At 34.2% G+C, this 56226-nt stretch carries 51 protein-coding genes, 1 pseudogene and 1 other annotated feature; of the genes and pseudogenes, 42 read left to right on the forward strand and 10 right to left on the reverse strand.

Translation table 11 applies throughout. From position 1 onward, the window contains the following. Nucleotides 1-630: 630 nt before the first annotated feature. Nucleotides 631-2004, reverse strand: coding sequence for a MocR-like pyridoxine biosynthesis transcription factor PdxR (pdxR, locus tag ACF91D_RS24975; RefSeq protein WP_039068612.1), 1374 nt, complete (start codon nt 2002-2004; stop codon nt 631-633). 97 nt (nt 2005-2101) lie between these two features. On the opposite strand from pdxR, the gene pdxS reads away from it, so the two are divergent. Together pdxS and pdxT are read left to right on the forward strand one after the other, a co-directional pair. After that, a complete protein-coding gene (pdxS, locus tag ACF91D_RS24980) occupies nt 2102-2989 on the forward strand; it encodes a pyridoxal 5'-phosphate synthase lyase subunit PdxS (RefSeq protein ID WP_029377948.1) in 888 nt (295 codons plus the stop codon). A 1-nt stretch (nt 2990) separates the two neighbouring features. Beyond that, entirely contained in the window at nt 2991-3569 is a 579-nt protein-coding gene (gene pdxT / locus ACF91D_RS24985) for a pyridoxal 5'-phosphate synthase glutaminase subunit PdxT (protein ID WP_039068611.1), read from the forward strand. Nucleotides 3570-3977: 408 nt separating this feature from the next. Here pdxT and ACF91D_RS24990 read toward each other — a convergent pair whose 3' ends face one another. Beyond that, entirely contained in the window at nt 3978-5192 is a 1215-nt protein-coding gene (locus ACF91D_RS24990) for a NupC/NupG family nucleoside CNT transporter (RefSeq protein WP_039068609.1), read from the reverse strand. 156 nt (nt 5193-5348) lie between these two features. Here ACF91D_RS24990 and ACF91D_RS24995 point away from each other — a divergent pair, with 156 nt between their 5' ends. The 28 genes from ACF91D_RS24995 (at nt 5349) to tuf (ending at nt 36963) form a co-directional block, all read left to right on the forward strand. Then, nucleotides 5349-5810, forward strand: coding sequence for a CtsR family transcriptional regulator (locus ACF91D_RS24995; protein WP_017723054.1), 462 nt, complete (start codon nt 5349-5351; stop codon nt 5808-5810). Nucleotides 5811-5826: 16 nt separating this feature from the next. Further along, nucleotides 5827-6378 (forward strand): UvrB/UvrC motif-containing protein, encoded by a 552-nt coding sequence (locus ACF91D_RS25000; RefSeq protein WP_042363311.1) that lies wholly within the window; start codon nt 5827-5829, stop codon nt 6376-6378. Further along, the gene (locus ACF91D_RS25005; protein ID WP_180948481.1) at nt 6371-7381 is read left to right on the forward strand and encodes a protein arginine kinase; all 1011 of its coding nucleotides are present in this window, start codon (nt 6371-6373) and stop codon (nt 7379-7381) included. The genes ACF91D_RS25000 and ACF91D_RS25005 overlap by 8 nt, the downstream gene beginning before the upstream one ends. A gap of 13 nt (nt 7382-7394) precedes the next feature. Further along, nucleotides 7395-9857 carry an ATP-dependent Clp protease ATP-binding subunit gene (locus tag ACF91D_RS25010; protein WP_039068604.1) on the forward strand — a complete coding sequence of 821 codons (2463 nt, stop codon included), beginning with the start codon at nt 7395-7397 and terminating at the stop codon, nt 9855-9857. A 343-nt stretch (nt 9858-10200) separates the two neighbouring features. Next, a complete protein-coding gene (gene radA, locus ACF91D_RS25015) occupies nt 10201-11571 on the forward strand; it encodes a DNA repair protein RadA (RefSeq protein ID WP_069792830.1) in 1371 nt (456 codons plus the stop codon). Between the two features lie 80 nt (nt 11572-11651). Then, nucleotides 11652-12710 (forward strand): PIN/TRAM domain-containing protein, encoded by a 1059-nt coding sequence (locus tag ACF91D_RS25020; protein ID WP_039068601.1) that lies wholly within the window; start codon nt 11652-11654, stop codon nt 12708-12710. Nucleotides 12711-13143: 433 nt separating this feature from the next. Then, the gene (gene gltX / locus ACF91D_RS25025) at nt 13144-14598 is read left to right on the forward strand and encodes a glutamate--tRNA ligase (RefSeq protein ID WP_039068600.1); all 1455 of its coding nucleotides are present in this window, start codon (nt 13144-13146) and stop codon (nt 14596-14598) included. A gap of 352 nt (nt 14599-14950) precedes the next feature. Continuing rightward, a complete protein-coding gene (cysE, locus tag ACF91D_RS25030; RefSeq protein WP_039068620.1) occupies nt 14951-15592 on the forward strand; it encodes a serine O-acetyltransferase in 642 nt (213 codons plus the stop codon). Continuing rightward, on the forward strand, nt 15576-16976 hold the full coding sequence (gene cysS, locus ACF91D_RS25035) for a cysteine--tRNA ligase (protein WP_327621086.1): 1401 nt from the start codon (nt 15576-15578) through the stop codon (nt 16974-16976). The genes cysE and cysS overlap by 17 nt, the downstream gene beginning before the upstream one ends. Before the next feature lie 40 nt (nt 16977-17016). Next, entirely contained in the window at nt 17017-17364 is a 348-nt protein-coding gene (locus ACF91D_RS25040; RefSeq protein ID WP_318760620.1) for a Mini-ribonuclease 3, read from the forward strand. 7 nt (nt 17365-17371) lie between these two features. Then, a complete protein-coding gene (rlmB, locus tag ACF91D_RS25045) occupies nt 17372-18121 on the forward strand; it encodes a 23S rRNA (guanosine(2251)-2'-O)-methyltransferase RlmB (RefSeq protein WP_069792828.1) in 750 nt (249 codons plus the stop codon). Beyond that, nucleotides 18118-18642, forward strand: a complete 525-nt coding sequence (locus ACF91D_RS25050) for an NYN domain-containing protein (RefSeq protein ID WP_039068594.1) — start codon at nt 18118-18120, stop codon at nt 18640-18642. The genes rlmB and ACF91D_RS25050 overlap by 4 nt, the downstream gene beginning before the upstream one ends. Nucleotides 18643-18714: 72 nt before the next feature. Then, nucleotides 18715-19287, forward strand: a complete 573-nt coding sequence (locus ACF91D_RS25055; protein WP_039068593.1) for a sigma-70 family RNA polymerase sigma factor — start codon at nt 18715-18717, stop codon at nt 19285-19287. Between the two features lie 138 nt (nt 19288-19425). Then, on the forward strand, nt 19426-19569 hold the full coding sequence (rpmG, locus tag ACF91D_RS25060; RefSeq protein WP_080750302.1) for a 50S ribosomal protein L33: 144 nt from the start codon (nt 19426-19428) through the stop codon (nt 19567-19569). Between the two features lie 131 nt (nt 19570-19700). Beyond that, a complete protein-coding gene (gene secE / locus ACF91D_RS25065) occupies nt 19701-19880 on the forward strand; it encodes a preprotein translocase subunit SecE (RefSeq protein WP_002484168.1) in 180 nt (59 codons plus the stop codon). Between the two features lie 14 nt (nt 19881-19894). Further along, entirely contained in the window at nt 19895-20443 is a 549-nt protein-coding gene (nusG, locus tag ACF91D_RS25070) for a transcription termination/antitermination protein NusG (RefSeq protein WP_029377932.1), read from the forward strand. 399 nt (nt 20444-20842) lie between these two features. After that, entirely contained in the window at nt 20843-21265 is a 423-nt protein-coding gene (gene rplK / locus ACF91D_RS25075) for a 50S ribosomal protein L11 (protein WP_017723040.1), read from the forward strand. 228 nt (nt 21266-21493) lie between these two features. Continuing rightward, nucleotides 21494-22189 (forward strand): 50S ribosomal protein L1, encoded by a 696-nt coding sequence (gene rplA / locus ACF91D_RS25080; protein ID WP_017723039.1) that lies wholly within the window; start codon nt 21494-21496, stop codon nt 22187-22189. Between the two features lie 88 nt (nt 22190-22277). Continuing rightward, nucleotides 22278-22425: a sequence feature (ribosomal protein L10 leader region), on the forward strand. Nucleotides 22426-22501: 76 nt separating this feature from the next. Then, a complete protein-coding gene (rplJ, locus tag ACF91D_RS25085; RefSeq protein WP_017723038.1) occupies nt 22502-23011 on the forward strand; it encodes a 50S ribosomal protein L10 in 510 nt (169 codons plus the stop codon). A 41-nt stretch (nt 23012-23052) separates the two neighbouring features. After that, entirely contained in the window at nt 23053-23421 is a 369-nt protein-coding gene (rplL, locus tag ACF91D_RS25090; RefSeq protein WP_017723037.1) for a 50S ribosomal protein L7/L12, read from the forward strand. Nucleotides 23422-23688: 267 nt separating this feature from the next. Next, complete coding sequence (locus ACF91D_RS25095; protein WP_039068592.1) at nt 23689-24297, forward strand: class I SAM-dependent methyltransferase; 609 nt, start codon at nt 23689-23691, stop codon at nt 24295-24297. A gap of 198 nt (nt 24298-24495) precedes the next feature. Beyond that, the gene (gene rpoB / locus ACF91D_RS25100) at nt 24496-28047 is read left to right on the forward strand and encodes a DNA-directed RNA polymerase subunit beta (protein WP_039068591.1); all 3552 of its coding nucleotides are present in this window, start codon (nt 24496-24498) and stop codon (nt 28045-28047) included. 168 nt (nt 28048-28215) lie between these two features. Further along, nucleotides 28216-31812: a DNA-directed RNA polymerase subunit beta' gene (gene rpoC, locus ACF91D_RS25105; RefSeq protein ID WP_172643889.1), complete on the forward strand. Its 3597-nt coding sequence runs from the start codon at nt 28216-28218 to the stop codon at nt 31810-31812. A gap of 233 nt (nt 31813-32045) precedes the next feature. After that, complete coding sequence (locus ACF91D_RS25110; protein WP_039068589.1) at nt 32046-32300, forward strand: ribosomal L7Ae/L30e/S12e/Gadd45 family protein; 255 nt, start codon at nt 32046-32048, stop codon at nt 32298-32300. Nucleotides 32301-32394: 94 nt separating this feature from the next. Next, nucleotides 32395-32808, forward strand: coding sequence for a 30S ribosomal protein S12 (rpsL, locus tag ACF91D_RS25115; protein ID WP_002484156.1), 414 nt, complete (start codon nt 32395-32397; stop codon nt 32806-32808). 70 nt (nt 32809-32878) lie between these two features. After that, on the forward strand, nt 32879-33349 hold the full coding sequence (rpsG, locus tag ACF91D_RS25120; protein WP_002484155.1) for a 30S ribosomal protein S7: 471 nt from the start codon (nt 32879-32881) through the stop codon (nt 33347-33349). A 119-nt stretch (nt 33350-33468) separates the two neighbouring features. Further along, on the forward strand, nt 33469-35559 hold the full coding sequence (gene fusA, locus ACF91D_RS25125; protein ID WP_039068588.1) for an elongation factor G: 2091 nt from the start codon (nt 33469-33471) through the stop codon (nt 35557-35559). Between the two features lie 216 nt (nt 35560-35775). Further along, nucleotides 35776-36963, forward strand: a complete 1188-nt coding sequence (gene tuf, locus ACF91D_RS25130) for an elongation factor Tu (RefSeq protein ID WP_327621085.1) — start codon at nt 35776-35778, stop codon at nt 36961-36963. A gap of 440 nt (nt 36964-37403) precedes the next feature. On the opposite strand, the gene ACF91D_RS25135 is transcribed toward tuf, so the two are convergent. After that, entirely contained in the window at nt 37404-38582 is a 1179-nt protein-coding gene (locus ACF91D_RS25135; protein ID WP_101050509.1) for a M20 family metallopeptidase, read from the reverse strand. A 191-nt stretch (nt 38583-38773) separates the two neighbouring features. Between ACF91D_RS25135 and ACF91D_RS25140 the strand changes: the two genes are divergently transcribed. Further along, complete coding sequence (locus ACF91D_RS25140) at nt 38774-39964, forward strand: glycine C-acetyltransferase (protein ID WP_327621084.1); 1191 nt, start codon at nt 38774-38776, stop codon at nt 39962-39964. A 161-nt stretch (nt 39965-40125) separates the two neighbouring features. Beyond that, the gene (locus ACF91D_RS25145) at nt 40126-40617 is read left to right on the forward strand and encodes a kinase (protein WP_069792824.1); all 492 of its coding nucleotides are present in this window, start codon (nt 40126-40128) and stop codon (nt 40615-40617) included. Nucleotides 40618-40909: 292 nt separating this feature from the next. On the opposite strand, the gene ACF91D_RS25150 is transcribed toward ACF91D_RS25145, so the two are convergent. Continuing rightward, entirely contained in the window at nt 40910-41362 is a 453-nt protein-coding gene (locus ACF91D_RS25150; protein ID WP_039068579.1) for a hypothetical protein, read from the reverse strand. A 265-nt stretch (nt 41363-41627) separates the two neighbouring features. Here ACF91D_RS25150 and ACF91D_RS25155 point away from each other — a divergent pair, with 265 nt between their 5' ends. From ACF91D_RS25155 to ACF91D_RS25200, 10 genes are all read left to right on the forward strand, one after another. Then, nucleotides 41628-42200 (forward strand): GNAT family N-acetyltransferase, encoded by a 573-nt coding sequence (locus tag ACF91D_RS25155; RefSeq protein WP_039068578.1) that lies wholly within the window; start codon nt 41628-41630, stop codon nt 42198-42200. Between the two features lie 24 nt (nt 42201-42224). Next, complete coding sequence (locus ACF91D_RS25160; RefSeq protein WP_039068576.1) at nt 42225-42728, forward strand: GNAT family N-acetyltransferase; 504 nt, start codon at nt 42225-42227, stop codon at nt 42726-42728. A gap of 399 nt (nt 42729-43127) precedes the next feature. Continuing rightward, entirely contained in the window at nt 43128-45473 is a 2346-nt protein-coding gene (locus tag ACF91D_RS25165; protein ID WP_327621083.1) for a CDP-glycerol glycerophosphotransferase family protein, read from the forward strand. A gap of 1 nt (nt 45474) precedes the next feature. Then, complete coding sequence (locus ACF91D_RS25170; protein ID WP_327621082.1) at nt 45475-46428, forward strand: accessory Sec system protein Asp2; 954 nt, start codon at nt 45475-45477, stop codon at nt 46426-46428. Between the two features lie 175 nt (nt 46429-46603). Beyond that, nucleotides 46604-47308: a CoA transferase subunit A gene (locus ACF91D_RS25175; protein ID WP_101093900.1), complete on the forward strand. Its 705-nt coding sequence runs from the start codon at nt 46604-46606 to the stop codon at nt 47306-47308. Next, the gene (locus ACF91D_RS25180; protein WP_039068571.1) at nt 47301-47948 is read left to right on the forward strand and encodes a 3-oxoacid CoA-transferase subunit B; all 648 of its coding nucleotides are present in this window, start codon (nt 47301-47303) and stop codon (nt 47946-47948) included. Before ACF91D_RS25175 ends, ACF91D_RS25180 begins: the two co-directional genes overlap by 8 nt. 11 nt (nt 47949-47959) lie before the next feature. Beyond that, nucleotides 47960-48736, forward strand: a complete 777-nt coding sequence (locus ACF91D_RS25185) for a 3-hydroxybutyrate dehydrogenase (protein ID WP_101093901.1) — start codon at nt 47960-47962, stop codon at nt 48734-48736. A gap of 102 nt (nt 48737-48838) precedes the next feature. Continuing rightward, nucleotides 48839-49261, forward strand: a complete 423-nt coding sequence (locus tag ACF91D_RS25190; RefSeq protein WP_039068569.1) for a hypothetical protein — start codon at nt 48839-48841, stop codon at nt 49259-49261. Nucleotides 49262-49270: 9 nt separating this feature from the next. Beyond that, entirely contained in the window at nt 49271-50224 is a 954-nt protein-coding gene (locus ACF91D_RS25195; protein WP_069792818.1) for an ornithine cyclodeaminase family protein, read from the forward strand. A gap of 284 nt (nt 50225-50508) precedes the next feature. Then, the gene (locus tag ACF91D_RS25200; protein WP_052253443.1) at nt 50509-51777 is read left to right on the forward strand and encodes a DUF1958 domain-containing protein; all 1269 of its coding nucleotides are present in this window, start codon (nt 50509-50511) and stop codon (nt 51775-51777) included. A gap of 77 nt (nt 51778-51854) precedes the next feature. Here the strand turns inward: ACF91D_RS25200 and ACF91D_RS25205 are convergent. The 6 genes and pseudogenes from ACF91D_RS25205 to ACF91D_RS25230 form a co-directional block, all read right to left on the reverse strand. Beyond that, nucleotides 51855-52232: pseudogene (locus ACF91D_RS25205) on the reverse strand (NAD-dependent epimerase/dehydratase family protein); the annotation flags it as partial. A 304-nt stretch (nt 52233-52536) separates the two neighbouring features. After that, on the reverse strand, nt 52537-53466 hold the full coding sequence (locus tag ACF91D_RS25210; protein WP_069792815.1) for a DMT family transporter: 930 nt from the start codon (nt 53464-53466) through the stop codon (nt 52537-52539). Nucleotides 53467-53588: 122 nt separating this feature from the next. After that, nucleotides 53589-54374 carry a hypothetical protein gene (locus ACF91D_RS25215; protein WP_327621081.1) on the reverse strand — a complete coding sequence of 262 codons (786 nt, stop codon included), beginning with the start codon at nt 54372-54374 and terminating at the stop codon, nt 53589-53591. Between the two features lie 23 nt (nt 54375-54397). Beyond that, complete coding sequence (locus ACF91D_RS25220) at nt 54398-55222, reverse strand: thioesterase family protein (protein WP_052253442.1); 825 nt, start codon at nt 55220-55222, stop codon at nt 54398-54400. 168 nt (nt 55223-55390) lie between these two features. Further along, nucleotides 55391-55918, reverse strand: coding sequence for a TetR/AcrR family transcriptional regulator (locus tag ACF91D_RS25225; protein WP_052253441.1), 528 nt, complete (start codon nt 55916-55918; stop codon nt 55391-55393). Nucleotides 55919-55990: 72 nt separating this feature from the next. Beyond that, a partial coding sequence (locus ACF91D_RS25230; protein WP_327621080.1) for a His/Gly/Thr/Pro-type tRNA ligase C-terminal domain-containing protein occupies nt 55991-56226 on the reverse strand: 236 nt, incomplete at its 5' end.

Below are 56226 nucleotides of genomic sequence, written 5' to 3' on the forward strand. Positions count from 1 at the left end.
CAAAGACCCAATAGGGTCTTTTTTTTATGCACGAAGAGCTTAACTGCAACGTAAAACAATTGTCAGTCGCAACGGAATACATGAGCAGAAGCTCATGCATAAGTCCCACTAATACAATGAAATATAATCTGATAAGAGAGCAACAAGTTTTATCTAAATAAATTAGAAGTTAGAATGTAAAAGTGGGACTTTAGAAGCTGACGAACTAAACGAATGACGAAACGAGCTTACGAGTGGTAAGTGAGTGAGGAAAGCGTGCAAGTGAGAAAAGATGCGAGCGCTTGTCTCACGACAAGAAAGGTCTTTAGCGCCGAAGGTAGCAGACTTACGTTCCGCAAGAGTAGGACGTTGCCAGCCAATTATGATGTGCACCCCAAAAGTTGGACTAAAAATTTAACTTATGGGGTGCATTTTTAAGGGTAAGCATTATAAATATGAATTTAAAATAAGCGAATCATTTATTAAAATGACGTTTTAATACGGATCGCCCTTATCAAAAAGTAGTTACTAATATTAATGGATCAAAATTATATTTATCTGCATTTATGGATTTATAAGGAATACATGAGCAAAAGCTCATGCATAAATCCCATAACTCAATTTATTGAGTTATGGGTCATTAGCGGTGCTTTAAACGCATAAACTATCAATTAATGCATTTGTATGTGCTTCAAGTTCTGAAAAGGGGATGCCACCAAATCCTAATATAAATTTTACAGATTGTTGTGTAGCATCGTATTGATTAAATGGTGTTATTTTTAATTTATTCATTTCTGCATTTTTTAGACATTCTTTTATAGAAAGACCATTTTTCACTGTTAAATTAAAATGCATACCAGCTAAGGCACCTTCAATTTCTAATTGATCTTCATAAGGCTTGAGTGCTTCAATAATAAATTTTAATTTGCGTCTATATAATTTTCTCATTTTGTTTAAGTGTCTTTCAAAGCTCCCTGATTCCATGAAACTTGCCACAATTTTTTGTAAGTGTGCTGGTACTGTATTACCTTCTTTATGTGCCAAATTATTATACTGACTAAGTAACTTTTTGGGCAAAACAAGATAGGCAATTCTGCAACTAGGAAATAGTGATTTAGAGAATGTACTAATATAAATTACTTTATCCTTAGTATCTAAACTTTGTAACGCAGGGATCGGTTTGCCAAAATAGCGAAACTCAGAATCATAATCATCTTCAATAATATATCTATTATCACATTCGTGTGCCCATGTAATAAGCTGGGTACGCTTTTTTAAATTCATTACATAACCAGTAGGAAATTGATGTGAGGGTGTTACATACGCAATATTGTGATTTGCGGTCTTTAAATAATTAAGCTCAAGACCAGTTTGATTTACTGGGACTTGCATATAAGGTATTTGTCTTTTTTCTAATACTTGCTTAATTGGAGGATAACTTGGATTTTCAATAAAGAATTGTGCTTTATTTAAAATGTCTGTTAGCAGGTTAATTAATTGTTCAGTTGATGATCCTATAATAATTTGTTCAGGGTGACATGATACACCACGGCTGTTGAATAAATAGTGAGCAATTTCTTGTCTTAATGACCACTCACCTTTGGGATTTGCATGTTGTAGTAACTGCAATTGATTTATTTCAAAAGCATCTCGGGCATATTTTCTAAACTGTTGAATTGGAAAGTAATCAGTATCAATTTCTGATAAATTGAATGCATATTTGTAATAAGCATCATGATTATTATTTTGGGATGATAAATATTCATCTGTATTGAATTGTGTTTTTCTATTGATTATAGGTAATGTTTCAATATCTGAAACGAAATAACCTGAACGTGGTTTAGAGTATATATAACCTTCATCGAGTAGAAATTGATAGGCATGTTCAATTGTTGTATTACTAACTGAAAGGTGTTGCCCTAATGCGCGTTTAGAAGGAAATTTATCTCCTGATTTATATTGACCTTCAATGATTTGAGTTTTTAAATTTTTATATAAATCGATATAAAGATGTGATTTTGACATAAAACTGACCCCCAAAATTAAATTGAAATTGAACCTTTTTAAATACCAGTTTATCTCTTAAAATGAATTTAATCAACTAAGTAAAGGGGAAAAACAAATGTCTAAAGTAACTGGATCAGAGAGAGTTAAAAGAGGAATGGCAGAAATGCAAAAAGGCGGCGTAATTATGGACGTTGTCAATGCTGAACAAGCTAAAATAGCAGAGGAAGCAGGAGCAGTTGCAGTAATGGCATTAGAACGTGTACCTTCTGATATTAGGGCTGCTGGTGGTGTTGCACGTATGGCTAATCCTAAAATTGTAGAAGAAGTTATGAACGCTGTTTCAATTCCTGTAATGGCAAAAGGACGTATTGGCCATATTACTGAAGCTCGTGTACTTGAATCAATGGGTGTAGACTACATTGATGAATCAGAAGTATTAACGCCTGCAGATGAAGAGTATCATCTATTAAAAGACACGTTTACAGTGCCATTTGTATGTGGATGCCGTAACTTAGGTGAAGCTGCAAGACGTATTGGTGAAGGCGCGGCGATGTTACGTACAAAAGGTGAGCCGGGTACAGGAAACATTGTAGAAGCTGTTAGACACATGCGTCAAGTTAATGCAGAAGTAAAAAGATTAACAGTGATGAATGATGATGAAATCATGACTGAAGCTAAAAATATTGGAGCACCATTTGAAGTACTAAAAAATATTAAAGAAAATGGTAAATTACCTGTTGTTAACTTTGCTGCTGGCGGTGTGGCTACGCCTCAAGACGCAGCACTAATGATGGAATTAGGTGCAGATGGTGTATTCGTTGGTTCTGGTATATTTAAATCAGAAGATCCAGAAAAATTCGCTAAAGCTATTGTGCAAGCTACAACTCACTACCAAGATTATGAATTAATCGGACGTTTAGCTAAAGACTTAGGTACAGCTATGAAAGGTTTAGACATCAATGAATTAACTTTAGAAGAACGTATGCAAGAGCGTGGATGGTAGTATGAAAATTGGTGTACTAGCACTTCAAGGTGCAGTAAGGGAACATATACGTCATATTGAACTTAGCGGTCATGAAGGTATTGCAATTAAGCGTACAGAACAATTAGATGACATTGATGGTCTTATTTTACCTGGTGGTGAATCTACTACATTACGTCGATTAATGAATTTATATGGCTTTAAAGAAGCACTACAACAATCTACATTACCTATGTTTGGAACGTGTGCTGGATTAATAGTTATGGCTAAGCATATTGTTGGTGAAGAAGGCTATTTAGATAAATTAGACATCACTGTTCAAAGAAATTCATTTGGTAGACAAGTGGATAGTTTTGAAAGTGAATTAAATGTACAAGGTATCGCAGAAGATATTGAAGGTGTTTTTATTAGAGCGCCACATATTGAAGCGACACATGGTGAGGTGTCAGTATTAAGTACAGTGGGTGAAAAAATTGTAGCGGTTCAAGAAGGTCAGTATTTAGGAGTATCCTTCCATCCAGAATTAACCGATGACTATAGAGTGACACAGTATTTTATAGAAGAAATCGTAAAACCTACTTTGATGACAGAAAATGTATAATAGATAAAACTTCACTAAAATATATATTATCGTATAAGAATTTAATTAATAAGACACTTCGTTATAAAATGATGAGCAATTATTTTATAAGATGAAGTGTCTCATTTTAGTTTAAATAAATTTTGCCTTAGTGATTAGGTATTAAAATTTTAATGATTTGTATAGAGAAGAGTTTAAATTATTGATTTATGTTGTTTGAATAGTAATTATGGACAGATTAAGAGATGATTTACTAAGTATCTAAAAAGCACACTTCCATTTGAAAAGAAGTGTGCTTTTTATAGTTTGTTTGCGTTATGTAGCAAGATTTTATTTTTGTAACAAAAGTAGTTGAGTTTATTTAAATAATTCTTAAACCAAACGAACAAGCAATTTAATATTTATCAATAACTATGTCTAAGTTACATTTTAAATAAAGAATCCGGCAATAGCTGCTGAAATGAATGAAACAAGTGTGGCACCGAATAATAATTTTAGTCCAAAACGTGCTACGATATCACCTTTTTCATTATTAAGTGATTTAATTGCCCCAGAAATAATTCCGATAGAGCTAAAGTTTGCAAATGATACTACAAATACTGAAATAACGCCTTTAGCATGCGCGCTCATATTTTTAATTTCGCTTAAACTTTGCATTGCAACAAATTCATTTGATAGTAATTTAGTAGCCATAATGGATCCAGCTTGTACTGCATCGTCCCAAGGTACACCAATTAAGAATGCAAACGGTGCAAAGATAAAGCCAATTAGTGTTTGGAAGTCCCAAGTGATACTGCCACCAGATAAACCAGTAAAGATTGCACTAACAACACCATTAAGTAAGGCGATGATGGCAATATAACCAATTAACATTGCTCCTACGATGACTGCGACTTTAAAACCATCTAGGATATATTCACCTAACATTTCGAAAAATGATTGTTTTCCTGATTCACTCTCTTCAACGATAAGTTTATCTTCTTTAGCATCAACTTTATAAGGATTGATGATAGAAGCAATAATGAAACCGCCAAAAAGATTTAGTACAACGGCTGTAACTACAAAACGTGGTTCAATTAATGTAAAATAAGCCCCGATAATTGAAGCTGATACAGTAGACATTGCAGAAGCTGTTAAAGTATATAGACGTTGTTTAGGAATATGTGCTAATTCCTTTTTCAATGAAATAAATACTTCAGATTGTCCTAAAATTGCTGCTGCAACAGCGTTATATGATTCTAAACGGCCCATACCATTAATTTTCGAAATGGCTAAACCTAAAACATTAATAATCCAAGGTAGGATTCTTGTATATTGTAAAATACCAATCAAAGCTGAAATGAACACGATTGGTAATAATACATTAAAGAAGAAAGGCGGGTTATCTGGATCTACAAATTCAAATCCACCAAACACAAAGTTCACACCTTCTGCTGCTTTTGCTAATAAATAATTAAATCCGTCTGATATGCCACCAATAACTGTAATCCCAAATTTTGTTTTGAGTAAAATAAATGCGAATACTAATTGTATTACAAGTAATAAACCGACATATTGCCAACGAATATTTTTTCTATCTGAGCTAAATAGAAACGCCAATGCAAGAAACACTGCTATCCCAATTAAACCAATAATAATATGCATAAGTCATTCATCCCTTTTAATTTTTCTTAACTTCTATAATACAATAAATTAGATAGCACTTACATCTTTAATTAAAAATTTTTAAAACATATTGGTTGAAAAAGGTCAAAGTTGGTCATATAATATAGTCAAAGAAGGTCAAAAGAGGTGATAATCATGCACAACATGTCTGACATCATAGAACAATACATTAAAAAGTTATTTGAAGACACCAATGAAGACGTTGTAGAAATTCAACGTGCCAATATTGCACAGCGCTTTGACTGTGTGCCTTCCCAGCTTAATTATGTAATCAAAACACGCTTTACAAATGAGCACGGCTATGAGATTGAGAGTAAAAGAGGTGGTGGCGGATATATTCGAATCACCAAAATTGAAAACAGAGATGAGACAGGTTACATTAATCATTTACTTCAATTAGTTGGTCCATCTATTTCACAACAGCAAGCATATTACATTGTAGATGGCTTATTGGATAAAAATTACATTAATGAACGTGAAGCAAAAATGATACATGCCGTTATAGACAGAGAGACATTAAAAATGGATGTATTATCCAGAGATATCATTCGAGCAAATATTATAAAACGGTTATTGCATGTTATAAATTATTATTAAAGTGAGGTGTTTCGTCGTGCTATGCGAGAATTGTCATTTGAATGAAGCAGAAGTGAAATTGGCAGTGAAAGGTCAAGATGGTATAAATGAAAAATGGGTTTGTTCTACATGTGCACAAGGTGGCAATCCGTGGACTCAAAATCAACAAATACAATCCCAAGATGATATTGAAGGCGCATTTGTAGTAAAGCAAATCTTACAGCACTTAGCTGCTAAGCACGGTATCGATTTTGACGAAATTGCTTTTAAAGAAGAAAAACGATGTCCTACTTGTCATATGACATTAAAAGATATCGCACATGTTGGTAAATTTGGTTGTTCAGATTGCTATGCGACATTCAAAGACGACATCGTTGATATTGTACGACGCGTACAAGGTGGTCAAATTGAACATGTAGGAAAAACACCACATTCTTCACATAGAAAGTTAGCATTAAAAAAACAAATAGAAGAAAAAAGTTCCTATTTAAAACAATTGATAGAAGAACAGAACTTTGAAGAAGCCGCCGTTGTTCGTGATGAAATTAAAGCATTGAAAGAAGATGGCGAGGTGAAGCATGATGAGTAAAAATGATATTAGTGCATACATGAGTGAATGGATGCGTGATAGAGAAGAAAGCCCAATCGTCATGTCTTCGCGAATACGATTGGCAAGAAATTTAGAAAATCATGTGCACCCATTAATGTTTTTATCTGAACAAGATGGTTTTCGAATAATTAATGATGTACAAGATGCGCTTCCTGACTTGTCTGTACAGCGCTTAGATTCAATGGATCAACAAAGTAAATACAAGCTTGTCGCGAAACATCTTATAAGTCCAGAATTAATAAGACAACCTGCTTCTGCCGTATTACTCAATGAAGATGAATCTTTAAGCATTATGATTAATGAAGAAGATCATATTCGTATTCAAGCCATGGGTAACGATTTATCACTATCATCTTTATATGAAAAAGCTTCTAAAATTGATGATCAACTTGATAGTGAATTAGATGTAAGTTTTGATGAAACTTTAGGTTATTTAACAACATGCCCTACTAATATTGGAACAGGCATGCGTGCTAGTGTGATGTTGCATTTGCCTGGTTTGACAATAATGAAACGTATGAATCGTATTGCTCAAACAATTAATCGTTTCGGTTTTACAATTAGAGGTATTTATGGAGAAGGATCCCAAGTTTATGGTCATATATACCAAATTTCAAATCAACTTACTTTAGGTAAAACAGAAGAAGAAATCATTGAAAGTTTATCAGAGGTAGTGCAACAAATTATTAATGAAGAAATGCAAATTCGCGAACGATTAAACCGACATAATCATATTGAAACATTAGACAGAGTATATCGTTCGTTAGGAATATTAAAATATAGTAGACTAATATCTATGGAGGAAGCTTCGCTAAGATTAAGTGAAGTGAAACTTGGTTTAGATTTAGGCTATATTGAATTAGAAGACTTCAAGTTTAACGAGTTAATGGTTGCAATACAATCGCCATTCTTATTAGACGAAGAAGATGATAGAGCAGTTAATGAAAAAAGAGCAGATATATTAAGAGAACATATAAATTAGGAGGTCATACTATATGCTATTTGGTAGACTAACAGAACGTGCTCAACGCGTACTGGCACATGCTCAAGAAGAAGCAATACGCTTAAATCATTCAAATATTGGAACTGAACATTTACTTTTAGGTTTAATGAAAGAGCCGGAAGGTATTGCTGCTAAAGTTTTAGAAACATTTGATATTACTGAAGAAAAAGTAGTTGAAGAAGTAGAAAAATTAATCGGCCATGGTCAAGAACAAATGGGCGCATTACACTATACACCTCGTGCGAAAAAAGTAATTGAATTATCAATGGATGAAGCTAGAAAATTACACCATAATTTCGTAGGAACAGAGCATATCTTACTTGGATTAATCAGAGAAAATGAAGGAGTGGCAGCTCGTGTGTTTGCAAACTTAGATTTAAATATCACGAAAGCGCGCGCACAAGTTGTTAAAGCTTTAGGCAGTCCAGAAACAAGTAATAAAAATGCTCAAGCTAATAAATCTAATAATACACCAACACTAGACAGTCTTGCTCGTGACTTAACAGTTATCGCAAAAGATGGCACTTTAGACCCTGTCATTGGTAGAGAAAAAGAAATTACAAGAGTCATTGAAGTTTTAAGTCGTCGTACTAAGAACAACCCTGTATTAATTGGTGAACCGGGTGTTGGTAAAACTGCGATTGCTGAAGGCTTAGCTCAAGCCATTGTTAATAACGAAGTACCTGAAACGCTTAAAGGTAAGCGCGTAATGTCACTAGATATGGGGACAGTTGTTGCTGGAACAAAATATCGTGGCGAGTTTGAAGAACGTTTGAAAAAAGTAATGGAAGAAATCCATCAAGCAGGTAATGTAGTATTATTCATTGATGAATTACACACATTAGTAGGTGCAGGTGGTGCAGAAGGTGCTATAGATGCATCTAATATTCTGAAACCAGCATTAGCTCGTGGCGAATTACAATGTATCGGTGCAACTACTTTAGATGAATACCGTAAAAACATTGAAAAAGATGCAGCGCTTGAACGTCGTTTCCAACCTGTTCAAGTTGGTGAACCAACTGTCGAAGATACAATTGAAATTTTAAAAGGATTACGTGACCGTTATGAAGCGCATCATCGTATTAACATTTCAGATCAAGCTTTAGAATCAGCTGCTAAATTAAGTCACCGTTATATTTCAGATCGTTTCTTACCAGACAAAGCGATAGATTTAATTGATGAAGCAAGTTCTAAAGTAAGACTTAAGAGTCATACAACACCACCAAACTTAAAAGAAATTGAACAACAAATAGAACAAGTTAAGAATGAAAAAGATGCAGCTGTTCATGCTCAAGAGTTTGAAAATGCAGCAAACTTGCGCGATAAACAAACAAAATTAGAAAAACAATATGAAGAAGCAAATAACAACTGGAAAAATTCTCAAAATGGTGATAACACATCTCTATCAGAAGAAGATATTGGTGAAGTCATCGCTGGTTGGACAGGAATCCCATTAACAAAAATTAATGAAACAGAATCAGACCGTCTGCTTAACTTAGAAGACACACTTCACAATAGAGTGATTGGTCAAAAAGATGCCGTTACATCTATTAGTAAAGCAGTTAGACGTGCTAGAGCTGGATTGAAAGATCCTAAACGTCCTATCGGTAGCTTTATCTTCTTAGGACCAACAGGTGTAGGTAAAACTGAATTAGCACGTGCATTAGCTGAGTCTATGTTCGGTGAAGATGATGCAATGATCCGAGTTGATATGAGTGAGTTTATGGAAAAACATGCTGTCAGTCGTTTAGTTGGTGCCCCTCCAGGTTATGTAGGTCATGACGATGGTGGCCAATTGACTGAAAAAGTAAGACGTAAACCTTACTCAGTAATCTTATTTGATGAAATTGAAAAAGCACACCCTGATGTGTTCAATATTCTGTTACAAGTATTAGATGATGGTCACTTAACAGATACAAAAGGTCGCCGCGTAGATTTCCGTAATACAGTTATTATTATGACATCTAACGTAGGCGCGCAAGAATTACAAGACCAACGTTTTGCTGGTTTTGGAGGCGCGTCTGAAGGCCAAGATTACGAAACAATCCGTAAGACAATGATGAAAGAATTGAAGAACGCATTCCGTCCAGAATTCTTAAACCGTGTTGATGATATTATCGTATTCCACAAACTTTCTAAAGAAGAATTGAAAGAAATTGTAACTATGATGGTGGATAAACTTACAGAACGCCTTTCTGAACAAGATATTAATATTAAGGTTACAGAAGCGGCAAAAGAAAAAATTGCTGAAGAAGGTTATGACCCTGAATATGGTGCTAGACCATTAATCCGTGCAATTCAAAAAACAGTTGAAGATAACTTAAGTGAATTAATTTTAGAAGGTAATCAAGTTGAAGGTAAAGAAGTTATAATTAATCATGACGGTAAAGAATTTAAGTATGATATTCATGATAGAAAAGATACAACTAAAGATAAAGAAACAACTGAATCTTAAAAGTTAAGTATGAATTAAAGCAGTACTTCTCAAATATGTAAGTGCATATTTGGGGAGTGCTGCTTTGTTTTTTAGGGTTGTATAAACAATAAAGTAGTATTTATATTTATAAACGAGTAATATTTAAAAAGTCAAAATATAATATCAGTGTTACTATAAACACAAGCGTGGTATTTTATAAAAATAGCTTTTAGCTAAATATTAGAATCTTTAAATTATTAAGATTTTTAAATAACTATATACGAATATTATTCGATTGAATTGTTTGATTATGAATAAAATTTGTTTTTAAACAGACAGAGGTTTAAAATAGATTTGTTCAATGAAAGATGGAGGTGCTGTTTTGGCTAAAAAGAAAGTAATTTTTGAATGTATGGCCTGTGGTTACCAGTCTCCAAAGTGGATGGGGAAATGCCCGAATTGTGGTGGTTGGAACCAAATGGAAGAAATAGTCGAACAAAAGGCCGCGAGTCCAAAACATGGCGTACGCAGTCGAGACAATATTTCTAAAGTACAAAAATTAAATAATATTAAACATGAAACAACGCCACGAGTAAAAACAAATTCTGAAGAATTTAATAGAGTTCTTGGTGGCGGTATAGTAAATGGCTCACTTGTATTGATAGGTGGCGATCCGGGTATCGGTAAGTCTACATTACTTTTACAAATTTGTGCAGCATTATCACAATCTAAAAATGTACTGTATATTACTGGTGAAGAATCATTAAATCAAACGAAATTAAGAGCGGAAAGATTAGACGAAGATTCAAGCGAATTAAATGTGTTTGCTGAAACAGATTTAGAAGTAATACATGAAACAGTTAAACAACTTAAACCAGATTTACTTGTAGTAGACTCAATTCAAACTATTTTTCATCCAGAAATTAGTTCTGCGCCAGGTTCTGTGTCCCAAGTTAGAGAAAGTACGCAAAGTTTGATGAATATAGCGAAACAATTAAATATAGCTACATTTATTGTGGGACATGTTACGAAAGAAGGCCAAATAGCTGGCCCGCGTTTACTGGAACATATGGTAGATACAGTCCTATACTTTGAAGGTGATGAGCATCACGCGTATCGTATTTTAAGAGCAGTTAAAAACCGTTTTGGTTCTACAAACGAGATGGGCATCTTCGAAATGAAACAAACTGGGCTAAAAGGCGTGAAAAACCCCTCAGAAATGTTCCTTGAAGAACGATCAACCAATGTGCCTGGTTCGACCATTGTTTCTACGATGGAAGGTACAAGACCACTACTTATAGAAGTACAAGCATTAGTGACACCTACTACATTTAATAATCCAAGACGTATGGCGACGGGCATCGATCATAATAGATTGAGCTTACTGATGGCAGTATTGGAAAAGAAAGAGAATTATTTACTACAACAACAAGATGCTTATATTAAAGTGGCAGGAGGCGTACGTTTAACAGAACCAGCTGTAGATTTAGGTATTGTTGTTGCGACAGCTTCAAGTTTCAAAGATTTAACAGTCGACGGTTTAGACTGTTTTATTGGAGAAGTAGGGCTTACAGGAGAAGTTAGACGTGTTTCACGTATAGAACAACGTGTACAAGAAGCAGAAAAATTAGGGTTTAAGCGTGTGATTATTCCGGAATCAAATATAGGTGGATGGCAATTTCCAAATGACATCAAGGTCATAGGAGTTAAAAATGTCCATGAAGCATTAAAATATGCACTAACCAAACATTAATTTAAAAACACAAAGCTATTTAGGCTAAGTATAAAATATATTTGGCCTAAATTACTTTCTTAAGGAAGGTGAGTTAACCTGTGAACATGATAAGACTCATTGTTATCTTGTGCTATATTATCTTGGGTGCAAGTATAGGTGTGTATCTGTTACCAGAGGTAGTCAATGACGCTGGTCTAAATCATTTACCCCTATTAACAAATACTTATTTCAATGGGCTACTAGGGATTATTATATTCTTTTTAATCTTTGGTTGGTTTATTAAAAAAGCAACATATGCTTTAAAAGAATTAGAACAAACAATTATGCGTCAAAGTGCAGTAGAAATATTATTTGCTACAATTGGACTAATGATCGGTTTATTAATTTCTGTTATGATATCTTTTATTTTTCAAATTATCGGCAATAATATCATTAATCATTTTGTGCCAATTATAGTTACAATCATTTTAGGTTATTTCGGCTTTCAATTTGGTTTGCGAAAACGTGATGAAATGTTACTATTTTTACCAGAAAATATGGCGCGTTCAATGTCAATTAATGCCCGTAACGCGGTGCCTAAAATTATTGATACAAGTGCTATTATCGACGGCCGTATATTAGATATTATCGAGTGTGGCTTTATTGATGGAGAAATATTAATTCCTCAAGGTGTTATTAATGAGCTTCAAGTCGTTGCAGATGCGAATGACAGTGTGAAGCGGGAAAAAGGCCAAAGAGGTTTAGATATACTAAATGAATTATATGATACAAATCATCCAACAAGAATCATTCATCCAACTAAGTCTCATAGTGATATAGACGCGATGTTAATTAAATTAGCACAACATTATAGAGCACATATTATAACGACGGATTTTAATCTTAATAAAGTGTGCCATGTTCAAGGTATTCAAGCGTTAAATGTTAATGACCTATCTGAAGCAATTAAACCTTCAGTACATCAAGGTGATCGTTTTAAGCTACTGCTTACGAAAATGGGTAAAGAGTCTGGTCAAGCAGTAGGTTATTTAGACGATGGTACGATGGTTGTTGTAGATAATGCTAAAAAACATATTGGTGAACATATCGATTTAGAAGTAATAAGTTTGTTACAAACTTCTTCGGGTCGAATTATTTTTGCTAAAAAAATAAATTAATTCATAAGTAAAGGTTTCGTATATAATTGTAGCGCTTACAGTTACAATTTCATATGAAACCTTTATTTTTTGTAAATAAACGTCTTGAAAAAATAAGTAGAACTATAGGATAATTTAAGCACAGAGATATCATATTACTAGTTAAAGTGCTACAATAGATAGCGAAATTGTATTTCTATAAAGGTGAATTGTTTATTCTTTTGTATAAAATTATGCAAAGTACTTTTCATATAGGATACTTTAAAAAATTATAAGCTATGGTATGATTAATAAGCGATAAATCATAAACTTATTAATAGTTGAGCGTTATTTTCTTGGTGAACTACGCATAGACGAGTTAACACACGTTCGGCCTATTTACTGTGTGAATTTGTGTAATCTGAATATTAACTTAACCAATAAAAAATAAACATTTAAAACGGGAGTGAACATAATGAGTGATCGTGTAAGAGTGAGATATGCGCCAAGTCCAACAGGTTATTTGCATATCGGTAATGCAAGAACTGCATTATTTAACTATTTATTTGCTAAACATTATGACGGAGATTTTGTAATTCGTATTGAAGATACGGATAGTAAACGTAACTTAGTGGATGGAGAATCATCACAATTTGATAACTTAAAATGGTTAGGCATAGAATGGGATGAGTCTGTAGATAAAGATAAGGGTTATGGTCCTTATCGTCAGTCAGAACGGGCAGAAATTTATAACCCGTTAATTCAGCAATTATTAGATGAAGATAAAGCCTATAAATGTTATATGACAGAAGATGAATTAGAAGAAGAACGTGAACAACAAATCGCACGTGGTGAAATGCCACGTTATGGTGGTAAACACGCGCACTTGACAGAAGAAGAACGTCAACAGTTCGAAGCTGAAGGTCGTCAACCATCTATACGTTTCCGTGTACCAAAAGATACAACCTTCTCATTTGATGACATGGTAAAAGGCGAAATTTCATTTGATTCAAATAATATGGGTGATTGGGTTATCGTTAAGAAAGATGGCGTTCCTACGTATAATTTTGCTGTAGCAATAGATGATCATTATATGGAAATTTCTGATGTTATTCGTGGAGATGACCATATCTCTAACACACCAAAACAGTTGATGATTTTCGAAACATTTGGGTGGGAAGCGCCTAGGTTTGCTCATATGTCACTTATCGTTAATGAAGAACGTAAAAAATTAAGTAAACGTGATGGACAAATTTTACAATTTATCGAACAATATCGTGATTTAGGTTATCTACCAGAAGCATTATTTAACTTTATTACATTGTTAGGCTGGTCACCAGAAGGTGAAGATGAAATCTATTCTCCAGAAGAATTTATTAAGATTTTTGATGAAAAACGTTTATCTAAGTCGCCAGCATTTTTCGATAAACAGAAACTAGCTTGGGTTAATAACCAATATATGAAGCAAAAAGACAGTGAAACGGTATTTGAATTAGCGTTACCACACCTTATTAAAGCAGAGTTAATTCCTGAAAACCCAACAGAAGAAGATTTAGACTGGGGACGTAAACTTGTAGCTCTTTATCAAAAAGAAATGAGTTATGCTGGAGAAATTGTACCTTTATCAGAACTATTCTTCCGCGACGAACAAATTTTAGGTGACGACGAGCAAGAAGTGATTAATGGTGAACAAGTACCTGAACTTATGAACCATTTATACGGTAAATTAGAAGCACTTGAGCCATTTGAAGCGGCTGAAATTAAAAAAACAATCAAAGAAGTTCAAAAAGAGACAGGTATTAAAGGTAAACAATTATTTATGCCTATCCGTGTAGCTGTGACTGGCCAAATGCATGGCCCTGAACTTCCGAATACAATTGAAGTTTTAGGTAGAGAAAAAGTATTGTCTCGCTTGAAAAAATACGTTTAAAGTAAAGTTGTGACATGTAAAGATTGTGTTAAATAGATAACACTTGAAAAATTACATCAAACAACCTATGATTAACATTGAAAATGGCAAAGGATTAGTACGTGATGGAAGTGTATAGAGAGTGTGCGGTAGCTGCAAGCACATCACTGAAATTGTGGAATGCACCTTTGTACAAATAAACTAAATAAACTATAAAGATTAAACAAAAGTCGTTTAACTTTGGGTAATTGCGAATGCATTTAAACAAGTGACTGTGTTTAAAATAAGAGTGGAACCGTGCTAAAGCAAAAGCGCCTCTAACAATTTTAGTTAGAGGCGCTTTTTTAATAAGGAGGTAGCAACCTTGTTTAAAATTTTGAAAAGAATTAAAGATGATGTGAATATGGTGTTTGAACAAGACCCAGCTGCGCGTACTACGTTAGAAGTCGTTACATCTTATGCAGGTGTACATGCAGTTTGGAGCCATTTGATTGCACATGAGCTGTACAAAAAGAAAAAGTACGTATTGGCAAGACTCATTTCTCAAGTCACACGTTTTTTTACAGGCATTGAGATACATCCAGGTGCCCAAATTGGTAGACGTTTGTTTATCGATCATGGCATGGGCGTAGTCATTGGAGAAACATGTCGTATTGGTGATAACGTAACGATTTATCAAGGCGTAACGTTAGGCGGCACGGGTAAAGAAAAAGGAAAACGCCACCCAGATATTGGTGATAACGTATTAATTGCTGCGGGAGCAAAAGTGCTTGGTAATATAACAATTAATGCTAACGTGAATATTGGAGCTAATTCAGTAGTGTTAAATTCAGTGCCAAGTTATTCAACAGTAGTAGGAATACCAGGACATATCGTGAAACAAGATGGTAGACGTATCGGGAAAACGTTTGATCATCGTAATTTACCTGACCCAATTTACGAGCAATTAAAAGAATTAGAAAAACAACTTGAGAAAACAAGAAATGGAGAGATTCAAGATGATTACATTATATAATACATTAACACGTCAAAAAGAGACGTTCGAACCTATTGAACCAGGTAAAGTGAGAATGTATGTTTGTGGACCAACTGTATATAATTACATTCATATTGGTAATGCAAGACCAGCAATAAACTATGACGTAGTTAGAAGATATTTTGAGTATCAAGGTTATGAAGTGATTTATGTATCTAACTTCACTGATGTTGATGATAAATTAATTAAACGTTCTAAAGAATTGGATGAATCAGTTGAAACAATTGCGGATCGTTACATCGAAGCGTTTTATGAAGACGTAGGTGCTTTAAATGTAAAAAAAGCAACATCTAATCCACGTGTGATGAATCACATGGGTGATATAATCAAGTTTATAAAAGAGCTTGTGGACGAAGGCTATGCATATGAAAGTGGTGGCGATGTTTATTTTAGAACACGTGAATTTGAGGATTATGGCAAATTAAGTCATCAATCACTTAATGACCTTAAAGTAGGCGCACGTATTGAACAGGGTGAACAAAAAGAAGACGCATTAGATTTCACATTATGGAAAAAAGCGAAACCGGGCGAGATAAGCTGGGAGAGTCCATTTGGAGAAGGTAGACCAGGTTGGCATATTGAATGTTCAGTTATGGCATACCATGAACTTGGTGCGACAATTGATATTCACGCAGGTGGTACAGATTTACAATTCCCACACCATGAAAATGAAATTGCGCAGTCAGAAGCACATAACCATGCTCCTTTTGCTAATTATTGGATGCATAACGGATTTATAAACATAGATAATGAAAAAATGAGTAAGTCATTAGGTAACTTTGTATTAGTACATGACATTATTAAACAAATTGACCCAGATGTTCTACGCTTTTTCATGATTAGCGTACACTATAGAAGCCCAATCAACTATAATATGGAACTTGTTGAAGCGGCGAAAAGTGGTTTAGAACGTGTGCGTAATAGTTATCAAGCTATTGAAGAACGCGAAGCAATTGCGACAGATGTAGAGGATCAATCTGCATATATTACTGAAATCGATAATATTTTAAGACAATTTGAAACTGTAATGAACGACGATTTTAATACTGCTAATGCAATTACAGCTTGGTATGATTTAGCGAAATTGGCTAATAAATATGTGTTAGAAAATACTACTTCTGTAAAAGTTTTAGCGCGCTTTAAAGAAGTGTACAAAATATTCAGCGATGTCCTTGGTGTTCCGTTAAAAGATAAGGCAAATGACGAATTATTAGATGAGCAAGTTGAAGCTTTAATAGAAGAAAGAAACAATGCCCGTAAAGAAAAAGACTTTGCACGCGCTGATGAAATTCGCGACCAATTAAAAGCGCAAAACATTATACTTGAAGACACGGCTCAGGGTGTGAGATTTAAACGTGGCTAATATTGATAATAAATTATTAAATCCGCTAACACTTGCCTATATGGGCGATGCAGTTTTAGATCAACACGTAAGGGAATATATTGTACTAAAATTAAAAGCGAAACCTAATAGGTTACATCAAGAAGCCAAACGTTATGTCTCTGCTAAAAGTCAGGCACAGACGCTTGAATTTTTAATGGGAAATGATTGGTTCACTGAAGATGAATTAGATATTGTTCGTCGAGGTAGAAATGCTAAAAGTTATACTAAAGCTAAAAATACAGATATACAAACATATAGAAAAAGTTCAGGCTTAGAAGCAGTCATTGGCTATTTATATTTAGAAAAAGAACAAGAACGTTTGACAGCTTTATTGGAAAGCATCGTACAAAATGTAAACGAAAGGTAGTGATAATATGGAAGAGATCGTAATCGTTGGGCGACATGCTGTGAAAGAAGCAATCGTTTCAGGGCATACAATTAATAAAATTTTAATTCAAGATACTATCAAAAAAGGCCAAATTAATGAAATTTTAAAAAAGGCAAATAATAGAAAAATTATAGTTCAATCAGTGCCAAAATCAAAAATTGATGGATTATCTGACTCTCCTCATCAAGGGATAGCAGCTTATATTGCGCCATACGAATATGCAGATTTTGATGCGTTTTTAGAAAAGCAAAAAGCACAAGATAAACTATCTACGGTATTAATATTAGATGGTTTGGAGGATCCGCATAATTTAGGTTCTATCTTGAGAACTGCAGATGCTTCAGGTGTTGATGGCGTCATCATACCTAAGAGACGGTCAGTAGCGTTAACACAAACTGTAGCTAAAGCATCTACTGGTGCGATTCAACATATACCAGTTATGAGAGTGACCAATTTAGCCAATACAATTGAAACATTAAAAGACAATGGCTATTGGGTTGTGGGTACAGAAGCGGATAACTCTACGGACTATAGAGAAATGGATGTAGCGATGCCGTTAGCAATCGTTATTGGTAGCGAAGGCCAAGGTATGAGTCGTTTAGTAAAAGAAAAATGTGACTTTTATATCAATATCCCGATGGTTGGACATGTAAATAGCTTGAACGCCTCTGTAGCAGCGAGTTTAATGATGTACGAGGTATTTCGTAAACGTAACAACACTGGAGATAAGACATGAAGGATAGGTACTTAATCATTGATGGATATAATATGATTGGTCATTCGCAGGAATTGAGCCGTATTGCGCAAGATAATCTTGAAGAAGCACGTGAACAATTGCTTATAGCGATAGCAAACTACAATGCAGTAATTGCTGATGAAGTGGTCTGTGTTTTTGATGCTTATGAGCAATCAGGTGCCCATTCTGAATATATGTATCATGGCGTTAAAACGATATTCACCAAAGAAAAAGAAACAGCAGACAGCTATATTGAACGCTATGTGTATGACTTATATGATAAGCATACTAGACACATTACAGTTGTCACGAGCGATATGAGTGAACAACATGCAATATTTGGCGCTGGAGCATATCGTGTATCTTCACGAGAAATGTGGAGAGACTTAAGAGAAAATGAAATGTCTGTGTCTAAAAAACTAGATGGCTTTAATGAACAAAAGCCGCGAACAAGGATAGAACTTTCAAATGAAATTTTAGAAGAATTTGAAAAACTTAGACGCGGAGACAATCATCAATAAAATTATTGTCTACTTGATTTTTTTGCCATAGCCGCTGTATCCTATCTTTACTTTTTAAGAAAGGAAGCTGCTATGTTAGAACAAAACAACAATGACTTTACATCCTTGAAAAATTCAGCACAAATCACTTTTGAAAAACAAGAATTACCAAAAATATTTACGACGCTCATGCCTTTAATTCGTAAAAGGTTAAAACACTTCTCTATTCATCCGAATGATCAAGAGGATTTATGCCAAGAGGTGCTTATTAAACTTTATCAAGCTTTTAAACATTTCGACTTTAAGGATACTACACCTATTGAACATTATGTGAATCGTGTTATTAAAAATGTTAAAAATGACTATATTCGCAAGAAGTTTTATGGTTATGAAATACAAACTTTATTGATTAATGAGTTTATAGTATCTTACAATAATAACAAGATGGAACACCCTATAGACAAACACATCCTAGCTATAGAAGTAGGCGAACATATACAACAATGTATGTTGAAGTTAACTAAGTTAGAACGAATGGTTATCATTTATTTGTTAAAAGATTATAAGCCGAAAGAAATTGCTCAATTATTAAAGTTAGAGAAGAAAGTAGTTTACAACGCGATACATCGTTGTAAAATAAAACTAAGACATCATATAGATGAATGATGATTAGCACAATTCAAAGATTTATGATTGTTAGTGAAAAGAGTTGTATTGCGTGTGTAGGTCCACGTTTGACGATTGACAATTGACTCAGATGTTATGTATAGTAGATTGGTATTATAATGAGTAAGGGGAAGTCTAATGAAAAAAGTACCATTAAATTGTGATGTATGTGGTAGTAGAAATTATAACGTTCCCAAACAAAGTAATCTAACATCTAGATTAGCATTAAAAAAGTTTTGTTCGAGATGTAATGCACATACGTTGCACAAGGAATCAAAATAATATAACGACATATGAAAGTTCACGATTGAGTAAACATGCCCTTCCAAATTAAGATGAGAGTATTGTATTTGCTTGATTTGTTGTATGGAATAAGCAAATAAGGAATAACGAAATATACGGAGGTCTTATAAATGGCTAAAAAAGAAAATTTCTTCCAAGGCGTAAAGTCAGAAATGGAAAAGACAAGTTGGCCAACGAAAGAAGAATTATTTAAATACACAGTCATTGTTGTAGCTACAGTAGTATTTTTCTTAGTGTTCTTCTATGCCTTAGACTTAGGAATTGGTAGAATTATAGAATTAATTAAATAGATAGGAGTGACGACATGTCTGAAGAAGTCGGCGCAAAGCGTTGGTATGCTGTGCATACTTATTCTGGTTATGAGAATAAAGTTAAAAAGAATTTAGAAAAACGTGTTGAATCTATGAATATGACCGAAAAAATATTCAGAGTTGTTATACCAGAAGAAGAAGAGACACAAGTTAAAGATGGCAAAGCCAAAACATTAAGTAAAAAAACTTTCCCTGGTTATGTGTTAGTTGAATTGGTTATGACTGATGAATCATGGTATATAGTAAGAAACACACCTGGTGTAACAGGATTTGTTGGTTCGGCTGGTGCTGGATCAAAACCTAATCCATTACTTCCTGAAGAAGCACGCTTCATTCTTAAACAAATGGGCATGAAAGAGAAAACGATTGATGTCCAAGTTGAATTAGGTGAACAAGTGAGAATTAAATCAGGACCATTTGCTAACCAAGTTGGAGAAATTCAAGAAATTGAAACTGATAAATTCAAACTTACTGTTCTTGTAGACATGTTTGGTAGAGAAACACCGGTAGAAGTGGAGTTTGACCAAGTAGAAAAATTATAAGGGAATATAAGTGCAATAGCACTTATATTAAGAAGTGCTAAACTTGCTAAAGCAAGAAATATTACTTTACATGACATGCATTAAGAACCCTAATCATTACAATGATAAAGATAGAGGAACACATGAGCCAGGGCTCATGCATTAAGAACCCCTAATCATTAAAATGATGAAAATAGAGGAACACATGAGCGAGGCTCATGCGTTAAGAACCCCTAATCATTAAAATGATAAGGGGTTCTATAAAAAAAACTTACATTTTACCATTGCTTTACGTAATGAATTAATGTTATAATACTGTGGTCGCGCTCATAGAGCGTTCATTTCGTCACGAAATGTAGAAGAGTGGGAGGACAAAACTCAGTCCTGTGACCACATCACGATATCAAGGAGGTGCACATCGTGGCTAAAAAAGTAGAAAAAGTAGTTAAATTACAAATTCCTGCAGGGAAAGCAAATCCAGCACCACCAGTTGGTCCAGCATTAGGTCAAGCGGGTGTGAACATTATGGGATTCTGTAAGGAATTCAACGCACGTACACAAGAAGACGCAGGTTTAATCATTCCGGTAGAAATCAGTGTTTATGAAGACCGTTCATTTACATTTATTACAAAAACACCACCGGCTCCAGTATTACTTAAAAAAGCAGCAGGCGTTGAAAAAGGTTCAGGCGAACCTAATAAAAACAAAGTTGCTACAGTAACTAAAGATCAAGTACGTGAAATTGCGAACCAAAAAATGCAAGATTTAAACGCTTCAGACGAAGAAGCGGCAGTTCGTATCATTGAAGGTACTGCTCGTAGTATGGGAATCACAGTTCAATAATAAAAACATTAATGAATATATAGATTGACGATAGAAGCAGATGACAGAAATGACAAACATGATGACAGCGTTCAATATTGTCGTAATATGAGGAAAAATGTCATTTATTAAGGAATTTAATTCTAAGATAAAACATAATTTATACCTCTCTGTTATCTGCTCTTAACTTGTGAAAGCAAGTAAATGTGGGAGGAAATTCCGCTAAAACCACTAAAGGAGGAACATGAAATGGCTAAAAAAAGCAAAAGATATCAAGAAGCAGCTAGCAAAATCGATCGCTTAAAACATTACGATGTACAAGAAGCTGTTGAACTAGCTAAAGAAACAAACATTGCTAACTTTGACGCATCAGTTGAAGTAGCATTCCGTTTAGGTATTGATACACGTAAAAATGACCAACAAATCCGTGGAGCAGTAGTGCTACCAAACGGTACTGGTAAATCACAACGTGTATTAGTGTTCGCTAAAGGAGAAAAAGCAGCTGAAGCAGAAGCAGCAGGTGCAGATTTCGTTGGCGAAGGCGAATACGTAGAAAAAATCCAACAAGGTTGGTTTGATTTTGACGTAGTAGTAGCTACACCAGACATGATGGGTGAAGTTGGTAAACTTGGTCGTGTATTAGGACCTAAAGGTTTAATGCCAAACCCTAAAACTGGAACAGTAACTATGGACGTTAAAAAAGCAGTTGAAGAAATCAAAGCTGGTAAAGTAGAATACCGTGCTGAGAAATCAGGTATTGTTCACGCATCAATTGGTAAAACATCATTTGATACAGACAAACTTGTTGAAAACTTCAGAGCTTTACAAGACGTATTAACTAAAGCAAAACCTGCTTCAGCTAAAGGTACGTACTTCAAATCTATTGCTGTAACTACAACAATGGGTCCTGGAGTTAAAGTTGATACTTCAAGCATCAAACTTTAATCTATTAAAATAAAAGTTATTTAGGCTGAAAGTTTATGCTTTCAGCCTTTAAAAAAATATTGACATAGTACATTAATTTAGTTATATTGGTTAATGTATTATTTTACCTAAGACAGTAGGAGTTAGTAATAACTTAAAATTAAATCCTACCGAGGCTAAAATTGACTTGAACGTGAAGAATTTAGATCTTTCAAGCACTTTTTGCCACGGGTAGAAAGTGCTTTTTTTATTGAGTAATACCAAGCGAATACGATTCGTTAATGATTACTTCAAAATTAAAAGCACCAAACTAAAATCTATGGAGGTGTCTAAATGTCTGCTATCATCGATGCAAAAAAACAAGAAGTTGATATTATTGCTGAACAACTTAAAAACTCAGTATCTACAGTTATCGTTGACTATCGTGGTCTAAGCGTTGCTGAAGTAACTGAATTACGTTCACAATTACGTGAAGCTGGTGTTGAGTACAAAGTTTACAAAAACACTATGGTTCGCCGTGCAGCAGAAAAAGCTGGTATCGACGGTTTAGATGAATTCTTAGTAGGTCCTACTGCAGTTGCTACTTCAACAGAAGATGTTGTTGCTCCAGCAAAAGTTATCGCAGGATTTGCAAAAGAACATCAAGCATTAGAAATTAAAACAGGTGTTATGGAAGGCAACGTTATTTCTGCAGAAGAAGTTAACACTGTTGGTACATTACCATCACACGACGGTCTTGTTTCTATGCTATTATCAGTATTACAAGCTCCAGTACGCAACTTCGCTTATGCGGTTAAAGCTGTTGGAGAAGAGAAAGAATCTAAAGAAGAAAGCGCTGAGTAATTGCGCATAAACTAATTAAAATTAATGGAGGAATATTAAAAATGGCTAATCAAGAACAAATCATTGAAGCGATTAAAGAAATGTCAGTTTTAGAATTAAACGACTTAGTAAAAGCAATTGAAGAAGAATTTGGTGTAACTGCAGCAGCTCCAGTAGCAGCAGCAGGCGCAGCTGGTGGCGGAGACGCTGAAGCTGAAAAAACTGATTTCGATGTTGAATTAACTTCAGCTGGATCATCAAAAATCAAAGTCGTTAAAGCTGTTAAAGAAGCAACTGGCTTAGGATTAAAAGATGCTAAAGAATTAGTTGACGGAGCTCCTAAAGTAGTTAAAGAAGCTTTACCTAAAGAAGAAGCTGAACAACTTAAAGAAACATTAGAAGAAGCTGGCGCAACAGTAGAATTAAAATAATTTCTGCTGGTTAACAGTTGATAATTATATATGGAAGATGGTTCGTGTAGCTTAATGCATTAACTGCTTCGGTACGTTGATATTAAGCGTATCATGGACTATCTGAAGTCTTTGAGAAATGAAAACCCCGTTATTACTATAACGGGGTTTTATCTTATTTTATCTATTACCTATTTTTAATATTTAAATGAAGGCTTTGAAGTCGAAATTTAAAATATTTGGGTATAGTATTAATCTAAGACGAATTAGATTAAAAGAGGTGTAGTCATGAGTCATTATTATGATGAAAATCCTGAAGTAGAAAGTGAAGAATCGCTTTTTACGTACTCCTACGATAACCATGATTTAGAACTTGTAACAGATGCTGGTGTATTTTCAAAAGGGAAAATAGATTTTGGATCTGATTTACTAGTGAAAACTTTTTTGAAAACATATCCCCCTGGTCCTACAAAGAATATCATAGATGTTGGTTGTGGCTATGGCCCTATCGGTTTAATGATTGCGAAAGTTTCCCCACACCACGAAGTGACAATGGTTGATGTGAATCAACGCGCGCTAAATTTATCAAGAAAAAATAAAAAAAGAAACCGTATAGACAATGTTGAAGTTAAAGAAAGTGATGGTTTATCACAAGTAGAAGACAACACGTATGACTTTGTCCTTACTAATCCGCCGATTAGAGCAGGAAAAGAAGTTGTACATCGCATTTTGGAAGACGCTTATGTTAAATTAAAACTTGATGGCGAACTTTTTGTAGTAATTCAAAAAAAGCAAGGTATGCCATCTGCAAAGAAAAAAATGCAAGAAACATTCGACAATGTTGAAGTATTAGAAAAAAGCAAAGGCTATTACATTTTAAGAAGTGTAAAAGGTTGATTAAGTAGCTGTATTCTGATATAGTAATAGAATGTAAAAAATTATGTTCAATAAGTGTGTACTTTTACGTATAAATTAACAATGTATATAAGGTGAAATAGAAAATGGTGTCATAAGTATGCTACCGTTTTCTTTTTGTCTAATTATATTTGGTGATTTACTAAAAGTAAACACGCAATTTTTGAGGGGTGAATCTGTTTGGCAGGTCAATTTGTCCAATATGGAAGACATCGTAAACGTAGAAACTATGCGAGAATTTCAGAGGTATTAGAATTACCGAATTTAATTGAGATTCAAACTAAGTCTTACGATTGGTTCTTAGAAGAAGGTTTATTAGAAATGTTTAGAGACATTTCACCGATTGAAGATTTCACAGGCAATCTATCTTTAGAGTTTGTAGATTATAGACTCGGAGAACCGAAATATGATTTAGAAGAATCAAAAAACCGTGATACAACGTATTCTGCACCTCTACGTGTTAAAGTGCGTTTAATTATCAAAGAAACTGGCGAAGTAAAAGAACAAGAAGTGTTTATGGGTGATTTCCCATTAATGACAGATACAGGTACATTCGTAATTAACGGTGCTGAACGTGTTATCGTATCACAATTAGTTCGTTCACCATCCGTATACTTCAATGAAAAACTAGATAAAAACGGCCGTACAAACTTCGATGCAACAATTATTCCAAACCGTGGTGCATGGTTAGAATATGAAACTGATGCTAAAGATGTAGTATATGTACGTATTGATAGAACAAGAAAGTTACCATTAACAGTATTATTACGTGCTTTAGGTTTCTCTACTGATCAAGAAATCGTTGATCTTTTAGGTGAAAACGAATATTTACGTAATACGTTAGAAAAAGATGGTACAGAAAATACAGATCAAGCGCTATTAGAAATCTATGAGCGTTTACGCCCTGGTGAACCACCTACAGTCGAAAATGCTAAGAGTCTTTTATACTCACGTTTCTTCGATCCGAAACGTTATGATTTAGCAAGTGTAGGTCGTTATAAAGCAAACAAAAAACTTCACTTGAAACATCGCTTGTTTAACCAAAAATTAGCAGAACCAATTGTTAATTCTGAAACAGGTGAAATCGTAGCTGAAGAAGGTACAGTACTTGATCGTCGTAATTTAGATGAAATCATGGATGTACTAGAATCAAATGCTAACAGTGAAGTCTTTGAATTAGAAGGTACAGTGATTGATGAACCTGTTGAGATTCAATCAATTAAAGTTTATGTCCCTAATGATGAAGAAGGACGTACAACGACAGTGATTGGTAATGCATTCCCTGATTCAGAAGTGAAATGTATTACTCCAGCAGATATTATTTCATCAATGTCATACTTCTTTAACTTATTAAGTGGTATTGGTTTCACAGATGATATTGACCACCTTGGTAACCGTCGTCTACGTTCAGTAGGTGAATTGTTACAAAACCAATTCCGTATTGGTTTATCAAGAATGGAGCGTGTGGTACGTGAAAGAATGTCAATTCAAGACACAGATTCTGTAACACCGCAACAATTAATCAATATTCGTCCTGTTATTGCATCTATCAAAGAGTTCTTTGGTAGTTCACAATTATCACAATTTATGGACCAAGCTAATCCATTAGCAGAGTTAACGCACAAACGTCGTTTATCTGCTCTAGGACCCGGTGGTTTAACACGTGAACGTGCTCAAATGGAAGTACGTGACGTTCACTATTCTCACTATGGTCGTATGTGTCCAATCGAAACGCCTGAGGGTCCAAATATTGGACTTATCAACTCATTGTCTAGTTATGCACGTGTAAATGAATTTGGTTTCATTGAAACGCCGTATCGTAAAGTAGACCTTGAAACAAACAGCATTACTGATCAAATCGATTACTTAACAGCTGATGAAGAGGATAGCTATGTGGTAGCACAAGCCAACTCTAAATTAGATGAAAATGGTCGTTTCCTAGATGATGAAGTCGTTTGTCGTTTCCGTGGTAATAACACAGTTATGGCTAAAGAAAAAATGGACTACATGGACGTTTCACCAAAACAAGTTGTTTCTGCTGCGACAGCATGTATTCCTTTCTTAGAAAACGATGACTCTAACCGTGCATTGATGGGCGCAAACATGCAACGTCAAGCAGTGCCATTGATGAACCCTGAATCACCATTTGTTGGTACAGGTATGGAGCACGTGGCAGCACGTGATTCTGGTGCGGCAATTGTTGCAAAACGTAAAGGCCGTGTTGAACACGTTGAATCTAATGAAATCCTTGTTCGTCAACTTATTGAAGAAGATGGCCAAGAATACGAAGGCGAATTAGATCGCTACCCATTAGCTAAGTTTAAACGTTCAAACACTGGTACATGTTATAACCAAAGACCTATCGTTGCTTCTGGCGACGTAGTGGCAAGAGGCGAAATTTTAGCTGATGGTCCTTCTATGGAACTTGGTGAAATGGCATTAGGTAGAAACGTAGTTGTTGGTTTCATGACTTGGGACGGTTATAACTATGAGGATGCTGTAATCATGAGTGAACGCCTAGTTAAAGATGACGTATATACTTCTATCCATATTGAAGAGTATGAATCAGAAGCACGTGATACAAAACTAGGGCCTGAAGAAATCACACGTGATATTCCAAACGTTTCAGATAGTGCGCTTAAAAACTTAGATGACCGTGGTATTGTATATGTCGGTGCTGAAGTTAATGATGGAGATATCTTAGTAGGTAAAGTAACACCTAAAGGTGTGACAGAATTAACTGCAGAAGAACGTTTATTACACGCAATCTTCGGTGAAAAAGCACGTGAAGTTCGCGATACATCATTACGCGTACCTCATGGTGCAGGTGGTATTGTTCTAGATGTTAAAGTCTTTAACCGTGAAGAAGGAGACGATACGTTATCTCCAGGTGTTAACCAATTAGTTCGTGTTTATATCGTTCAAAAACGTAAGATTCACGTAGGAGATAAGATGTGTGGTCGTCATGGTAACAAAGGTGTAATTTCTAAACTTGTTCCTGAAGAAGATATGCCTTATCTACCAGACGGTACACCAATTGATATCATGTTGAACCCTCTAGGTGTACCATCACGTATGAATATCGGACAAGTATTAGAGCTCCACTTAGGTATGGCTGCTAAAAACTTAGGTATCCATGTTGCATCACCAGTATTTGATGGTGCAAGTGATGAAGACGTATGGTCAACAATCGAAGAAGCTGGTATGGCACGTGATGGTAAAACCGTCTTATACGATGGACGTACTGGTGAACCATTCGATAATAGAATTTCAGTCGGCGTAATGTACATGTTGAAACTTGCACACATGGTTGACGATAAATTACATGCGCGTTCAACTGGACCATACTCATTAGTAACGCAACAACCACTTGGTGGTAAAGCACAATTCGGTGGACAACGTTTCGGTGAGATGGAAGTATGGGCACTTGAAGCTTACGGTGCTGCATATACACTTCAAGAAATTTTAACTTATAAATCAGATGATACAGTAGGACGTGTTAAGACATACGAATCTATTGTTAAAGGTGAAAACATCACTAAACCTGGTGTTCCAGAATCATTCCGAGTATTGATGAAAGAATTACAAAGTTTAGGCCTAGACGTTAAAATCATGGATGAGCATGACAATGAAATTGACATGCAAGACAATGAAGATGATGATGTCGTTGAGCGTAAAGTGGATCTTCAACAAAAAGATGCACCGCAATCACAAAAAGAAGTTACAGACTAATTGCATTTAAGTTTATAAATGAATAGCCTTGTAGAGATGAAGTTCAGAAATAGACTAAGTCTCTACATTGGTTATTCTATTATTGATATAGAGCAATCAATCAATTTGCACAGCTAATCTAAATTGAAGGAGGTAGGCTCCTTGATTGATGTAAATAATTTCCATTATATGAAAATAGGACTTGCTTCACCCGAAAAAATCCGTTCATGGTCTTTTGGTGAGGTTAAAAAGCCAGAAACAATTAACTATCGTACTTTAAAACCAGAAAAAGATGGTCTATTCTGTGAAAGAATATTTGGACCTACAAAAGACTGGGAATGTAGTTGTGGTAAATACAAACGTGTACGCTATAAAGGTATGGTTTGTGACAGATGTGGCGTAGAAGTAACTAAATCTAAAGTGCGCCGTGAAAGAATGGGGCACATTGAACTAGCTGCACCTGTATCTCACATTTGGTACTTCAAAGGTATTCCAAGTCGTATGGGTCTATTATTAGACATGTCACCAAGAGCGTTAGAAGAAGTTATTTACTTTGCTTCATACGTTGTTGTTAATCCAGGTCCAACCGGGTTAGAGAAGAAGACATTATTATCTGAAGCTGAATTTAGAGAGTACTACGATAAATTCCCAGGCAAATTCACTGCTAAAATGGGCGCTGAAGGTATTAAAGAATTACTTGAAGAAATAGACTTAGATGCTGAACTTAAACATTTACGTGATGAGTTAGAATCAGCTACTGGTCAAAGACTTACACGTGCAATCAAACGTTTAGAAGTTGTTGAATCATTTAGACATTCTGGTAATAATCCAGCATGGATGATTTTAGACGTACTTCCTATCATTCCACCTGAAATCAGACCAATGGTTCAATTAGATGGTGGCCGTTTCGCAACAAGTGATTTAAATGACTTATATCGTCGTGTTATTAACCGTAATAACCGTTTGAAACGTTTATTAGACTTAGGTGCTCCTGGCATTATCGTTCAAAACGAAAAACGTATGTTACAAGAAGCTGTTGACGCACTTATCGATAATGGTCGTCGTGGTCGTCCAGTTACTGGACCAGGGAACCGTCCATTAAAATCACTTTCACATATGTTAAAAGGTAAACAAGGTCGTTTCCGTCAAAACTTATTAGGTAAACGTGTTGACTACTCAGGTCGTTCAGTTATCGCAGTTGGACCAAGCTTGAAGATGTATCAATGTGGTCTACCTAAAGAAATGGCATTAGAGCTATTCAAACCTTTCATTATGAAAGAGTTAGTTCAGCGTGAAATTGCAACAAACATCAAAAACGCGAAAAGTAAAATTGAGCGTATGGATGACGAAGTATGGGATGTATTGGAAGACGTAATTAAAGAACATCCAGTTCTTTTAAACCGTGCCCCTACACTTCACAGATTAGGTATCCAAGCCTTCGAACCTACATTAGTTGAAGGTCGTGCCATTCGTCTACATCCACTTGCTACAACAGCTTACAATGCTGACTTTGATGGTGACCAAATGGCTGTTCACGTACCATTATCTAAAGAGGCACAAGCTGAAGCGCGTATGTTAATGTTAGCTGCGCAAAACATCTTGAATCCTAAAGATGGTAAACCAGTTGTTACGCCATCACAAGATATGGTATTAGGTAACTATTACTTAACTCTTGAACGTAAAGAAGCTGTGAACACTGGTACGATTTATAATGATACAAATGAAGTGCTCAAAGCTTATGCAAATGGCTATGTTCACTTGCATACACGTATTGGCGTACACGCATCATCATTCAATAATCCAACGTTTACTGAAGAACAAAACAAAAAAATCTTGTTAACTTCTGTTGGTAAAGTAATATTCAATGAAATCATTCCAGATTCATTCGCATATATTAACGAGCCGACACAAACAAATTTAGAAAATAAAACACCGGAAAGATATTTCATTGCACCAACAGAAATTGGTGAAGGTGGATTGAAAGCTTACTTTGATGAGCAAGAATTAGTTAAACCGTTCAATAAAAATTTCTTAGGAAATGTTATTGCCGAAGTGTTTAACCGTTTCAGCATCACTGATACGTCAATGATGTTAGACAGAATGAAAGACTTAGGATTCAAGTTCTCATCTAAAGCAGGTATTACTGTTGGTGTGTCTGATATCGTGGTATTACCAGATAAACAAGATATCCTTGATGAACATGAAAAATTAGTTGATAAAGTAACGAAACAGTTCAATCGTGGTTTAATTACTGATTTCGAACGTTACAATGCTGTAATTGAAATTTGGACTGATGCAAAAGACCAAATTCAAAATGAACTAATGGGATCACTTGAAGAAACAAACCCAATCTTTATGATGAGTGACTCTGGTGCCCGTGGTAACGCATCTAACTTTACACAGTTAGCTGGTATGCGTGGACTTATGGCCGCGCCTTCTGGTGAGATTATTGAATTACCAATCACTTCATCATTCCGTGAAGGTTTAACAGTATTAGAATACTTCATCTCTACTCACGGTGCGCGTAAAGGTCTTGCCGATACAGCACTTAAGACTGCCGATTCAGGTTATCTTACTCGTCGTCTTGTTGACGTGGCTCAAGATGTCATTGTCCGTGAAGAAGATTGTGGTACTGACCGTGGCTTACTTGTTTCTGATATCAAAGAAGGTACAGAAATGATAGAACCATTCATTGAACGTATTGAAGGTCGTTATTCTAAAGAAACAATCCGTCATCCAGAGACAGATGAAGTTATTGTTAACCCAGATCAATTAGTTACACCAGACATTGCTAAGAAAATTACAGATGCAGGTATCGAAGAAATGTATATCCGTTCAGCATTTACATGTAATACACGTCATGGTGTATGTGAAAAATGTTACGGTAAAAACCTTGCGACTGGTGAAAAAGTTGAAGTTGGTGAAGCAGTTGGTACAATTGCTGCCCAATCAATTGGTGAACCAGGTACACAGCTTACAATGCGTACATTCCACACAGGTGGTGTAGCAGGTAGCGATATCACACAAGGTCTTCCTCGTATCCAAGAGATTTTCGAAGCACGTAATCCTAAAGGACAAGCCGTGATTACTGAAATCGAAGGTGTCGTTGATGACATTAAGCTTGCTAAAGACCGTCAACAAGAGATCGTAATTAAAGGTGCTAACGAAACGAAATCTTATCTAGCTTCTGGTACTTCAAGATTGAAAGTTGAAGTTGGACAAGGTGTTGAACGTGGTGAAGTACTTACTGAAGGTTCAATTGAGCCTAAGAACTATTTATCTGTATCAGGTCTAAACGCAACAGAAAGTTATCTATTAAAAGAAGTTCAAAAAGTTTACCGTATGCAAGGTGTTGAAATCGATGATAAACACGTTGAAGTTATGGTAAGACAAATGTTACGTAAAGTACGTATCATTGAAGCAGGAGATACTAAATTATTACCTGGTTCATTAGTAGATATTCATAGCTTTACTGATGCTAACCGTGAAGCGTTCAAAGAACGTAAACGTCCTGCAACAGCTAAACCAGTATTACTAGGTATCACGAAAGCTTCACTTGAAACTGAAAGCTTCTTATCAGCAGCTTCATTCCAAGAAACAACTCGTGTGCTTACAGATGCAGCAATCAAAGGTAAACGTGATAACTTACTCGGACTTAAAGAGAACGTTATTATTGGTAAATTGATTCCAGCTGGTACAGGTATGAGACGTTATAGAGACGTTGAATACGACAAAGCAACACCAGATACTGAAATTATTGAAGAAGCTCAAACTACTGAAATATAATATTTAGTATTCAATAAACATAGAGTCCGAGATGTTATTAGATGTCTCGGGCTCTTTAATGCTATTGACTATAGAAGTGGAACTAGGAAATCACATTTGAAATTGTGGTTTCTATCCGACTTCTGATGTTTTTAAAATTTTTATTGAAAAGTACGAATAAAAGTTGACTCAGCAGTACTGAAAGTGTTATTATTATTAAGGTTGATGCAAGCAGAACTTTGGAGGATATTTTGATGTCTAATGAAAAAGTTGCACGCTTTAACAAACAACATCATGTTATTGGTCTTAAACAAACGCTCAAAGCTTTGAATAGAGATCAAGTTACATCATTGATTATCGCTGAAGACGTTGAGATTCATCTTATGACTCGCGTGTTAAGCCAAATCAATCACAAACACATGCCTGTTTCATTTTTCAAAAGCCAAAAGGCTTTAGGAGAATATGTAGGTATAAACGTTAGTGCAACAATTGTTGCATTATTAAAATGAGATTAGTAAGAATCATTCTTACTAAATTTTATTTACCCTTAAAATGAACCACCTGGATGTGTGGGATTATAAATGAAGAGAGGAGGAACATTCAATGCCAACTATTAACCAATTGGTACGTAAGCCTAGACAAAGTAAATCTAAAAAATCTGATTCACCAGCATTAAATAGAAACTTTAACAGTAAAAAGAAAAAATTTACTGACTTAAATTCTCCACAAAAACGTGGTGTTTGTACTCGTGTAGGAACAATGACACCTAAAAAACCTAACTCTGCGTTACGTAAATATGCTCGTGTTCGTTTGTCTAACAACATTGAAATCAATGCGTACATTCCTGGTATCGGACATAACTTACAAGAACACAGTGTTGTACTTGTACGTGGTGGACGTGTAAAAGACTTACCTGGTGTGCGTTACCATATTGTACGTGGTGCACTTGATACTTCAGGTGTTGATGGACGTAGACAAGGCCGTTCATTATACGGAACTAAAAAACCTAAAAAATAAGTTTAAGATTGCGTAAATTTTCGCTATAAACTAAAGAATTATATTATAATCGGAAGGGAGGATTTATATTATGCCTCGTAAAGGATCAGTACCAAAAAGAGACGTATTACCAGATCCAATTCACAACTCTAAATTAGTTACAAAATTGATCAACAAAATTATGTTAGACGGTAAACGTGGAACAGCACAAAGAATTCTTTATTCTGCATTCGACTTAGTTAAAGAACGTAGTGGTCGTGAAGCAGTTGAAGTATTTGAAGAAGCTATCGATAACATTATGCCAGTATTAGAGGTTAAAGCTCGCCGTGTTGGTGGCTCTAACTATCAAGTACCAGTAGAAGTTCGTCCAGAACGTCGTACTACATTAGGTCTTCGTTGGTTAGTTAACTATTCACGTCTTCGTGGTGAAAAAACTATGGAAGAACGTTTAGCTAACGAAATCTTAGATGCTGCTAACAACACTGGTGGCGCAGTTAAGAAACGTGAAGACACACACAAAATGGCTGAAGCTAACAAAGCATTCGCTCACTATCGCTGGTAGGATAGTAGCTGTTTCCCTGAACATGTTCCATATTGATAGATTACTATCACAGGTTCGTGTTTAGGGCATCGCCATATTTATAGTATTTATTCGCAGTTATACTGGAAGGAGAAAAATACATGGCTAGAGATTTTAGTTTAGATAGAACACGTAATATCGGTATCATGGCTCACATCGATGCTGGTAAAACAACTACGACTGAACGTATTCTTTACTATACTGGACGTATCCATAAAATTGGTGAAACACATGAAGGTGCTTCACAAATGGACTGGATGGAACAGGAGCAAGATCGTGGTATCACTATCACATCTGCAGCAACAACAGCACAGTGGGATGACCACCGTGTTAACATCATCGATACACCTGGACACGTAGACTTCACTGTAGAAGTTGAACGTTCATTACGTGTACTTGATGGCGCAGTAACAGTATTAGACGCTCAATCAGGTGTTGAACCTCAAACTGAAACAGTTTGGCGCCAGGCAACAACTTATAGCGTACCTCGTATTGTTTTCGTTAACAAAATGGACAAATTAGGAGCTAACTTCGAATACGCAGTAAGCACTATCCATGACCGTTTACAAGCAAATGCACAACCAATCCAATTACCAATTGGTGCAGAAGACGAATTTGAAGCAATCATCGACCTAGTTGAAATGAAATGTTTCAAATACAACAATGACTTAGGAACTGAAATTGAAGAAATTGAAATTCCTGAAGATCATAAAGAAAGAGCTGAAGAAGCTCGTTCAACATTAATTGAAGCAGTAGCTGAAACTAATGATGAATTAATGGAGAAATATCTTGCTGATGAAGAGATTTCTGTCTCTGAATTAAAAGATGCTATCCGTGAAGCTACAAACAACATTGAATTCTATCCAGTTCTTGTTGGTACAGCTTTCAAAAACAAAGGTGTTCAATTAATGCTTAACGCAGTAATTGATTACTTACCATCACCGTTAGACGTAAAACCAATCGTTGGTCACCGTGCTGACAACCCAGAAGAAGAAGTTATCGCAAAAGCTGATGACAATGCTGAGTTCGCTGCTTTAGCGTTCAAAGTAATGACTGACCCTTATGTTGGTAAATTAACATTCTTCCGTGTTTACTCAGGTACGTTAACATCAGGTTCTTACGTTAAAAACTCTACGAAGAACAAACGTGAACGTGTAGGTCGTTTACTACAAATGCACGCTAACTCTCGTCAAGAGTTAAACACAGTATATTCAGGAGATATCGCAGCTGCGGTAGGTCTTAAAGATACTGGTACTGGTGATACTTTATGTGGTGAGAAGAATGACATCATCTTGGAATCTATGGATTTCCCAGAACCTGTTATTCACTTATCAGTTGAACCTAAATCTAAAGCAGACCAAGACAAAATGACTACAGCTTTAGTTAAGTTACAAGAAGAAGATCCAACATTCCATGCACACACTGACGATGAAACTGGACAAGTTATTATCGGTGGTATGGGTGAACTTCACTTAGATATCTTAGTAGACCGTATGAAGAAAGAATTTAACGTTGAATGTAATGTTGGTGCGCCAATGGTTTCATACCGTGAAACATTTAAAACATCAGCTGAAGTTCAAGGTAAATTTGCTCGTCAATCAGGTGGTCGTGGTCAATATGGTGACGTTAAAATTGAATTCTCACCTAATGAAACAGGTGGCGGTTTCGAATTCGAAAACGCTATCGTTGGTGGTGTAGTTCCTCGTGAATACATTCCATCAGTTGAAGCAGGTCTTAAAGATTCAATGGAAAACGGTGTATTAGCTGGTTATCCTTTAATTGATGTTAAAGCTAGATTATTTGATGGTTCATACCATGATGTCGATTCATCAGAAATGGCCTTCAAAATTGCTGCATCATTAGCGCTTAAAGAAGCAGCTAAAAAATGTGATCCAGTTATCTTAGAACCAATGATGAAAGTTACAATCGAAATGCCTGAAGAGTACATGGGTGACATCATGGGTGACGTAACATCTCGTCGTGGACGTGTTGATGGTATGGAACCTCGTGGTAACGCACAAGTTGTAAATGCTTTTGTACCACTTTCAGAAATGTTCGGTTATGCAACTTCATTACGTTCTAACACTCAAGGTCGCGGTACTTATACAATGTACTTTGATCACTATGCTGAAGTTCCAAAATCAATTGCTGAAGAAATTGTTAAGAAAAACAGTGGCAATAAAGCCGAATAATTAAACTTGTATTGTACGACGACTGTCTGTACAATACACATAAAGCTTAATTATATAGCTTGTTGTTTTATCAATTGATTTTTTGGGAAAAATGCATTATAAAGGTACTGTATGGACCTTTATTTCCAAATTATAATCCATCTTCTCATGATGGTGAGAAACTGTCATGAGAGATAAATTAAAAATAATTTTCTAACGAATAGGAGAGATTTTATAATGGCTAAAGAAAAATTTGACCGCTCAAAAGAACATGCCAATATTGGTACTATTGGTCACGTTGACCATGGTAAAACTACTTTAACAGCTGCTATTGCAACTGTATTAGCAAAAAATGGTGACTCTGTAGCACAATCATATGACATGATTGACAACGCTCCAGAAGAAAAAGAACGTGGTATTACTATCAATACTTCTCACATTGAGTACACTACTGAAAAACGTCACTATGCGCACGTTGACTGCCCAGGTCACGCTGACTATGTTAAAAACATGATCACTGGTGCTGCACAAATGGACGGAGCTATCTTAGTAGTATCTGCTGCTGATGGCCCAATGCCACAAACTCGTGAGCACATTCTTTTATCACGTAACGTTGGTGTTCCAGCATTAGTTGTATTCTTAAACAAAGTTGACATGGTTGACGATGAAGAATTATTAGAATTAGTAGAAATGGAAGTTCGTGACTTATTAAGCGAATATGACTTCCCAGGTGACGATGTACCTGTAATCTCTGGTTCAGCATTAAAAGCTCTTGAAGCCGACGCTGACTATGAGCAAAAAATCTTAGACTTAATGCAAGCAGTTGATGATTTCATCCCAACTCCAGAACGTGATTCTGACAAACCATTCATGATGCCAGTTGAGGACGTATTCTCAATCACTGGTCGTGGTACTGTTGCTACAGGCCGTGTTGAACGTGGTCAAATCAAAGTTGGCGCAGAAGTTGAAATTATTGGTATGCAAGAAGAGTCAAGCAAAACAACAGTTACTGGTGTAGAAATGTTCCGTAAATTATTAGACTACGCTGAAGCTGGTGACAATATTGGTGCTTTATTACGTGGTGTTTCACGTGATGACATCCAACGTGGTCAAGTTTTAGCTGCTCCTGGTACTATTACACCACATACTAAATTCAAAGCGGACGTTTACGTTTTATCAAAAGATGAAGGTGGTCGTCATACACCATTCTTCACTAACTACCGTCCACAATTCTATTTCCGTACTACTGACGTAACAGGTGTTGTTACTTTACCAGAAGGTACTGAAATGGTTATGCCTGGCGATAACGTTGAAATGGATGTTGAATTAATTTCTCCAATCGCTATTGAAGACGGTACTCGTTTCTCTATCCGTGAAGGTGGACGTACTGTTGGATCAGGCGTTGTTACAGTAATCAACGAATAATATAGATTTCTATCTTTGATAGAATTTTTAAAGCCTCCTGCGGGAGGCTTTTTTTGTAGTCTCTTTGTCAAAGCGGAATGATACAATTTATGAAAAAGCACAAGGTCGCAATTTGAACCTTGTGCTTCTTTTATTATAAATATAAGGTATACATTTGCGCTATGCAAATGCATAAGACTTACTAATCCAGTTTCATTGAATAGTAAAGTCTATAAAGTCATTTTATGACTAAGGTAATAGAGGAAAAGCACAAGGCCGCAATTTGAACCTTGTGCTTCGTTTATTATAAATAAAGGTATACATTTGCCTACGCAAATGCATAAGACTTACTAATCCAGTTTCACTGAATAGTAAAGTCTATAAAGTCATAAAATGACTAAGGTAATAGAGGTTCGCCTGAGCAAAAGCTCATGCATAAAAGCACCTAAGTCATAAAATGACTAAGGTGCTTTAATAATTACTTTTTCGAGTTCTAATATTTTTAAGAATTCGCTTGTTGCGTATTTCATCGCTTTTTCATCAATATTAAAACACGGGCTATGATGTGGGTGTACGGCATCGACTTCAGGATTGCCACATCCAGTTAAAAAGAATGCGCCAGGACGTACTTTTAAATAGTGAGAGAAGTCCTCGCCAATCATCATTAGATCTGACTCATTAAATCTTAAGTTCATATCATTAGCAGCTCGTTTAACTATTTCATAGTTGTTTGGATGATTGTGTACAGGTAAATAACCTTTAATATAGTCAAAGTCATATGTTATGTCATTGGCCACGGCCAGGCCTTGTAGCAATTTCTCCATTTTAGTCATAACATGAGTTTGAATTTCTGTATCAAATGTGCGTACAGTCCCTTTACAAAATGCAGAATCTGGAATAATATTATCCGCGGAACCTGCTTGTACCATGCCGAAACTAATCACAGCTTGTTTTACTGGGTCAATAGTACGGGATACAATTTTTTGTGCACTCATAATGAACTCTGCCATAATCACAACAGGATCTATCGTTTCTTGTGGCTTAGCACCATGCCCACCCTTACCTTGAATCGTAATGCTAAATTCATCAGGGGAAGCCATTAATGCACCAGGACGTGAATAAATCGTACCTGTAGGGTATCCAGACCATAAATGATTGCCATATATCTTATCAACGTCTTGTAGACAGTCATCATCAATCATTTCTTGAGAGCCACCTGGCATAATTTCTTCGCCATATTGAAAGATTAATACCACATCACCATTTAAAGAGGATAAATGATTTTCAATAATCTCTGCAACACCTAATAAGATTGCCGTATGTCCATCATGCCCACATGCATGCATAACACCTGGGTTTTTAGATTTATAGTCTACATTTGTTAATTCTTCTATAGGTAATGCATCAAAATCTGCACGAAGTGCAACAGTAGGGCCATCACCATGCCCTTTAAACGTAGCCACGATACCATTACGTCCTACAGGTGTACGAATTTCACATGATAATTGACTTAATTGATTAAGTATAAAGTCACGTGTGTGATATTCCTCAAACGATAATTCGGGATATTGGTGAAGGTAACGTCGAACTTGTACCATTCTACTTTCTTTTTGTTGTGCTAGTTGAAACCAATCAAACAACTTCAACCCTTCTTCCTTAAGCATTTTTAACTATTATACCATTTAATAATGGACAACTGTAGGTGCAATTGATAGGAGATAAATTATATTGTGGGAAATGCATTGTGACGTGTGTTTATAATACTTTCCACTTTTATTAAAATAGGTTATGATTAATTTGAAAACTAAGATAATTCAAAGGGGGACTTGCAGTGGTTCAGTCACTACATGGCTTTTTAGATGAAAATATTCAATATTTAAAAGATAATGGATTATATAATGAAATAGATACAATTGAAGGTGCAAATGGCCCTGAAATTTCTATTAAAGGGAAAAATTATGTAAACTTATCTTCCAATAATTATTTAGGACTAGCAACAGACGAAGACTTAAAGCAAGCAGCAAAAGATGCAATCGATACACACGGTGTTGGTGCCGGTGCGGTACGTTCAATCAACGGTACTTTAGACGTGCATGATGAATTAGAACAAACACTTGCAGAGTTCAAAGGAACTGAAGCAGCTATTGCATATCAATCAGGATTCAACTGTAATATGGCAGCTATTTCAGCAGTTATGAACAAAAATGATGCTATTCTGTCAGATGAATTAAACCATGCTTCTATCATTGATGGTTGTCGTTTGTCTAAAGCAAAGATTATTCGCGTAAACCACTCAGATATGAAAGATTTACGTGCTAAAGCGAAAGAAGCTGTAGAATCTGGTCAATATAATAAAGTAATGTATATCACTGATGGTGTATTTAGTATGGACGGTGACGTAGCTAAGTTACCAGAAATCGTTGAAATTGCAGAAGAATTTGGCTTAATTACTTATGTCGATGATGCTCATGGTTCAGGCGTAATGGGTAAAGGTGCAGGAACAGTTAAGCATTTTGGATTACAAGATAAGATTGATTTCCAAATTGGTACGTTATCAAAAGCAATAGGTGTTGTTGGTGGATACGTAGCAGGTACTAAATCACTAATTGATTGGTTAAAAGCACAATCTAGACCATTTTTATTCTCAACATCATTAGCTCCTGGAGATACAAAAGCAATTACAGAAGCTGTGAAGAAGTTAATGGCATCTACCGAATTGCATGATAAACTTTGGGAAAATGGTAATTACTTAAAAGAAGGATTACAAAAATTAGGCTTCGATATCGGTAACTCAGAATCACCAATCACACCTGTGATTATTGGTGATGAGAAGGAAACACAAGCCTTTAGTAGTCGCTTGAAAGATGAAGGCGTCTATGTGAAATCAATCGTCTTCCCAACGGTTCCTAAAGGTACTGGACGCGTACGTAATATGCCTACAGCAGCTCACACAAAAGAAATGTTAGATAAAGCTTTAGCTGCTTTTGAAAAAGTTGGTAAAGAACTAGGTACAATTAAATAATAATCATACAAGCCATTTATTGAAAATGTGCTCGATTGTGTTGATGATAGCGAGGCAAAATTCTAGTTGCATAACTTAGAATTCTGCCTCGTTTTATTTTTAATGTATAATAATCAAATAAATGTAATGACATAAGGTTGAAAATAGAGGTGGAATTAACAATGCAACTTATTATTATTAGGGGGAATTCTGGTAGTGGCAAATCAACAATTGCTAAACGGATACAACAGTATTTAGGAGAGGGCGTAATGTTGATAGGTCAAGATGAAGTACGCAGACAAATGCTTAATGTTCATGACCGACCTGGTAATTTAGCAATTCAATTAATAGAAGAAATCGTAACTTATGGCATTAATCATTGTAACTATGTCATACTAGAAGGCATTTTAAATAAATATAAGTATGGGACGATGCTCAACAACTTTTTTGAAAAGCCTAACGTCAATGTGCACGTGTATTATTTTGATCTTTCATTTCAAGAAACAGTTCGTAGACATCATACGAAACAGCAGACAGATTTTGATGAAAATGCGATGTCAAAGTGGTTTGTGCCGCAAGACACATTGAACATCCAAGGAGAAATATGTATTACCGAATCGATGAGTGAGGATTATATTATAAATATGATACTTAAAGATATAGGCGTATTATAATTCAATTCATTTAAACGACTTTATCTACTGAAAAGAAAACAAAACGAGCATTAATTTATGTTAAAGTGATTTTGCTGTATTAAGCAATTTTATCACGGATGCCTAAGCTAAAATGGTTAATATAAAAGTTAGGCATGAGTTCCACAGCTCATGCCTAAGAGTAAGTAATCTACAAAAACTATAGAACTTGCTTAAGTTCTACTAAGCTATAAAGTTGGAACGCCTGAACAAATGTTCATGTGTAACAACCGCTAACTGAATAAACTAAGAATTGGATCTTTAAAGGTTATTGCTATTTAAATGGATTTATTTTTGCTTTGGTATTATCTCGGCTTTCTTTATTTTGCATAAAAGGAATTGCAAACCATAAAATATGAAGCATACTTGCTAATATTACAAGTATAATTGGAATGAATATTTCAATTATACTAATGTTTATAACAAAAGATGCTAAGATAAATGCTGTTATAGAAGGCACAGCACAGACAACAACAACGGTTAATAAAACAAACTGAACCACTTGTGTAGCAACAGGACTATAAATGTCCAAAATTAAAATTGCAATGTAAAATAGCGTAATAAATACGAGTAACAAAATAATCCATCCTGTTGCCATTCCGCCTTGAGTTTTAATGTAATCTTGGTAAGGGGGAAGTGTAGGTAAAATAAATAGAATCATAGCTGACAACCATGACAAAATACCGAAAAACATAAAGAAAATTTTTGACGTGTCTGTTTTATTCATAAATAACAACCTCCTAGGATATGAAATCTCTATTGGCTATAGTAAATATTATTTGTAGATATCAATAAGACAGTACAAGTTGCTTTTATAAATGATAACGCTTTCATAACTTTATATACCCCTTTAAAGAAAGTTTTAACGCATAGTAAAAAGGTAATATATTAATAATACTGTAGTAGATTCATTTTATTATTATAAAAATTTACAATTTAACTCTTTAAATGATGTTATTACAGTGAAGAAGCGTGTAATAAGGGGATAGTTAATGAATAAAAATTTATGGTTGCATTTCACAACACAACGTCTTATCATTAGACCGTTGGAAGAAAAAGATTATGAATCATGGTTACAAGGTTTTGTAAACCGAAAGCCATCTCAATATAAGCATGATAAGGGCCAATTAGATATGTCAGAGGCCACTGAACCGTGGTTTGCGGCTTTGGTAACTAGACAGCAAGAAGCAATTGAATCGGATGATTTATATATCTTTGGTATCTTTGATAAAGCCCACAATCACTTGGGAATGCTTAATATTAAAAATTTAAGTCGTGATAATTTTCAGTGGGCTGAGATTGGATATTTTATTCATAACCAGCATTGGCATCAAGGTTATGCTTACGAAGCATTAACAGAATTAATAAAACAAACTCGTGATACACTGAAATTTCATAGAATTGAGGCCCATATCAATATTGACAACCCGAGGTCTGTAAATTTAATTGAAAAAGTAGGATTCCAATTTGAATGTATCCGCAAGGGTTTTATTTTTGAAAATGGACAATGGACTGATCATTACGTTTATTATTTAAATACGCATGATGAAATATTAAAAATGTAAACCAAGAAAGGAAGGAGTGTCAACATGGAGTTTAGAGAATTAACAATGGGAGACGAAATGATGTATTGTGATTATATGAGAGAGTGGATTGATCACGATGAGAAAGTTGTACCTGAAATCACTAACATTACAAAATATAATAATTTTGAAGATTTAGTACATGAATTAGAGGATAATAAATCACATGATGCATCAGTAGACAATACGACGTTATTTTTAATCGATGACGATGAAATTATCGGTGCGGCAAATATTCGCCATAATTTAAATGAACAACTTAAAACAGTTGGTGGCCATGTTGGCTATGGCATCCGAAAGAAACACCGCGGCAAAGGCTTTGGTAATAAATTATTGAAAAAATCTTTAGATTATTTATCAAGAATTGGCGTACAAGAAGCATTAATTACATGTGAGAAGGAAAACAATGCCTCAGCGGCCGTCATTAAACATAATGGTGGAGAAGAAATTGAAGCTTCAACATTAGAAGATGGTACAGTAATACGTCGTTTCCAGATTGAAATCGCCTAATAATTAATTACAGAATATAAAACCTAATTTAAATTATGTAACAATAAATTCACCGGCAAGAGTCTTATGACTTTTGTCGGTGTTTTTTGTTGTTTTAACTGTCGAACATCAAGTACACGGTTTATTATGATTAAAGATATTTGTGTAAAATAACTCTTTAATGTTAAAACTATTTAAAAATTTTATAAAAAAACAGATATTAATAAAAATCTAATAAAAAACAATTATTGTTAATAATAAAGATTAAATCTAAAATCAAATGTATGTTTATAGTAAAATATATAGATTTTAATAAAGCGATACAGTATAATATAACCTAAATGATTTTTTTGATATTTTTTTATTATAAGAGTGAAATGTTCATAAGGGCGAAATAATAAATGAATGGAGGATGCGTTTATGAATATCAATATTTTGGGGTTCAATATTTTCGCTAAAGGTGGTACTTCAAGAAGTAACATTAATTTGATTAAATCTTTTTTAAAGCAGGGGTATATGGTTAATTACTTTAATAATTTAGACTTTGATCAAGATGCAATTACACGTTTATTTATTCATGAAGATATTGATAATGAAAACCTAAATATGTATAAATTTAGAGATATAAAATTATTATCTAAATGCGATATATTGATAATAACAAGAGAAGATTTATTTCAGTACGCCAAAGATGTCAAAGCTATTAATAACGCAACTAAGATTATTGGAGAAATACATGGTCCAATGGAATATATAGATGATTCCATAGATCTTTGCTTAGAAACTATAGACGGTATAAGAGTTAGTACAGAAGGAATTAAACAGAGGTTTATTTCTAAATATAACTATAAAGCAGTATTTAACAAATATGTTAATGCAGAACATATTAAAATTAAACCAGAACCTATAAACACAAAGAGAAATCTTTTAATAAAAGCACGTTTTGAAGATGGCATCAAAGATATTTCGTACGTAATTAAATTGGTGAATTATATCATTAAAAATACTAAAAGAGACGATATTCAGCTTTATATTGTTGGTTATGGCCCATCAGAAGCATTATATAAAAATCTGATAAATTATTACAACTTACAAGACAATATACATATAAACGAGAAAGAACCGCTAAATTATATTTATATTTCATCATCTCCATATGAAACTTTAGGATATTCAATTTTAGAAACACTGGCTAGAGGCAACAGAGCGCTTATTTATCCAGGTAACGACGGGGTACTTAAAGAAGTTTATGACAAATATTATGGAATTCAATTTTTAGAAAAAAACCTTTCAAGGGACAGCAAATTATTGCTTTCTATGTTAAATAATAAATATTCAAAAGAAGATAGACTAACAGATGTTGAAGCTTTAAATTCAGAATTTCTTGATAATGAATACAGTATCCAATACTTAGAACAATTTAAAAAAATATCTCAAAATAAACGCCCTCTTGTTCCAACAAAATATAAAAAAAGAGTGCGTCTTAAACCCAAAAATAAAATTGAAAAATTAGATAATGGCAGGGTTTTATATAAAGATTTAAAAGAAAAGCCCTTTTTGAGTAAGGTGCTAAAGAATAATATTTTCTTCGAAGGATTAAAAAAATATTATAACAATCGCAAAGAAAGACTTAGTAAGAAAATATTAGATGATATAGAACCAGAAGAAAGCAATGTATTTATTGAATCATTCCATGGTAATAATTTTAGCGGGGATCCTAAATATATCGCACTTAGTATTCAAAAAAACTACCCACAAAAAAATGTTTTTGTAAGCTCAGCTAATTCTTTAGTAGACATCGAAATTAGAAACTACGGCTTTAAACCAATACGTTTTGGAAGTGAGGAATACAAGACTAAATTTAGACAATGTAAGTATGTCTTTATGAATAGTAATTCATGGGATAAAGTATATAAACATCCAGATCAAGTATTTGTACAAACTTGGCATGGCTTCCCTTTGAAGAAAATGGTAAATGATTTAGGAGACGAAAAAGAACGAAAAGATCAATTAAAAAAATTTAGACCACGTATGAAAAAGTGGGACTATTTATTAACATCTTCAAAAATGAATACGATGTTACTTGAATCTGCATTTAATTTAAAAGAAAATAAAAACCTACAAATACTGGACTATGGTGCTCCTAGAAATGAATATTTACTTAACCAAGTAACTATAGATGAACGTAAGAAATTGCAAAAGAAATATTTATTTACAACAAATGAACATAAGAAATATATCTTATTCTGCCCAACATGGAGAAAAAAAGAAAGAGAAAATTTAACAAGTATTGATTTAGTTAAATTGTTAGAATCTCTTCCTAAAGAATATGAAATCATTGTTAAATTACATCCAAACGAAGGTTTACTCAGAAGTAAATATAATAGTTTAGATGCTAGAATACATTGTTTTTATAATGAATTTGTAGATATTCAAGAATTATATATCCTTAGTGAAGCTATGATCACTGATTATTCATCAACAATCTTTGATTTTGCACATTTAAATAAGCCAATTCTATTACTACAAGAAGATATAGAGATGTATCAGAAGGACATTGGCTTCTACTTTAATATTTTTGAATTAGGCCACTTCCCAATTGTTTCTTTAGACGAAGAAAAACTCGCGCTGCAACTTAAAGGCATGAATTATATGGATTATTCAAAAATCGTGAACCGACTGATTTCAAAAGATAGTAAAGAAAGTTCGCAACAAATCTTAAAGACTGTTTTTGCAGAAACTAATAGTAATGGGATGGGTAAATAACATGAGTACAGAAATGATTTATAGAATCAATGAGCCAATTGACTTTAATAATGATAAAAGAATATTGATAGATACTGCGAGTAACTTAAACTATTTAGAAGTGGTTAGAAAAAAACCTGAACTTCATGAACAATATAAGACATTATTAAAAAATGATTATATACTTTATTTTCATCAAGGGACTATTTCTAAATTTTATAAAAGAAAACATGTCAAAGAGCTTTTTCAAAGAAAAGATTTGAAACAATTTCGTGATCTTTTCTATACTTTAGATGAACCAGAGGGAAGAAAAGTAAATGAAAATGTTCCTAAGAAATTGTTAGTTATTTTTACTTGTATGCCTAATTTACAAGAATATGATAGTGCATTGATGCCTAAACGTATGTTTCCTAAATTCTTTGATGGTATTGAGAAGAGTTTAGTAAAAAACGTTTATACGATGCGTATTATGGATTTGAATGTTTCACATGGTTCTCATTATATTAGTACGACTAATTATCCAGAGTACGAAGAAGATATTCAAGATGCGATTAGAAATGTCGCGCGTAACTTAGGTATTAAAGATGAAAACGTGGTCCTATACGGTGGGTCGAAAGGCGGGACAGGTGCGCTATATCATGGTTCAGCATTAGACTTTAAGACAGTAGCTGTGGATCCAATCGTCAATATAGGTGGCAATTTAGCCCAAAACGATAGACGATTTATGAAAGGATTGAGAAAAGAAGATTTAGTTCCAACAATTGAGCATTATTTGAAGCAATCAAATCACGCAAAAAAACATGTGATTTGTTGTGATAATGTTAAATATTATTTTGATGAAACAAACCGAATTGATAGTAAGTTAATTAATAAAATTAACTTAGATGATGATATGATTGTGAACCATCCAGACGTTTCCCGAAACAGCGTGCCAGAACAACTTATGTTGTTAAATGAAATGTTATTAGATAAATAAAATTAATACGTTATAAGAGAAATTGTAGAATGATTGCAGTTTCTCTTTTTTTATTAGCGCAATATCTTCCATGCAAATGTAAGCGCACACATAAATAAAAGACTTCACTTAAATTTTCACGTATAATTGTTTTAGCACTAGGTGTTAAAAGTAAACTTAGAAATGAGGTTAATATATGTCGAAAGTAATTAAAGAAATACATAAAGCTTTTGAAAGTTTAGATGATGGAATGACTGTTCTAGCAGGAGGATTTGGATTGTGTGGCATTCCAGAACATAGTATTGAAGCAATTCGTGACAAAGGTACGAAAGGGTTAACGGTAGTTAGTAATAATTGTGGCGTCGATAATTTTGGTTTAGGTCGTTTACTAGAGCATAAACAAATTGATAAAATGATTAGCTCTTATGTAGGGGAAAATAAAATTTTTGAACAGCAACTTATTAGTGGAGAATTAGATGTTGAATTAACGCCCCAAGGAACGTTAGCTGAAAAATTACGTGCTGGTGGTGCAGGGATACCTGCTTTTTATACTAAGACAGGTGTTGGTACACAAATTGCTGAAGGTAAAGAAACACGCGATTTTGATGGAGAAACATATTTAATGGAACGCGCAATTAAAGGTGATTTTGGAATTGTAAAAGCGCAAAAAGCAGACACTTTTGGAAATCTTGTCTTTGAAAAGACAGCTCGAAACTTTAATCCGTTATGTGCAATGGCAGCTACAACAACAGTAGTTGAGGTAGAAGAATTAGTTGAAGTAGGTGAAATTGATCCGGATGAGGTGCATATGTCTGGTATCTATGTAGATTACATCTATTTGGGTTCACATTTTGAAAAAAGGATTGAGAAACGTACGTTTAAGGAGGTTAACCATGGATAAGCAATTACAACGTAAAAAGATTATTAAGCGTGCAGCGCAAGAAATTAAAAGTGATATGGTGATTAACTTAGGTATTGGTATGCCTACCTTAGTAGCAAATGAAATAAACGATCACGTAGAGAATGTTTATTTTCAATCGGAAAACGGATTGCTAGGTATCGGTCCATATCCTACAGAAGCAGAAATTGACCCAGACTTAATTAACGCAGGTAAGGAAACAGTAACGGCTGCAAAAGGCGCATCTTATTTTGATAATGCTGAATCGTTTGCCATGATTCGAGGAGGTCATATTGACTTAGCTATTCTTGGTGGTATGGAAGTTTCAGAATCAGGTGACTTAGCAAATTATATGATTCCTGGAAAGTTAGTAAAAGGAATGGGAGGGGCAATGGATTTAGTTGTCGGTGCACAAAAGGTTGTCGTTATTATGGATCATATGAATAAGCATGGAGTATCTAAGATTAAGACTCAATGCGAACTACCACTGACAGGTGCCGGTGTGGTGAATACATTGATTACTGATTTAGCTGTATTTAAATTTGAGAATGGTGTTATGAAACTTATTGAATTGCAACCTGATACGACGTTAGAGCAAGTAGAAGCTAGTACAGAGGCATATTTTGAAAATGAATTAAAGTAGGTGGAACAATTTTGGTAAAAGATAAAGTGACGATTATAACAGGCGCAGCTAGTGGTATAGGGTTAGGTATTGCCAAAGTATTTTTGGAAAATGAAGCAAAAGTAGTATTAGCGGATTTAAATCAAGAAAAGCTCTTTGAAGAAACAGACAAATTGAAAGCCCAAGGCTATGATTGTATAGCTATACAAGTAGATGTTACAGACGAAGGGGCAGTGAAATCAATGGTTGAGCAAACTGTCGCATATTATGGACGATTAGATATCTTGTTCAACAATGCTGGTTTGCAACACGTTGAAAGTATCGAGTCTTTTCCTACAGAAAAATTTAGACAGATGATAGACATCATGTTAACAGGAAGCTTTATCGGAACTAAATATGCATTGCCTATTATGAAGCGACAACAATTTGGTCGTATTTTGAATATGGCTTCGATTAATGGTGTTATTGGTTTTGCAGGAAAAGCGGCATACAATAGTGCGAAACATGGAATTATTGGCTTAACAAAAGTAGCAGCATTAGAAACAGCGACAGCTGGTATAACAGTCAATGCAATTTGTCCTGGCTATATAGATACACCCTTAGTGCGTAATCAAATGGCAGATTTAGCAAAAGACAGAGGCGTTGAGGTAGAACAAGTGTTAGAAGAGGTATTGTACCCGCTAATCCCACAAAAACGTTTGTTAGATATTAAAGATATTGCAGATTATGCTTTATTCTTATGTAGTGATAGTGGTAAAAGTGTAACAGGGCAAGCGGTTCTTATAGATGGGGGCTACACAGTACAATAATTTAATATTAGGGCAATTTATTTTTAAATCAATGATAATTTCCAATTGAAATATGTTACGTTAATGTTAACAGCGTAAAGTTTAATTGGAGGTAAGTTGATAATGAAAAATTCAGAGGCAAATGATAATTTCACCTTGTTTGCTAGTTCTATAGCTTTTGCTGTACTTTCTGATATTTTAGATAAACAAATTTATACAAAAATTCTCACAGCAATCATGATTTTAGTATTGATTTTTGTAGTGATTCGAAATCTTAAATTCACTTTATACCATATTAAAAATGAGAACCCGAATATTCAAACATTTATTAGCGTGAAAGTTGATTATTGGCTACTATTTGTTCGAAACCTTGTGATTTATGGTTTTTTAGCTTCATTGTTTTTTGTAACAGCTTATCTTAATGGGCGTACAATGTGGCTTTCAATATTAGCATTAGTAATAGTTATTATTGCATTTTTTATAGTTATATCTAAATTTGAAGATAAAACAGATATTATTAATAGTGAAGAAAATCATACAGATTAGAGGTGGCTTATGCGTTATATAGATGCACAAGAACAAGCAAAGTTGTTAAATATGGAAGAGATTGTTGATGCAGTGGCAGAATCACTAAAAGCATATTCTGAAGGTAAGACAAATACCCCACTGCGTTATTCATTACCTTTTAATGAAGATAATCGCTATCTCGTTATGCCAGCACTTTCGGATGAGTTAAAGATTGTAGGGCTTAAGACTGTGACAGTAGCTCCTAATAATACAAAAATTGGTAAAAATACCATTGTTGGCTCCGTTATTCTGTCGGATTATGAAACAGGGGAGACATTAGCTGTTTTAGAAGGATCTTATTTAACTAAGATTAGGACAGGTGCTATTTCTGGCGTGGCTACGCGATATCTTGCACGAGAAAATGCGAAAACACTGTGTGTAATCGGTACTGGAGACCAAGCACAAGGACTTATAGAAGCGGTATTAGCCGTTAGAGATATAGAGCGTATACAATTTTACAATCGTACTTATGATAAGGCAGTTAACTTTTCTAAACAGATTGAAAAAGACCATGAACATTTAAATCTAGTTGTATGTGATGATGTTGAAACAGCTATAGCAGATGCAGATATCATCGTAACAGCGACAAATGCACAAGCACCTGTATTCAAACAACGCCTAGCGCAAGGTGTACACGTAAATGCGGTTGGCTCATTTAAACCAGATATGCAGGAGTTACCCTCTCAAGCGATTGTGGATGCAGATAAAGTGGTGGTTGAAGCGGTAGAAGCAGCACTGGAAGAAACAGGAGATTTGATCAATCCAGTATCAGAAGGTGTGTTTGGCCGAAACCATCTGTACGGTGAACTTGGACATATCGTTGCTTCAAAGTTAGAAGGGCGCGTGTCTGAAGATGAAATCACGATATTTAAATCTGTAGGTGTTGCCATTGTAGATATTGTGGTCGCAAATTACTTTTATCAAAAAGCGATAAAATCATAATTAAAGTTTAAAAAGTGAGCTAAGGCAAACTTTATTGTCTTATCTCATTTTTAATATATAGTAATATACTGAATTTTAAGATTTTGTAATAACTCTTTTTTTAATAAAAGTCGCTTTTTCGTCATATAATAACGATAATTTATTACAGCAATAGTGCTTTTATCTATCATAGAACAGATAAAAAATTTAAAAAATGATGATAAATTGTAAAAAAACAATAACTTAACCTTTAAAAAAACATAGTATATTATAATTGATATTTTATATCTATGAAGGAGGTTAAAGTGAAACAAATATTAGTTGTATTATTCATTTTTATTTTAATACTATCTCAACCTGCCTATGTATTTGCTGAGTCGTCTATTGATGTAACAAGGGCGCATGGTAATAGCATAAGTGATTTTTATCAACCTAAAGGTAGCATTATAGCAGACAGTCAAACAGGTAGAATATTATGGGAAGAGCATATTGATAAACCATGGAGACCTGCAAGTATGTCTAAACTAATGACTTTATCAATTGTATTAGAAAAAATTCAAGATGGTACTTTATCCATGGATAAAGCGGTGACCGTAACTGCAGATGATGAACGTTTTAGTCATCACCCGTTACTAAGTAATAATATCATGCATAAGGGAACGCAATATACTATAAGAGAACTTATCAATTTACTAATTGTACCTAGTTCTAATGTCGCAACACGTATGCTCATGCAACAGATAGAGCCTGACACAGGTAAATTTGTAGCAATGATGAACCAAAAAGCTAAAGCGCTTAAGATGGAGCACACCCATTTTACCAATCCATTTGGCGCTGAAAATCGTAGTATAGGAAAAAAATATTTACCACCTGGTAGTAACTTAGATGATGACAATTCGTCGACCCCGAGAGATTTTGCTAAACTGGCTTTTTATATAAAAAATACATACCCATATATAACGGCTTTTACAAAACATATTACGTATACCAGTAAACCCAATACTCCATATGAAGAACATTTTCATACGTATCATCATTCATTGGAAGGCGATGTTCATGAATATAAAGGGACAAACGGATTGAAGACTGGGTCGAGTGATAAAGCAGCATACAACTACACTGCTACAATAGACAGAGAGAACTTTGGGCTCGTACAAGTTGTTATGGGAGTAGGACATTGGGATGTTGATGATTCAGAGTATAAACGTCACGTTATCGGTAATGCTTTATTAGATAAAGTGTATAATCGATTTGAATATAGAGAAGTTATGCCTAAAGGTAAACAATATATCAATGGTAAATGGTATGACGTGGCAACACCCTTGCATGATGTCGTTGAAAAGGGACAACAAATTAAGTTTGAAGTTAAAAATAACCAATTATTAGTTGCGGATACTAAGCGACAATATCTCACAAGTGATATGAAACAACCAAGTGTCATGGTGACACCCCTTAAACAAAATTATCTACATATAGCAAGTCAATATGGATGGTATTTATTAATTGCGCTGTGCTTAAGTGTTGTTTTATATATATTTATTAGAACTAGAAAAAACACAGATAAAATGAAATAGGTTATGTAAGTAATAAAACGTTCAACCAAAATTAAAAAAACTCCTAGAGTTAAACTTTAGGAGTCTTTAATGTTTAATTATTTAATTGAATTCATACCTTGTTTCCATGATGGATATATTAATTTCCCACCTTGATTTTTGAATTTAGTATTATCAGCACCACGTTCATGTGATTCTGAAGTTTGAATATTGATTTCAGGGTTCACATTTAATAAGCCTACATACCATTCTGCCCATACATCACCTTTGACTGGCTCATCATCTACGATATTATAAATACCGGATTCAAAGTTTAATGCTTGAATTGCTACTTCTACTGCGTCATCAATATGAATAAATGATTGTATACCATCAGTCATTGTGACCGTTCCTTCAATAAACGAGTTATAAATCATACCATCTTTACCGTACCATGTACCTGGGCCGTATAGTAAGCCGTAACGAAGTACAACATGTCACTTTTCTTTTTATATTGTAGTAATTTTCTTTGTTAAATTGCAAAAAGTTTCGCTTATATTTGAATATCACTTTACTTGGTATATTAGAAAAGTAACATTTAAAAACAAAAAGCATCCCACATTAGTTTGTAGGATGCCATATATGCTAAGAAAGATAGCTCTAGGCTAGGAAACTATAATTAGATAGCAACAATAAAGGTTAAAAGTATACAAAACAATATACTTATAAATTGATTTGTATACTATTTATAAAATGAATTAAACCAACAAGGCCATTAAAACTTTTAAGTAACAACGATACCTAAAAAAATCTGAGTAAAATAATACCAATAATTATTAAAACAATTCCTATGGATTTACGGAAAGTTATTTTGTTTTTAGGTATACCAAGCAAACCAAACTGATCAATAATTAAGGCCATTAGCATTTGCCCTAACATACCAGCTATAGTTGTAAGCGCAGCACCTAAGTAAGGCATTAAAAAAATATTAACAGTAATAAAAATAACCCCAAAAATCCCTCCAACAAAATAAAAGGGATTAAGTTTTCCATGCTCTTTATCATTGTTTTTTAAAGAGAAATTTCTGTTTGTTAAAATTTTAATTAGTAATAGTGTAATAAAACCTACCATAAAAGAAATTAAAGAAGCCATGATTGTAGAATCTAATTGTTGGCCAAGCTGACTGTTAATAGTAGTTTGTAAAGGTGGACAAAAACCGAAAATAAATCCTAAAAACAACCATACATATAAATATAAACTTGATTTCTTTTTATTTGGATTTCTTACATAATTCATTAAAACAATACCTAAAATTAATAAAATAATACCTACAGCTTTAAAGAATGTAAAAGGTTGAACGGATGCTCCTAGCCAACCAAACGTATCGATAATAACTCCCATAATCATTTGGCCTGTTAAGGTAATAACAACAGTTAAAGAAGCGCCTAATTTAGGTAATAATAGTAAATTTCCGGTTAAAAAGATAACACCTAAAAGTCCCCCAGTAATCCAATAAAAATTTACTGATTGCTGTTCTATATAACTAAAAGTTAGCATAGTTGGGTTTAATAGTAGATTGAGGAATATTAGAAATACAGTTCCTACTGCAAAAGAAATTGTAGATGCATATATCGGTGATTTTGTATACATATTCAGTTTTGAATTGATAGATGTCTGAAAAGGGATAAACATCCCGCCAATAATGCCAATAAAAAATAGCCCAATTAACATTTTTACCACGCTTTCCATAATATAAGAATTTAAATTTTTAAATCGTAATCATTGGTTAATTAGTCTTGTAGTAAAATTATATAGGTAGTAGTATATTTTTTTATAATTCTTAATAGAAGATATTAATTATCTTCTTCAAGAACAAATGATATCCAATGTCCGAATTCACATGCTAAATGCATTTGATGTTGCCTTATCATTGAATTTGGTAAAATACCTGGAAATTCAACGAGAGCTTTAAAACGAAAGCCATCATTTTCTTTTTTAATTTGATGTCTCATTCCACCAATAATAGTGCCGTTATTTAATTTTGCAACGCCAGGGAGTTCAATGTCATAATCTGATGATTTTTTGGATTTTAATTTACTTTCATCATAGTAGTGAGCAAAAAATCTTGTTGGCAAGGGTGAACCACCTGTTAACTCAAGCACTTCTTGAACTTCTGAAGTTATCCCTTGTAGCACATAGTGATCTGGATTAGAACTAATATTCATAAAATCATGGTTTTCATTTTTTTCCATCATAATTTGATTTATAGATGTCATGACTTGCTCAGGATTTAGACTGCTATTAGGAACAAATATTTCTGCGATACTGAATTTTCTTTTTCCGAACGAGAGTTTTTCAGCGATCATGGACATAGCATTACCTATTGTATATCTCTTTTTCATCACATTTCTAATCTGGTCAAAACCTAATTCCATTTTTGCATTTACAATTTCGTTTCTCATCGCATTAATATCTTTGTTTTTTTTCAAAGCTGAAAAATTCTTTTCGAATTTTGCGTTAGCTTTTTTGTTTAAGTATTTGTGAGTAGCTGCTAATCTTTTGATCTCCCATTCCTTTATTTCATTGAATGTTAATTCATTTCCGTTAACTGAAAAAATTAATCTATTTTCTTTAATCATTATTAATCCTCCTAAGCATTTGATTACTCTTTATAGTAGACAATTTGACTAGTGGTAGCTAGTAATTGTCCCTCTGCCGTCCATAATTCTGCTGTTTGATCAAAATATCCATTGTAAAATTGAAACGCACGGGCGTAACCTAAGACTTCCTTATCACCATGTTTTTCTAGGACTTTGGAATCAGTATGGAAATAAATGGTAAGAGATACTGTACCGATAGGTACTAAGGCATTTCTTTTAACATAAATACGTGGGAAAAATGCATCACACATAGCTGTTAATGATATAAAATCAATGTTTCTTTTGGGGTTGTCTTTCATCCACTGAACCGTAATAGAGTCAGAAGGATCGTCTGAACTTGATGCAGAAAACATTTTTGGGATTCCTTTGATGATTCTTATGTCATAGTTATCTAACCAGGGAGGCATCTCTCCAAATTGAATAGGTTTTATATATTCTTCGGATGGAACATTTGGGAATTTAGCTTCTAAAGAGGACCAAGTCTCTCTTCGATTAGACAAAACTGCAGTTCCTGTAATGACAACTTCCTTATTTTGAAACATTTCAACGAACCAATGTTGTGTAGAACGGTTTGTTCTAATTGGAGTTGATTGGATACTTAAATTCCCAGCTAGAACGGGAGCTGCATAATTGATAGTTAAAGATATTGGTTCTCCAATACATTTGGGATGTTGTATTATAGATTTTAGAATTGTAGATGCTGTTATACCACCGTATTGTCCAACCATATTTGCGTAACGTTTTGATGTACGTCCATAATAAATGTTAGATTTTCTAAATAGTTCTGTAGCTCTATCCAATGGATGACGTTGTTCATTAGAGTCCATAATAAAGCCCCTTTCTTTTAATGTACTTATAAGTATATGCTTAATTTTTTATTTATATAAATAACCTCTTATGACATTGATATCTTAAAAGGTATCAATGTCATAAGAGGTTTGCCAGAATTAAAATTCGACTTAAGTTTTATTATAAGACAAAAATATGATTTTGTTTTATTCTTGTACTAATTCCTTGATAAACATTTTAAGCTGCTTTTTGGTTATTTTATGATCTTTTAAGCAAATACCCATAACATCCCCCAGACCAAAAGCGAAAAAACGCGCATATAATCTAGGATAAGTTGAATTGTTGATTTGTTTAGATAGACCACTAGACATTTCGTGTCCTCTTTTCAGTATTACATTTGCTAGTGCTTCGTTGATAGCTTGATTAGGGTTACCAAATTTATCTACCGTATTAATAAATATTCTTCTTCTAGGGTAAATAAAATCAACAAAACAATCATGAAATGGTTTATTTGAATGTTCTTTTAAGTAATCTAAAAATAATATGCCTAAGTAATCTGTGAATTCATTTAACAAATCATATTTATCTTCAAAGTATCTATAAAAACTACTTCTATGAATCATAGCTTTTTCACAAATATCATTAACTGTAATAGAATCAAGCATATGGGTGTCCAATAGATCTTGAAAAGCTATAATAATAATTCTTTTGGTTCTTTTTTGCGATAGGGACACATAATACCTCCTAATCAACACGTTTATTTAATTATTAAAGAATGTATAGATAATAACGGTTTTTATCATTTATTATAATATATTTATTTCTTTTATCACTTTTTCTATAAAATTAGATAGTTCAAATATTTGTTCTGAATTCCCCCCATGTTTACGGACAGATAAAGTATTGTTGCTTACCTCATCGTCACCTATAACAATAGTATAGGGCACTTTTTTAACTTGAGCATTTCTAATTTTATAGCCCATTTTTTCCTCACTTTTATCAACATTAACTCTTATACCTTTAGATTTTAGTTGTTTTTTAA

It is taken from the genome of Staphylococcus sp. 231237_7MaSpsaltlick, from assembly GCF_043107035.1.

Bases quoted from the DNA above. Each gene is read 5' to 3' on its own strand.
- pdxR (WP_039068612.1), bottom strand. From the start codon at position 2,004: ATGTCAAAATCACATCTTTATATCGATTTATATAAAAATTTAAAAACT.
- pdxS (WP_029377948.1), top strand. From the start codon at position 2,102: ATGTCTAAAGTAACTGGATCAGAGAGAGTTAAAAGAGGAATGGCAGAA.
- pdxT (WP_039068611.1), top strand. From the start codon at position 2,991: ATGAAAATTGGTGTACTAGCACTTCAAGGTGCAGTAAGGGAACATATA.
- ACF91D_RS24990 (WP_039068609.1), bottom strand. From the start codon at position 5,192: ATGCATATTATTATTGGTTTAATTGGGATAGCAGTGTTTCTTGCATTG.
- ACF91D_RS24995 (WP_017723054.1), top strand. From the start codon at position 5,349: ATGCACAACATGTCTGACATCATAGAACAATACATTAAAAAGTTATTT.
- ACF91D_RS25005 (WP_180948481.1), top strand. From the start codon at position 6,371: ATGAGTAAAAATGATATTAGTGCATACATGAGTGAATGGATGCGTGAT.
- ACF91D_RS25010 (WP_039068604.1), top strand. From the start codon at position 7,395: ATGCTATTTGGTAGACTAACAGAACGTGCTCAACGCGTACTGGCACAT.
- gltX (WP_039068600.1), top strand. From the start codon at position 13,144: ATGAGTGATCGTGTAAGAGTGAGATATGCGCCAAGTCCAACAGGTTAT.
- cysS (WP_327621086.1), top strand. From the start codon at position 15,576: ATGATTACATTATATAATACATTAACACGTCAAAAAGAGACGTTCGAA.
- ACF91D_RS25040 (WP_318760620.1), top strand. From the start codon at position 17,017: ATGGGCGATGCAGTTTTAGATCAACACGTAAGGGAATATATTGTACTA.
- rlmB (WP_069792828.1), top strand. From the start codon at position 17,372: ATGGAAGAGATCGTAATCGTTGGGCGACATGCTGTGAAAGAAGCAATC.
- ACF91D_RS25050 (WP_039068594.1), top strand. From the start codon at position 18,118: ATGAAGGATAGGTACTTAATCATTGATGGATATAATATGATTGGTCAT.
- ACF91D_RS25055 (WP_039068593.1), top strand. From the start codon at position 18,715: ATGTTAGAACAAAACAACAATGACTTTACATCCTTGAAAAATTCAGCA.
- rpmG (WP_080750302.1), top strand. From the start codon at position 19,426: ATGAAAAAAGTACCATTAAATTGTGATGTATGTGGTAGTAGAAATTAT.
- secE (WP_002484168.1), top strand. From the start codon at position 19,701: ATGGCTAAAAAAGAAAATTTCTTCCAAGGCGTAAAGTCAGAAATGGAA.
- nusG (WP_029377932.1), top strand. From the start codon at position 19,895: ATGTCTGAAGAAGTCGGCGCAAAGCGTTGGTATGCTGTGCATACTTAT.
- rplA (WP_017723039.1), top strand. From the start codon at position 21,494: ATGGCTAAAAAAAGCAAAAGATATCAAGAAGCAGCTAGCAAAATCGAT.
- rplJ (WP_017723038.1), top strand. From the start codon at position 22,502: ATGTCTGCTATCATCGATGCAAAAAAACAAGAAGTTGATATTATTGCT.
- rplL (WP_017723037.1), top strand. From the start codon at position 23,053: ATGGCTAATCAAGAACAAATCATTGAAGCGATTAAAGAAATGTCAGTT.
- ACF91D_RS25095 (WP_039068592.1), top strand. From the start codon at position 23,689: ATGAGTCATTATTATGATGAAAATCCTGAAGTAGAAAGTGAAGAATCG.
- rpoC (WP_172643889.1), top strand. From the start codon at position 28,216: ATGAAAATAGGACTTGCTTCACCCGAAAAAATCCGTTCATGGTCTTTT.
- ACF91D_RS25110 (WP_039068589.1), top strand. From the start codon at position 32,046: ATGTCTAATGAAAAAGTTGCACGCTTTAACAAACAACATCATGTTATT.
- rpsL (WP_002484156.1), top strand. From the start codon at position 32,395: ATGCCAACTATTAACCAATTGGTACGTAAGCCTAGACAAAGTAAATCT.
- rpsG (WP_002484155.1), top strand. From the start codon at position 32,879: ATGCCTCGTAAAGGATCAGTACCAAAAAGAGACGTATTACCAGATCCA.
- fusA (WP_039068588.1), top strand. From the start codon at position 33,469: ATGGCTAGAGATTTTAGTTTAGATAGAACACGTAATATCGGTATCATG.
- tuf (WP_327621085.1), top strand. From the start codon at position 35,776: ATGGCTAAAGAAAAATTTGACCGCTCAAAAGAACATGCCAATATTGGT.
- ACF91D_RS25145 (WP_069792824.1), top strand. From the start codon at position 40,126: ATGCAACTTATTATTATTAGGGGGAATTCTGGTAGTGGCAAATCAACA.
- ACF91D_RS25150 (WP_039068579.1), bottom strand. From the start codon at position 41,362: ATGAATAAAACAGACACGTCAAAAATTTTCTTTATGTTTTTCGGTATT.
- ACF91D_RS25155 (WP_039068578.1), top strand. From the start codon at position 41,628: ATGAATAAAAATTTATGGTTGCATTTCACAACACAACGTCTTATCATT.
- ACF91D_RS25160 (WP_039068576.1), top strand. From the start codon at position 42,225: ATGGAGTTTAGAGAATTAACAATGGGAGACGAAATGATGTATTGTGAT.
- ACF91D_RS25165 (WP_327621083.1), top strand. From the start codon at position 43,128: ATGAATATCAATATTTTGGGGTTCAATATTTTCGCTAAAGGTGGTACT.
- ACF91D_RS25170 (WP_327621082.1), top strand. From the start codon at position 45,475: ATGAGTACAGAAATGATTTATAGAATCAATGAGCCAATTGACTTTAAT.
- ACF91D_RS25175 (WP_101093900.1), top strand. From the start codon at position 46,604: ATGTCGAAAGTAATTAAAGAAATACATAAAGCTTTTGAAAGTTTAGAT.
- ACF91D_RS25180 (WP_039068571.1), top strand. From the start codon at position 47,301: ATGGATAAGCAATTACAACGTAAAAAGATTATTAAGCGTGCAGCGCAA.
- ACF91D_RS25190 (WP_039068569.1), top strand. From the start codon at position 48,839: ATGAAAAATTCAGAGGCAAATGATAATTTCACCTTGTTTGCTAGTTCT.
- ACF91D_RS25195 (WP_069792818.1), top strand. From the start codon at position 49,271: ATGCGTTATATAGATGCACAAGAACAAGCAAAGTTGTTAAATATGGAA.
- ACF91D_RS25210 (WP_069792815.1), bottom strand. From the start codon at position 53,466: ATGTTAATTGGGCTATTTTTTATTGGCATTATTGGCGGGATGTTTATC.
- ACF91D_RS25215 (WP_327621081.1), bottom strand. From the start codon at position 54,374: ATGATTAAAGAAAATAGATTAATTTTTTCAGTTAACGGAAATGAATTA.
- ACF91D_RS25220 (WP_052253442.1), bottom strand. From the start codon at position 55,222: ATGGACTCTAATGAACAACGTCATCCATTGGATAGAGCTACAGAACTA.